We start from the raw sequence: 57,450 nt of genomic DNA, 5'->3' as shown, positions 1-57,450 counted from the left end.
TTGAAGAAGCAATTGACCCATCAGCAGCTAAAACATGAACTGAGAATCCGCGAGCTGAAGCTACGGATTTGATTTCACCTTTAAGGTTTTTTATCCCTGTGAAAAAGCCATTCCAACCACATGAGTAGACACGATAATTGAAAACTTGACCAAGATCTTGATTAAGTTGTTTATAACTTGACTCTAAGTTCGAAATTGACTGTGTTGTATTTTGCTGGTTGTCGCTAATTGTTGAGTTAATTTCTTGAAACTTTCCGTCAGCAGCTAATTTATTGTTATCGACCGCAGATTTTAAAGTTACATAATTTTCTGAAATGGATGCAATTTGTTCACCATTCTTTTTAACATCTGCCTTGGTACCTTCAATGGCAGTCGCATTAGCCTCTAACCCTTTTTCAAGTTCACGAGGATTTTTTCTAAAGCCCGTTGCTAGCTCACCTTTTTCAATTTGAACTTCACGAATTAAAAAATCAGGTGCAAATCCAATTTGAGCATATAAAATTACATTAATATATTGTAAATCAACAAGATTTGTATCAAATGTATAAGTACATAAAACTTCTTTATCTGTCGAAATATTATTCCAAGAGGTTCCAATTTGATTATTACTACCTGCAGCATCACGACGATGAATGATTAGGAGTATTTGTGATTGAGCAGCTGTCAAAGATTTTGCCTTGAATGACAACGTGTATTTCTGGTTCCCTTCTAGACCTTCAGCTAAAGTAATCGTCTCAATAAAGCCTTTAAAATATGTAGCTGTATTGGTGGATTTAAAATGCCCCCAAGTAATCCCATTTGAGTCCTTATAAACTTCTAATAAGCTACCTGCTACTGCTGCATTTTGACGCCAATTTGAAATTTCAAGAGGCTTAGAAAAATCACCATTTTTAATAATATTATCGCCCCCGCTAGTAGAAATAGCGGCTTTGATGATTTTACTTTCCTCTGCAATCGCTTGGTTCGTTTCAGTTTTCGTGTAACGAGTACTATCAAGAGTTGCTGAACTGTTAGTCCATAGATCACCAAATTTATGACGGAATTTGGCTTCAAGTGACTCAGTAGCAGCGGAAATTGCTTTAGTAGTATCAGACTTACTTGAATAATCAATAAGAATAGAAGACTTAACAATTGTGCTGTCTACATCTGATTCATTTAGAACTGGTGAAACTTTAAAGCCTTGAACTTCCCACCACCCTGCCGAGCCTGTGTGACCGAGAGCGATACCAAAACGCATCTGTTGAATAGTCGTATTTGACGTTAAATTACAAATAACAGATACGAAATACCAGTTACCATCCTTTGCAGGCACCATAGCTGCAGGGACACTTAGAGTAGTATATCGCGCAGTAGTCCATAAACCATCAGCGTATCCAAACATTACTGGTACGCTTAACGAACCATTAGAGTCAGAAGAACAACGAACCCAGAATGAAATACGATAAGTGCGATCATTAGGAACTGCACTTAAACTGTAGTTAAAACAGTTCACTGGAACCGTTGTATCTTTACGGAAAACAGTATTTGTAACTTTGCCTGTTGTCGTTGTTTTGAAGTACTGCTTCATGTCATAGCCATAATGGCTAATCCACTTATCAGGGTTTGCTAAATTATAATCAGGTATTAACGAATCACTATCATTTTCGGCTTTAATTGATTCATCCAATTTAGTGAGTGAAGTATTAAATGCCTTAGTTTGAGAGGCTGTCACTTCATCTAATTTTGCATTCGTAGCGTAGTTATTTAGGGCCTGAGTAGTGTTATAAATGTTTTTCTCAACATCACTCATCCCGGCTTCAAGTTTTGATGTTCTTTGAGCAAGGGCACCACTCTCAGTTACATAGATTTGTTTAAACTCATTTAGATTCGCAGAAACTTGGTCAAATGCCGCATTGAAGTCATAAGGACTAGCAATCCAACTCTCAGTAGTTATTAACTCCCCTTTGACTAATACAGCCCAGTAAACTGTACCAATAGAACCTTGTGCTGCATTTGGCCTATTGAGCATGTAGAAATTGACGTACTTACCTAAACCACTACTGTTTTTAGTAAAAGTAATTTTACTTACTACTTTCCCATTACTATTTGTAAGTGATTGAACAACCTGCTGTCCACCACCTACATATGCACCTAATGTAGAGTTTGTATCAGCATTATTACGCTTATGTTCTGCACACCATAACAATGTATATTTTGCACCAACCTCCCAATCTTCCCCCATTTTATAAAGTACATGAGGATACGAAACTCCATCATAGGTACCATTTACATTCGAATTAATTAAAAGATTTGTACCCGCTGGTGCTGATTTACTTAAGTTCGCAGACAAGGTATTTGCCTGTTCAGTTACAGCCTGAATCTGTCCAGCTTGTTCAGTTACTTTTGAATTTGTTGTTTCAAGTGCTTCACTTGAGGCTTTTTTCCCTACTTCAGTGTTAGTCAAAGTTAGATCATTTCTAAGCTTAGAAATATCTATACTTTGAGAAGATAAAGTATCGCCATTCTTCTTCACTTCAGCTTGAGTGACTTTAATTGCTTCCGCATTAGCATTTAAAGAGCTTTGAGTATCACGTGGGCTTGGGCTCCATGCAGTAGCCTTATTGCCTGCTTCGATCTGTAATTTTTGAATCGTTGGAATTCGACCAGAACCATATGTTCCATAAAACTCAATTGTTGATTCGGTAGTACTTCCAGTGTGTACTTTGGGAGATACTGTAACTGCAAATCTTTGAAACTCATTTGCTTTTGTTACAGTAACTGAAGTTGTAAAGTAATGAGCAGATCCATTTGAAGAGTAAACTTGTACTGTTCCAGCAACGGGCACACTCACGTCAAAAGAAATAGTAACCGGCTTATCTAAATTTTCGTCATAAAAAGCTTTGAGCTCTTTACTTCGTTCATACATTAAGTATTCACGACTAGTTGATGCTGTTGAGCTTCTTGGCGCTTCTGAATTAGCTACCGCATTAACCCCACCTATTTTAATATTATCTACTGCAGCTGTGATATCAGTAGCCACACGTCCCATGGCGCTCTCAAGATCACTCTTTGTAGCTGTTTTCAATAATGCTTGAGCGTTGCTCTGAATACCTGTTTCAGCATTTTGCATTCTTGATTCAAGCTTACTGGTCCGTTCTGCTTCAGCCTCAGTTCTATTAGTAGCAGTTTTGAATAAATCATTTGCAGTTGCTGTTGCATCATTTGCTGAAGCTAAAGAGTTGTTATCTTCAACGATAATGTAGTTAAGCTGACTTATACCTGATTGAGCTGCATAGTTACCAATAAACATTGGGGCATAAAATTCAGCTTGTGCTGGGAAAGTACGCGGATTATCAATTGTTCCAAGTCCCGTAGCTGCACCTGTAGATTTTCCTTTCAGGTAAAGTACTACTTCTTGCCATTCACCTAAATTTGGTTTAATTGCAGACAACAAGTAATTTGATGAGCCCATGTCTGCAGCAAGATTATTTGTAGTTGTTACATACTTAGTTTGATCTGCTGTTTTACATGCAACACCTAAATAAATACTTCCATTTTCACCAGCAACACGACGGAAACGTGCACGCACCCGATAAAGCGTATCTGGATTAATTTTTACTAATTCTTTCCAATGAACCCAAGCTTCATCATTGCCAGCATTATTACCAAGCTCAAGAATATAACCGCCAAATGCATCAGAATCTTGAAGTACTTTAGCTTCACCTGTAGTTCGCCAAGTTGACCAGTCATCAATTCCTTTTGCTGTTACTACTGCCCTCACACCAGTAGTTACTTGAGTTTGAGACTTGAGACTTAATAAATTCTGAGAAAGTGCTTCAGTAGCTTTTACCGCTGTTGTACCAGTTTGCTGCGCTTCGGCTGCATTATCGAAAGCCAGTTTAGCAATATCATCAGTAGTTTTAAGTGAAGAAGAAAGGCCAGATATTTTAGTGTTTGTATTACTTTCTAAAGTAGATACACTTTTTTGGACATCTACAATCTGGCCTTGTACCTTCAAATTTTCCTTCGAGATACTTGTATCAAGTTTTGTAAATTTCGTCGTGGTAGACTGTTCAAATTCAGCTAGTGACTCAGTAACTTCTAGAATATTTGAATTAGACTGACGATCTGCTTCTTCCAGAGCTGCTTTCGTTTGGTCGATACGTAATGATAAGGCTTTATCTCCATCAGAAACTGACTGAGTAATTGTCGCTAAATCAGACGTTGTTTTTGTTTTATTTGAATTATAGTCAGTCTTTAGTTCTTCAAGTTTTTTTGCTTCTGAAACAAGTTTCTCATCAACAAGTTTTACAGATGATTCAACCTTTTCGATATATGAGGCATTACCAGTAATTTGATCACGCCATGTTTTAGGAATGGTGTCATTTAGTGCTGTAATATCCCAGACCTCATAATCAGCAAGGATTACATCAACTGGGCTTGTAGTGCTTGGCAAAGGTGGATTAGTGCCAGCAATAACACGGAAATGCCCATGGATAGCTGCTGGTGCATCATAGCCACACTGAACAACAGAGTAGTAAACCTCAAACTTGCCTGTACCTTCTTTATTTCCAAGTACCCGTAAATAACCACCCGTACCTGTAGCATTGCCAACAGGTAATAAATATGTCCCTTTTGGCATTTTAATAATTTGTTTTATTAAAAACGTTTTATTAGGCGCAGCTACAAGTGTAGGAACAGTTGGATACCAGCCACCACCTAAAGATGCTGTAGATCTTAAAAGCATCTCATGGGTACTATTTACGGGGTTATCCGTTGATTTGGCTTGTCGAGTTAGTGTTGAGCCTGCTGGTACCGCATAGGCACTTAATCCCCCATTCCCCGATAGAAACGTCGGATCATCACGTAAAGGTTTACCAAGTGATTGCATCCGCGCTAACTCATTCGCACTTAATAAACTTGCATTTGTGGTGTCTAAACTGGCTTGTATTTGATCAGTTTTTTCAGCAACAGATTTGGTAAGGTCAACTACAGTTCGTTCAACACTATTAATGGCAGCTTTGTTATCTCCAATTTGAGATTGAGCAATACTAATTTGTTCAGTAATTGCTTTGTCTTGAGCTGCACGAGTTTTAGATTCTTCTGAAATTAAGGCGTTTGATTTACCCAATTCGTTTTGCATTTCAGCAAACTTAAGCTCAAAACTTTGAGTTAAAGCCTCTTTATCATTTGCACGTGCTTCAGCTTCAGCCAGAAAGCCAGAATCAACTTTCTTATCAAGTTCAACATATTGTGCAGCTACTTGATCTACTTTCTTAACTGCAGCTTCAGTTTGGCTTACTATTGGTTCAATTTTTTGATTAATGAGAGTATTTGTTTCTTCACCCAATGCTAATTTAGCATCATCAATCATTTGACCAGCTTTAACTAAGTTTTGATCAATATCTTGTTTTAAAGCGGCCTTAGTTTGATCAATAACAATTAGAGTGTCAGCTGCTTGTTTTTTACGGTCTAGAACTTCTTGATCTGCAATTTTTTTCGCATTTTCTGCGACCAAGCGAATTTCATCAGAATCACTTCTAACATCAGCAATAATAGAATCCGTTTCTCTCTTGATGAAACCAATTTTGTCATCGAGTTCTTTCTCAGCGCGGATAGCCCGTTGTTGAGCATCAGCTACCAACGCTTCGTTTGCCTGAATTGATTGATCAATACGTTGATTGGCTTCATCCAAACGAATATTTGCATCATTTGCATGCTGTTCAACAATCAGTTTGGTATCGACAATTTCTTGATCAATATAAGCCCGAATTTCATCAACTTTATTTTGTGCAATCTGACCTACTTCTTTTACTTGGTCATGTATTTTTTGCACCTCTTCATCAATGTGATTAATACCTTCTTCAAGCAATTTATAGGCATCAGAATCTTTAATATTATCAATTAACTCTTCTACTTCTTTTATTTTTTCATCAATTTCTTGGCTTATCTGATCTTTGTTTTCATCAATTATTTCGCCTTGTTCTTTTAAGTCTTCTTTTAAACTCTCTAACTTATCAAGAGCGTCTTTAAATGCACCCTCAATAGCTTTAGGATCAATAGGCACACCTGCTACAGTAAGCGTTGTACCAACGGCCATACTGCCTGCAACAGAACTATTACCTGCAACTGAAGTATTACCTACTACAGTGCTATTTCCCGTTAATGTGCTATTACCAGTTTGTTGTGTATTAGCTTGCACATTCATCAACGGCGTTTTAATAGATACAGTTGTGCCAGAATCTACTTTTAAATTTTCTTTAGAAATAAATTCAATATTGTCTTGTCGAATACGGCGCACACCTACAATCGCGCCGTCTCCGTGACTGACATAACTATGGATTACTGGACGTTCTTCATTGCCGTTTTCAAAGAAGACATAGACGTCTTCCCCATCCACAATTTGTATTTCTGTATCTAAATCACTATCACCGACTGGATAGGCAAAAGTTGCCGTAATGCCTTCACTTGCGCCATCAGTTAAACCATGAATGTGTACTTGTGCAGTACGACCTTTTGCGTTGTAACTTAAAATCTTTGCACGTTTATAACCATTCATATATTTGACCTACAAATTAGCAATCCAGAACTTTGATGAAGTCCCCATTGATCCCCCGATTGCGCCTGTATCTATATGATGTGCAGCTGTTAAAACGACATACTTCTTACTATCAATTTCGAATATATCGCCCGCATTCCAATTCAAATTTAGCGGCCTGATTATGGTTCCCCGCAAGATCAAAACTTTTTCCAAGTTTTTAACTTGTCGGGCATCTAAACCAGCTCTTTGCGTAACAGTGTGGCCTGGGGTTATTGAGTCATCACCAACAACCGTTGAACCGTTATTCTCCACGGTCACGAAAGATGATTTTTGCATCAGTTCCAAAGGTTTACTGGATATCCAAACGACACTGCTAGGATCTAGTTTTGTGACTGGTTCCTTTTTGAAAAATGAATCAATTTTTTGAGCTGACACCTTATTGTTTTGAAAACAAATGACTGCCGCTTCTTGTTGCAGATAATGAGCCAAACGTTGTGTAGGCAAGCTTCCCTTTAGGCATACGAATTTTGGCAAAGGTAAATCACCACCTAGACTGATAGTTGCTCCACAAGCTCTTATTACTGAATTAAAGGAGGTTTCATTACTAATAACAGCTTGCTTTAAATTTTCGATAAGTCTTTTACAGCCAGCCAAAATGCCAATACAAGAGATACCACCTACACGTCGATCATGTTTAATAGTCTGAGTTTTTAGAGGGGTGACTTTGATAAGTTCGAAAGGATGAGATATGTCATTTACTGTAAGTTGCTCCCCTTCTTTTAAAAGGGAATCTAATTCAGTAGTTGATTGAACTGTAAACTCAATAGAGGCTGGAATAGGTATGAGATCAGTTCTTAAAGTTGCACTAATAAGCTCAGAAACTGGAATAACTTTTCCAGCAGATACTATGGTGATTTGCATTAACGGTTCCCCATGTTAAAACTCATCGGGACCATTAAAAATGCAAGTTTTGGTAAAGCTTCTTTCTTCTCATTATAGTTTTGCTGAGCTTCTGAGACTGAAAGCCCGTAACTTTCGACTCCTAGCCCACGGGTTGCTTCAACTAATCGAGCTTGCAAAAGATCACAATGCGCTTTTACTAAAGGCAAAATGATTACATACTCATCCCCATTAAGTTCTATGGATTCATTCAGTTCAATACTGGTAATTGCCTTAGTTTGACAATCTAATGTCGCCCAACCCGCATAAGATTTTGTCTCTTCAATAAATGCCTTAACGATATCCTCAAGCAAAATTGAGTAACCAGATAATTGATATTCTTTATAGAGTTCTTCTGAAAGTTGCTGGATAGAACCAGCAACTACAGCATACCCTTCTGATTCAGGTAATAACTTCATAGCCATTACCCAAATAGATTGCCCAGTTGACGACCAACGCCTTGCACAGCATTTGCAAGATTAGTTGCTTGTTGAGCAGTATTGATCACTTGCTGAACTCGATTAACAAGCTCAGCTGTACCATCAATTTCTTTTTTACCCGGCTGAATACTACCGTTGGTACCAATGTTTGCGAAACTACCAAAGTAGTTGTAATCAATTGGGCAAGAAACTGTCATTACTTGTGATCGGCTATCAGAATCGTATTCAGCTGATTCAAAACGAATAGCACAGTTTTCAAGTGCATATGAGCGGGTAAAACTTCCTAATCGGCCATCGTAGTAATCACCATGGATGATTCCACCACTAGCTACGACATATTCAGCTAATAGTTGATCATGCCCAGCTTCAGTTACTAGGATTTGAAGGTTGCCTGTGTAATGGGTTTTCGGTGGACCAGCAACAATTCCAGTAAAACCACCCGCATATTGAACTTCTGCTGGATCTTCATTACTCACAATCGGCCGTGGGCAACTTTTAAATAAAAAGCGAAGGTCTTCCATGCCACGAGGTACAAACATTCCTTGACACGCTAATAAGGGGGACCCAAGTTGCTGTAAGGCAATATAATCTTGTTTAAGCTGGTTAAGTAAAATCGGGTTAGATTGTTGCATGATCTTGATGCTCTATAGCTTTTATATGCATCAAGAGTAAAAGGTTAAAACCCTTTCAAAGTTGTTTGGTTCCATTAAAAAAGCCACCTTAATGGGTAGCTTTGTTTATTTCTTTTTATCCAATATTCTGCGGTACCCGCAGAACTTGTACTGAAGGTACACCACGTTCAAGGGTATCTTGGACACAACGATAATCAGGGTTATTTGGTTCATAACCGAGTTCACCGCGAATATTTCCTTTATGGATCGTCATAGGTGCATCAAAACGCCCACGCATAAAGCGGCCAATGATAATCGTGTCAGTTAATGATTGATTGGTTTTTGTTTCGGTTTTATCAGTTTTTTTCTGATATTGAATACCTGGCGCTTCACCTAAGATTTGAGTTGTATTCATGCTTATTTCCTTAATTGAATGGATGATAGGTAAAGCCATAAAATGACTTTACCTAATAGCAATTAGTAAATACCTAAACGTTTACCTTTATTGAATGAACGCAAACGCTTGCGAATTGCATTCGCCGTGAAAGCATGAAGACGAGCTTTTTTCATACCAGCTTTTTGAGCTGATGTTAAACGCACCTTTTGACCTGGTAATCGTTTATTCACAACTGTTTTAACCCCTTGTCGAATCGCAAGAACTCCACGGTAATGAACTTTTCGACCATTCACTTTACGCTGGCTAAACGCTCCATTTCGAGCTTTAATTTTTTTAGCCATTGAGTCGAAACCTTCTTCTGTTTCATCTGCCTCACCGAAAATAAATTCTCGTACCAGTTCTTCGAGTTCTGGACCTTCATCAGGCGTATTAGCGAGAACAGTATTTGCTGCTGCTTCTAATGCAGCGTCAGCAACTTCTGTATCTTCGCTAAAGATTTCTTCAATATCTGTAGCATCAACACCAAATGTTAAGAAAGCATCTGAAAGTGACGCCATGAGAGCGTTTTCATAGGTGCCTTCATCATCATCTGCACCATCTAAAGCATCGAAAATTAAAGCATCTAAATAATCAATGCCCAGCTCTCCTTCTTCAAGATTACCTTCGCTGATTGTATCTACCGTATCGGATAGAATATTTAGAGCAATTTGCCGTACTTGTTCAATCACAGATTGCTGTTCTCGATCAGTACTTGAAACCTTACTTACAACGGTAGAAATATTCTCCGCTGCTGAATCAAAAGCACGTAACGTTAATGGTTTTTTAGTGGTTGGGCCAAATGGATTCATCTTGAAAGATCCTTAAAATTATTTAACTAAAACGTCTTCATCAAAAATTGCGGCACGTGTTGTACCAACAACACCATGGGCTAAATAGAGGCGTACTCGCTCATAAGGAAAGTCATTGTCAGGTACTAAACTGAACTCAAAAGGTTTTCCCCCCAGCTCATCAGCAGGTTGTAACCAACCAGTTGTTTCGCTAGAAGCTCCTTCTAAAAATTCTTGGATATCGTCACCAGCTTTTTTGATGTAGTCAGGAGTTGCTTGGAACATATAAGTTCTAAGAATTTCGATACATTTATTTGTAACCCGTGCCGCGATTTCGGCTGCAGGAACTAAGCGCAAAGCACTATTTTTACTTTGGTATTGGGTTAACACATCACTTAAAACAAATAATGTAGTTTCGAACTTAACTGGGCGAACAACATTTACTTTAGCCTTAGCCAACATTTCCTGAACTTGCTCATCTTCAAGATCATTACCTGGCATCTGGCTTAAGTTTTTTGCTGTAAATGGATAATCTTTCCACGCCACAGCATTTTTTAACGGCGCAAAACCTTGTTTATTCAATTTCGCATTACGTAATAATTTATCGCCGATATAATGGCCCAAATAGTATGCTGGTACCTTACGCCCTCTAAGGGTGACAGCATCTGAAGGGCGGCAAAGGTTCGGACTCCAAATGAATTGAACAAACTGTGATTGAGCATCTACGCTTGTAGCAAATTGGGCTGCTTGTTCAGCAGTAAAGGTTGGGTTGATTTCGGCATCTAAAGGAATACGTAATTTTGTAGCTGCACGTTGTGCCGCAACATAAATTGGTAAATCATGTGGATTAGGCAAAGTCAGATATGCTGGTGTAGTTAACTGACTTGTCAGAATTTTATATAGTTCATCTGGATTAAATGAAGGTAATGCTTCATCTTCTAAGGCCAATGTTTTTGAAGCTCGACCTAAACTATTAGATTCGTTATATGCAGTTGATTTGAGAATTGCTTGTAGCGCATCAATGCCCAGTGATAAATCAAATTTCTCGAAGTATTCTTTAGCATCAGCTACTGCAACAATTGAAGCAGAATTTTCAATGTCACCATCTACTAATCCTTGTACAGTAACAATTTGATCACCTGTTACCGCATCACGTATTTCCAAACGCATAGAAATATCTGCAGGTCCGCGTGGGCTTGTTACTTTCGCAAAAAAGGCCACATTGATTTCTGCATTTGCAAGATAACTGTGAGTATCAAATTCCAGTTTGAGTGATGGGCCAGCCCCTGCAACAAGGGATAGCTCACCTGTACTTGATAGAGCAAGTATATTCATTACATTACACGCCCAAGGCTATTTGTTTTAAGTATTTTGAGCTGTGGGCTTATTAAATTTTCTGGCTAGTTCCAATGTAAAAAAACCACTCGGAAGTGGTTTTCAAAATAATCAAATTCTTATACCGTTCCATCTGGTTCAGAGGGTTCTTGCGGCTCAGACGGTACAATCTGAATTACATTCCCTTTCAATCCGTTGATTTGGTCTAAGTTATCTTGCAATTGCTTATAAGCTTCATCGCCGATCAATGTAAATGTCACCTTTTGACCAGCTTGAACTCTAACTTGGGAAAAGGGTTCTGTAATGTCATTTACACTATTGTTCTGCAGTGTAATAACACGTTCAGTTGGCTGGTCACCTACAGCATCCATAATAGTATTAGTACCATCAATAATTAAACTGGTCATTTTATTACTCAACAATTAGATTTTTACCAAGACCCTTCAACTGGCGTAAGTTTTCCAGTACTTGATGTTTAAATGTTTGGTTATGACACGTAATACTTGCTGTCTGACCTGCTTCAATAGCAACACGTGATAACGGTTCTAAAACTGTTGAAAATCCGTTATTAGTTACTTTAATAACTAGCGGATCTACAATACTAATGCTTGAACCAGCTAGATTTTCTACAATTTGATGTTGGGCTTTGGGAATATCAGTTTCTTTAGTTTTATTTGCTACATACCCTAACTCATCAACATTCCAGAAATTTTTAGAATCAAGATCTTTTAAAGGTGAGACAGACTCATTTGATGATTTAGTTGAGTTTCCATTATCTTTAGTATTGGATACTTCATTATTTGAATCAGCATTTTTCAAATCAGTAGGTTTATCACCTTCATCTTGAGATGTGCCGTTTTCAGGACTTTTACTATTTAACAAATCATCTTGATCTGAAGTATTGTTCTCATCAGATTGGGTATTCTGTGTTTCTGTAGTTTTATTGGTTTTATTACGTGTGTTTTTTGGTTTTGTAGTCGCTTGTTCGTCAGTTGAAACTAAAGTTTCGTCAGTGTTTTGAGTTGCTGCAGCCATGAGATTATCCTTTCAATAAATAAGGGAAAAGGCGCATCGAAATGCGCCTTACTCTGTATTACTTACGATTTTTTAAGAGATGGCATATTGATACAGTGGATGACATAACCCTGATCAGCATAACGTTCGAATGGGTTCGTTTCTGCAGCTTGAGAGCCAATTAATGTCATTACTGATTCACGCGCATCTGGGCGTGTTTCAATTACTGATAGTGGAGTTTGAATAAAGCCTACGAACGGTGAGCGAATTGGCTCATTTCCACGACCCATTAAAAGCATATCAAAAGCAGTATCTGCTTCTGCTACAAGCTCTTGTGCAGAAGGTGCATGATAAACATTCGTCCCATCAGCAAGAGTGCCGATACGAACAATTTGTCCATATCCAGCTGTATAACCAGTTTTTGTCGGCATTTTATCGCTCGACAATTGATTAAAGAAGACTGCAGCGCTATCACCTACATAAAGATCATAAGCAACTGTTGAACCACCAGTACGTTGATTAATATCCATTTTGGCAGCAGAAATAAATTTCATTACTTCGCCGAACAAATCAGCTGTCGTATTAAATGCAGCAGCTAATTTACCTGTGACACCACGAGATGCATCAAAAGTAACTTCACGTCCCGAGTATTCCGCTAAATCTTTTGCTTCACCTAATAAACGGACATTTTGTTCCAAGAAGATTTTTCCTTGAACAATTGCTAAAGCCTGACCTAGGAAACCAAGCTTAAGTTCGTTATTAACTTGGGATTGAAGCAAAGTAGATAAAGTAACCTGAGCCATGATTGGTGATGACACTAAATTTTCATATTCAGGTTCAAAATCAACACCTACTGGCGTCAATAAATAATTACTGTTGCCATCTCGCGCATCAAAATCAGCCACAAGATGAACTTCAACTTTCGCACCAACTGGTAATGCTTCATTTAAGGTCACGCTAATTTTGCTAGCTGAAATGTCAATTTCGCTACCAATTACACGATATTCAACGCCGTTTACTACAACATCTTTTTCTGCAATAGCAGATATCTTGCCTGTTAATTTAGATTTTGTTCGATTACGGGTATGTGCAACTTCTTTACCATTAATTTTGATTGAAACATTACCAGCAAGAAATGGTAATAATTTTGCATTTTCATCAGGGGTTTTAGCTTTGTAATCAGCATAAGATGTGCGTGCGGTTACTGAATACGTTGTACCAGCACCACCATTTGACAATGCGAAGCGAAAGCGCCCTTCTACATATGGTTTTGATGCATTTGCACCATCTAAATATTCTGATTTTTTCATTGCACCAAAATCGCGATTGGTAACAAAGCGAATTGATACAAGAGGAACTTCATTAGAACCATTCGAGTTTGGAATCATCGCAACGATAGGCATTGCATAGGCAATAACGTTTGCAATGGTTGCTACAGTTATCGCTGGTACGATACTTACTGATTCATGGTGTTGGTGATTTACATCATCAAAACCTGACTCATTTAAACCATCGTAGTAGCTAAGTGTTTCTGTAGGTAAAGCTGATGCCTGTTTAGCACCACTCAAACCAGCAGTTAATGCAGCTGCAATAACAGATGGATGTGGTAGATCACCGCCGTGACGAGTTTGATATTGTGCAACACCAAACATTACCGCTTTATCAATTTCAGGGGCATATTCTGTTCCGATAGAATCAAAAATAGCTTTTAATACTTCTGGGTATTCTTCAACTGCGGTTTGGGCACTATCAAATCCATTTTCAAACTCATCATTACTTTTGAAATAGTAATTTTGGCACTGAGCTGTAGCAGTTTGTTGAGCCTCATACTTTTTACGAATTTCGTCTGATAACACAGTCATTTTAAACCAGCCTTTGGCTTGCGATGTAAGTTGAAGAAAGTCTGACATGAGCCATTTTTACTTATTCTGGTCGGTTCCAAATATAAAAAAGTCCCCAAGAATGAGGACAAAGAAAATGTAGCTAAAGGACCATCGCAGCCCTTTATTTATATAGCTAAAGGTCTGCGCGCTCATTCTCACGCTGTCCTTTGTTATCTGTTGTAGAACTAAGGTTTTGCTGACGTTCAGGCGCGCCCAACTTGTAGCAATCAGACCAATGTGATTCATGAATAGAGCGCTCAAGTCGTAATTGACCTAAGCGACGACAAAACTTTTGAGCGCCTTTATCCATTAGCCACCGCCTAACTTTGTTTTAGTTGCAGCGGTATCAGGCTCAAGTGCTGAACCTAAAGCGCTGGTCTGGTTTAGAGTGCGACGCTGTGCTTTTTTAGCATTGGTTTCAGTAACAGCTTTTTGAGCTGCTGCTGCCGCATCTGCTTCTGGATCTTGTCGAAAGGGTTTGCTACCGCACATAGTTATTCATTCCGTGTCCAGCCTTTAGGGCTTAAGTAAGGTGTGCCAGCTTGTACCGTTTCTGTTGGCACATTAGCTGCGTCAGGTGTTTTAGCCCCTTCACGGCGCAATTGGCCTTTCAGCGCTTGATTGTTTGCTTCGGCTGCTGCTAACTGCTGACGAAGTTGTTCAACCAGTGCCGTTTGATCAACCGTTGATTCTGTCTCAGACCCAGCATCACCAGTCTGTGCCTGATCTTCTGTCGATTGATTAGCGTCTGGTTGTGAGGCATCCGCTTGCTGTTCAGTTGCTTTAGTTTCATCAACTGTTGTTGGCTCTGGTGCTGCACCAGGTGTTTTAATTTGTCGATTACCAGGCATAAAAAAGCCCTATTCGTTGTGAATAGGGCTAGTTTTGGCTTAGCGGTCTTTAGGTTTGCTGTGTGATTATCTTGTTGTTATGGTGTCTATATCTTTATATTCCAGAACTTTAAAAACATCTTCTTTAGGATTAATCTCTTTCAACAATACCTTATCTCCACTCATATCAATTAAATGCCATTTTCTTGAGTCATTCTTTATGACTACCACACTATTTACCTTGTTATTTTTGACTAATTTTCCAGCATCATATCCACTAACATACGGCAAACAAAATATTAATAAGATAATTACAATTTTAAATACATTATCAAATATTACTTCTTCTCGTTTGATTCTAATTAATGGACCAACGAACAAAGGGTCATTATATTTTCTTTTTTTATAACCTAACGAAACTAAAAACATGGATGTTAAAAAATAAAATATAAACAAAACCACATCAAAATAATTAGAGATCTCTAAATTAATACTTAATAAGTTCTGAATAAATCCATTAAAGCTTGTATACAAAGCTATAAAGCATAAAAAAATAACAGATACAGTTCTTTCAGAAAATTTTAATCCAAAGATGCATCCGACAAAGATCCCACCTAAAAAAATTAAAATAATTTTAAAAGATGAGATAAAAAGAATTTGAGGCGTTAAATTTTGTATATACCAACCAACCCCCAAAGCATTATAAAACCCAATTTTAAAAGTTAAAGAGACACCAACACTTAAAAAAAACAATATTGTTAGTATCTCAATAAAAGAGGCTCTTTTTAAATATTCGATAATAAAATTCATTTTTTAGCGAAACAATTAATAAATTCCCCAATAATTTAAATTAAATTCTATGTTTCTTCACCTTTTATTTCATCCCCCTTGAGCGCTTGCTCTAACCCCAATATCTTTTCGATATCATCTGCCTGACTTAACAAGATGTTTTGCTCACGCTCTGTGTATACATAAGACTTAGCTGCACTTCTATCCGCTTACCCCACTAGAAACATAAATTTCCACACTATTTCCTGCTTTCACTTTATAACGGAGCTTATCCCAGCAATGTTGTCGAAAAGGTTCAGTATCTGGTGAAGCAGCTGTTAAAGAAAGAATAGTCACCCAGTGTGAATCATTTTGCGGATCAGCATAAGGAACATTACTTCCGAAAAATTCTACTTCGGCCCCGTTCCCGATCACCTGGTAATTGAAAATTGCTGAAGTACATTGTTCAGCTATTTCAATGTCGCCTGTCTTTTTACCTTTTTCATTGAAAATTAAATAGCTCATTTAGTTTCTCCATCACCTATAGGTGAAATAAACAAATCATCTCTACGGTTTAAAACATACTTACTGCCAAAATCTGCCATGAGACTAAAACCAGTAATATTCACAATCTCAAACCACAACATTAGATTTTCATAAATCATTAAACCTAAAAGATCCCCTTCTTTAAGAATCATGTCGGGAATTTTGATTATTCTTTCCAATACATCTTCCAACTCATCATTAAATGGCTCTACTTGAGCAGTTAGCACCAAATCAGATGGGTTATTCATAGAGAAGTTCTTTTGAATATAACCACCGTTAAATTTATCGAAATGAACATAAGCAGCGCCCTTGTATTCATATTTGTAGTTAGGTTCGTCTTGAATCGATAAAGTGTTTGCTTCAAAAGAAAGTGGATCTAATGGTTTTGAATCTTCAGCTGGATTATTGAAAATCACTTCTTTACGCCAAACTTGTGCTGGAATACTTGCTAATGCATTCATAACAACACGTCTCGCAGCTAAACGGCGTCCATTGGCAACTTGATTTACTGATCTATTTAGCATTTCGACTTAAACCCTTCATAAAAACATTAAGCATCTCTTGGTCAATAGCGCCTGATTTATGTAGTGCCTGAATTCTTTCAATTTGACTGGCTCTAACAGTTTCTGATTCAAAACGTTTGAGAGTTTTCAATTCGCGTTCTAAGAGCTTTTTCGCAACTTTATCTGCTCTACGCATCATTTCCTTTTCAGCTTTTTGAATATTTGCTTTGATTGGTTTTACTGAACCACTCATCACATCTTTTACTTGTTCGTTAATCGAATTCTGTATCTGCTTATCAGTTTGCTTATATCGAGCACCAACTTGTTTTTGACGGTCTTTTTCTACTTCCTTTTTAAGATATGCAATGCCTGATGGTGAACCAATCCACTTAACAACACGCAAAACATGCTTACAAGCCACACCAGACAAGTGAGGGTTACGAACTTTCGGGAAACCACCCTCATCCCGTCCTAAGTTGTAGCCGCCTATAGTTGCCATATAGCGATACCAGAACGTATGACGCTCGCAATCACACTGAAATTTGATTTTGCCTTTAGCCAAGCGGTTTTTAACAGTAGTTAAAGCTTGTTTATCGATATCAAAAACAACTGATTTAAAGTTTGAAAACTCAATCTCAACATGATGATTTAAAACTTTACTATTTGGACCGGCATTAGTAAGTAAGTGTACTAACCCAGCTTTTCTGCTGACTGGTACCGCCAAATAGATTTGTTCATTTGCCCGGTCAATATCATCTTGTCGGCTTAAATTAATGATGTTTTGAGGGGTAATACCCTTACTATACTGATCTTTTAATAGTTGAATGTTTTCCTGAAATGCCAAGATATCATCACGGGTAATACGCCGTGGTACTTCTCCATTTCGCTGACCTAATGTTGTAAAAAGTACTCTCTCTACATCATATTTTTCGCCTTCTGCAATATCTTGTGGCCGCAAGAACATAGGCTTAGGGATCTTTCGTCCCCAATCATCATATTCAATTTCCTTTTCGGCAAATGCCCGCTGTTCTCTATCTGCACGCTGGCGACTCTGTTGATCTCTACGAACTCCACCATTTTGCAAAGATTGGTTTAATTGCAGCTGGGCACGGCGTAAATCATCTGGCTTGAATGCTGACATATTAATTATCCTGCAAGTATTCTTTTTGAAGTCTTAAAAGATCAACGAGCCTTGGAAATGCTACCTTTTGTAGTGGTAGCTTTTCCCAAATGCCGTTGGCACCACAGGCCACTAAAACCGCATCAATATGATTCCTTGAACCATAAAGCTTGTAGCTTAAGAGTGATGGATCTTGCGATTCATCCTCCTTAATCTCCCAAACGATTAGATTCTGAATATTATTCTGTTGAAGATTTCGGTGAATTAAGTCTCTAATAGCATTTCGATAATCATTTCTCATACTGTTTCACCTATTTAAGCTTTAACAGTACTTACACGCGCAAAGCCACCAATACCCGCTTTACCGCTGTTGCCGTTACTTTCAGTAGTGTGACCAGCTTCGCCGACAACTAAAGTCATGTACTGAGTTTTTTCGGTTGAATTAGAATATCGGCAAATGAGTAAACCACCACTTGCACCACCACCACCAAGTGCCCAGCCGTCATCTCCTACACCATTAGCACCATCCCCACCTGCACCCCAGTTTGATACTGGACTTACAGATGCACCGCCCATGTGATTCAATTGGTTTGCAGCTGTACCAGCAATACCTAATTTTCTTGAAAGCTCTGTAATACTAGATGTGATAGTAATTGTTCCAGCTAAACCGCCAGCACCATTTGAGAAAGCACTACCATTCGACCACTGACCACTTGTACCGCCTTTACCCCCACCAACAACCGCCAAATCGAGCTCATTTAAACGTAAGCGTGTATCTGTACCATTGGTCCCATGAGCCATTGCTCCTAACTCCCATACACTGCCACCGCCAGCACCGCCAGCACCCACTAAAATGAATTCTTTTTGTTCTTTAGGTTGAATTGGAATGATATAAACACCTGGTACTGTGTAATCGCCGTTTCCATCGTTTAGTGTTTCTGCAGCAACCTGAATAACTGACCAATTCACTGTGCCTGCATATCCAATACGGTTTTGCCCTGAGCGCTCCCAAACTTTATATGAGAACCCTTTTTCCGCACGTGTAAGCTCCCAAGCTTCATGTGAACTTTCTGGAGTTAAATAGATTGCATACTTTGAATCACGTAAATCAGTAACTTTGCCACCTAATTCAATTGTTGCAGTGCTACCAATATTTACACCTGCTCCAATCAATTTTGGATATTGAGCATCTAAGTTTTTCTTAAAATCGATTAGCTGCTGTAATAAGTTTTTGGAACCAAGATCTAGATCATCAATCTGATGTTGTAAATCATCGTCTTTGGCTTTTACGTCCTTCTCAAATGCATATTGGGGGTGAGGATCCTCATGCTGATTGTGTTCAGTCATAAGTTTACGGATTAATGCAGCGTATTGTGGGTGTGGGTCTTCATCTGCACTATGCTGATTCATCAACATCACAGCAATTGGTGTGTTTGGATCAATCTTGATAGTTACGTTTTTTAAATTAACGTCAGTTAAAACAAATCCGAATGTAACAATGGCTACTACGTTTGCATGTAAAGACATGATTGATTGAGCTTCTGTAGTTGAAGCTACAGCAAGCAAAGTGCCATCTGATAGGTATATACCCATCTCAAACACTTCCATTGTTAAAGTTGGCTCAATACTCATCACAAAACGCAAAGTGCCTGTTTCAGTATCTACACCACCACCGTTAAGAGAAAATCTGGCTAATTCATTTTTAAGTGAAGTTAAGTTCTTTGCTTCAACTGATGCATCAAATTTACTAGTACCTACAGCAAGATGTGTCAGCTCCCCACCAAAACTAGCGACATCACCCACTTTATTTAATGCATTCCGACCTGCGTCAGTTAAAAAGAAGTTAATAGCCATAACCCACCCATAAGATTTATTGATCTATAGTAGTTATGGCTTCATGCAGTATTACTGGTCAGTTCCACTAGATTGATCATTATCTTTTTCAGCTGCATCTCTTAAAGCACTGAATCTTGACTTACGTTCTGCCTGTTCTCGGCCTTCAGGGGTATCATCTGTAACATTGACTGTTTCATAAGCTTCTGTGTAATGAACGTTCTCAAGGAATAAGAAGGCAAAAGCATCACCCAAGTCTGGCGACTTAATTCCCATTCGTTTCATTTCATCTTTACTCAAGATTTTGTAACGTGCAAAGTCATCAAAACGGTATGGAACGTGAATTAATTGGTCTTTAATTTTCACGTTGTGTTTCTTCGTTTTCATTTTAAAACGACCACTAGCGATTGCTCGTGCTAAGCCCACATAAGCTAACGACCGTTTATTCGTAAACTCTTTTCTATTGTCATTACTAAAACATTGTGAGCCCCAATAAACAGGAACGTAGAAAATACCTTGCTTTTTAAGATACTGACCTAAACCTTTACCTGCCCCGTTGTCATCTACTACCAAGTTAGCATTTGGATACTGTAAAAGTAGCTCATTAATCTTTGCGAATAGTTCTAAGATATCATCTCTGTTTTTGCACAAAGGTATATCTACAACCTCTACACGGCGTGCACGTTCTCCCCATTGGGATTCACCCCAAACTTTAGAAACAACAATTACAGAATCGTCTCGGCCAACACCACCACCAACGTCTACCGTAATGACATAACCAAATTGATGATCCTCAAAAATACTCGCGCCAACATACATTTCTTCTGTTTGACGTTTAGTAATTAAGAACTCATCAGATAAGTCTGGGAATTCACCTAGAACACGGATCTTATACTGAGCATCTTCTCGGCTTCCATACTTTTGCCGTTGTTCTTCTAAAGATTGCTTACTAACAAGTGGTGACTCTTCCCCGTTAAATGTGAGTGCAATCCAAACACCCCCAGCTCGATGACTTAACTTGTGATGAGTCTCATAGAACATACCCGCATTACGGGTAGGTTGCGACGTCATTACAGCACGGTTGTCTTCGTGAGTTAATGCACCAAACGCTACATCAAGTACAGCATCATCTACACCGCTGGCCTCATCGACCCAGACCATATAGTTGTCGCCGTGGTTACCAGCTAAGTTCGTGGGTTGATGTTTTGGTGCTGTCTTAGCAAAGACATACCATTTTTCTTTGTAGCCTTTGATGTAAACGAGTTCAGACTGGTACCCAACATAATCAGCAAGCCAAGCCAAAGGGCCTTGCTTCAATCGTGCTAGATTGATACTGATTTCTTTCCAGACTTGTTTCTTTAACTGCCCAATCTGCGGAGCAGTAAACATCATGATTGATTCATCAAAAAACAAGAGATGCCATAAGGCAACAATACCGGCACTGGCCGTTTTACCAGTGTTATGTAGTACTAAGTCATCTTCACCTAAGAAAAATGGATCTGGATCGAGTACAAAACCGTAATATTTGCCTTCACCAAGCTCGGCAACAGATGTGATTTTTAAAGGCTTATGTTCACCATCTATAAGCCTATAAGATGCAAACTGTTCTCTATTTTCTGGCTTTAAGTTCAGGTATTGAGAAACAAGTAATTCAATCTTGTCGCCCTTCGACCAGCCGTTACCATCGTATAAAGAAATTAAGCAAAGTATGTGGGATTTATTGAAGGTATGAGCTTTACCATTCTCATATTCAAACCGGTACATTTCTTGATAACCGGTTACTGTTTTAATTACCTCTAGTTCTGTTTTACCATCAGCAGCAAGGATCTTGTGATTTAAATTAATCCGCTCAACTGGGATAAAGTCCCCATTGGATAATTTGATTAATGTCCCTTTACCAAAACAACCGTGACCTGAAGCTACGGATGTACGACTACCATCAAATGCAATAGATTCAAAAAGTAATTCTTGTTGCCATGTGGGTTCGACACCTAATGCTTCTACGGCGAAAGCATAGATGTCGTATCGATAACGCTCACAAAGTTCCCACCATTCGGGAATTTCTTTTAATGGTGCCAAAGCCATACCGTAAAAACACCATTAACTAAAAGATTGAAAAAGGAAGCATTGTTGGATCTACAGCATCTTCTTCAAACTGATTCCCTTCAGTAATCGAAAAGCCTTTAGCAATTTTTGTACTAGCCCAAACTGCTAACAGGATTGCAATGTGGCCGTTGTTTAAGCTACTGCTATCAAATTCCTGCTGAAGGCCGTTTTTATCGACCTTACGGATTTCAAGTACGTTCTTAGGGTTGTACTGGTTTAGCTTCGGCTCAATTTCAATTAACTTTGCTCTGTAACGAGCTTGGTAAATTGAAATCACTTCTTCTAAATGCTCTTTAGCATTGAAACTTAATTGCCAATTCTGTACTTGTTCAGGTGAGTCAGTAACAACAACCGTTTGATCTCTTAAATCACTTGGTACAGGTAAATTTGAATAAACGACTGTTTTTTGAATAACAAGCTCACCAGTATCTGCAAATGCGGCTCCAATGAGACGAATTGGTTGATCTGAAAACCCAGCAACACGGCTGTCTATACGAATAATTCCAGACATTACTAGTATCCTTAGCGCCGTTTGCGTTCTAACTTGGTTTGGCATTCAATGCAGAATTTCACGCCACCTAAAGCACGGCGGCGCTCTGGTATTTCTTCACCACATTCAACACATTCTTTTTCAGATTCGCCGTCAAAACGGCATCGATTTGCAATTTCTTGCTGCAATAAATAATCAGCACTTTCTTGTGCCTTATCGATTAAGTCAGTCATCTATACGCTCAACTGTAATTTCACCTGTTTCTCTATCACCCTTCACACGCTGGTGATCGAGTGATGTGTACTGATCAGCTTGCACTACAACTTTGTCGTTGATTGCGGGCTGTTCCGTTGCTGAGCCGTCAGGTTCATAACCATTACCTGTGTTTTGGTCGAATGGACCACCGAAACCGATGACGTTAGGTGTATAACCCACGAGCTGAATATCTACAGTTGAGATAGAAAGATTGATTGCTTCGCTTGGGACTGGTGATGGAAAAAGTTCATTTTCAAAAACAGTGAATGTTGAATTAACTACATGATCATTCCATTGCTGAAATGGCACATTAAAACGACGGTTATCATTGCTAGACATGTACGCGCAAAATTGCCCAATGACTGAACGTAGATCGTTGGGATTGGTGGCAAAGAATGCGATTTGAGCACGTACAGTTGTTGGCACCAGACGTACTTTTACCCGCTTCTCATCAATTACCGTTTCAACAAAATCTGGTACTGGAAGTAATTGATTAACATCAGGGGGTTGATCCGTTAGCGCTGTTGCAGTGAGCATTACGGGTAAAAGTACTTTCGACACTTCATCATGCTTTTGGCTTTTTCTGTATTCAGATAGCATTGCTTCTGAATCGTCCATCATCCGTGACGGACATGCTTTTATAGCATCGCCAATAGCTCTCAATTTCCAGTCAGCCGTTAATTGTGTCTCTGGCATATAGGAAGCACGAAAATTCACAAGCTGCTTATACCAAGCGTTTTGGATGCATTTAAGCGAATCGTTGGGGTACTTCATTATTACCCCCATACGCTAAAAATATTGCCAAAAGATTTTTTTGGTTTTTTAGATTTCTCTTTTAGGGTTGGCTGATCCATGGATTGCAATATTTGTTCAGCTTGTTGTTGAACTGAATCAAAGCTCATCACAGGATTTACCATACCCGTATAGAGTTCTTTTTTGCGTTCTTCTCTAAGTTGTTGTATTCGTTTTTGCTTATCAACTACTTCAGATAGTTCACCTACTAACCCTTGAGCATTTCCTAACTCGTTTAAAAGATGAAGCTGGCTATTGATATTGTCGTATGTCTGTAAGATTTGATCTTCAAGTAATTGAGCAATGATAATTTCGGGTTGTGATAACTGAGAAAAATCTGTTGCACTATCAAAGCAAGAAATTACACCCTCTGGTTCTTCAGGAACAAATAAACCATCAAATAACTGACCGTCACCTACATTACTTGCATAGTTAGGTTGTGACACATAGTCAAAACCAAAAAAGCCAGTAGGAATAAGACGACCACCTAATCTCTTATAGTTAACTGCTGTGCTGAACCCACCTGCTTGTGCGGCATATTGTCTTAATGCAAGTTCACCTGGTTCATTGTCAAAAAATTCTTCTTGATGCTCTACAGTCCCATCTTGTGAAGCACGTAATTGAATTGTTTTAAGCGCTGGGGCTAGATATACCAATTTACCTTTAATAGGAACAGTTTCAGGCGGTACCATACCGTAACGTTGTCGAATTTGATGACCGTAAAACCCTTGTAAAGAGTTAGTTGCAACCATTTCTTGTACATGATTACTGTTAATCAAGTTGATCATTACATCAACATCGACATTACTTCGATCAACACCAGTATATTTACGGCACCGATCGTGTAGATTGTAAGAGAGAACTTTAGTCTTTCTATTTTTGCTAGCCATAAAAAAGCCCCAATGCTGTGATTGAGGCTATTGTTTCAATTGTTCTATAGTCGAAATTTAATCAGTTCCAGATCAAATCTTTTGATCACACTCAATCAATTCCAATAGTTTGTCATGTTGTTTATCTTCAATAGTTGCATCAAAGATGTATCCACTTTTTAGAGAGATAAAAACATCATAAAAGCTCTCACTAACCATACCGCCTCTATGATCACTTTGGGAGACTTGCAAACAATCCATTTGAGATAAGTCAATTAATTGGGAACAACCACGCTTTCGACAAAAGATTTTTAATCGCATACTTCACCCAATTACTTAAGAAGAGTGCCTTCGACACCACGAGCACGGCGCTCAGCTGTACGCTTATTGAACTCTTCTAACGCACTTTCCATATAAATGATTGCTTGTTTGTTGAACTCACTTGGGAACTTTTCATCCAAGGTTTTAGTACGGTGAATAAGTACTTTTAACAATGCTTCACTGGTCACCCCATTCACACCATGTTCTGGAATTGGGCCATCCTGAAAATGAAGACTGATTTCAAAATCTTTTGCATTTTGAGTTTCAGGATTTGCTGAAATCTTATAGTAATGGCCTTGAGCATAAGCTGTAATGCCCTCTACCGCTTCCCCATTTACAACTTTATCAATTTCTTGTGGTTCTAATTTTTGGTTTGCATATCCTAAGAAATGATCAATTAATAAGTTTTCTCCTTGACCATTGATAGGTTCTGCGATTCCTACTAAAACATTTTCTTGAGCTTGTTGCATATAAAAAAGTCCTGAACTAATGAACAGGACTATGAAATCATTTTGTCTTTGAGCTCGAACTAAACAGTTCCAATCCAATTAAAGGAAGTTATAAACTGCATATGGCTTAGCTGCTATTGCCGCCGCAAAGCTTGTCGCGCCTAAATCTCTATCAAATGCCATTGAGTGAACTTTAACAACAATATTGGCTGGTACTAAACGCCGTAATATAGGTGACAGCTCTACCACTTCATTTGCATCAACTGTTTTATCTAAAACAATTCTAATCCGACTAGTTAAGAAATAATTTGGCTTCTCAATATCAGATAAATAAGCTGGATAATCTGTTAGCTTTTCCAAGCTATGCCAAAGCCGAACAATCTGATAATGATCTTTTCCCCAAAGCATACGCAAAACGAACTCTAAAAACGCTAATCCCCTTTTATTACCCATGCTGCTCCAATTAGCATAGATAATTCGCATTAACGTATCAGAGGTGTTATTACGCCTTAAAACCACGAGTCCATTTTGTTTAGAGAACCGTTCTATAACTGTTTTACTACCGATATGCGGACAGCCGTAATCTAGTAGGTCTTGTATAGACTGCTCAAAGTTCTGGGCAAATACTTGCTTAAAAGCCTTGGAAAGCGCCGTTTGTAAGCCAGCATTAACATAGTGTTCATCAATAGGACGTGTAAAGTTTATAGGGTCCATGTTGCCCCCGAAATATCAGCTGTACGCTCCATATTTACTACAATACTGTCCTTAGTGATGTAAACCCATTCATTAGGCTTATTAATCTCATTTGAAAGTTTAATGGAGAAATCGCTCATCCGGTCTTGGAAAGCTACGATATTGTCATTAATCAGCTTTGACATTTCTTGACTATTAAAACCATTCACTAACCAACGGCTTGAGCTAAGTGCTTCACGGCCATAGCGCTCAACTAGTAATTCAATAATCTGGGTTTTGACCATATCGGTATTATGTACTGAGGCTAATGTGCCAGTGATTACTATTGGTAATGGCTTTTCAACTACTTCATGTACATTAACCTTACCTTCATACAAGTTATCGCAAAAACCTATATATCGACAGATATCTTGTTCTAAGATAGCTTGTTCTGCTGGATTCTTCGCAACCACCACAAGATTTAAATGATTAATGTCACGGTATGTGATTGCAAAGTGTTGCTCTTGAAGCGTTTCATTCCAAACAGAAATAAATTGAGCCCGCTTCATGAACTTTTTACGAACCACATAGTCAAAGTTACCGAGAAATACCGCATCTTCATCGTAAAGTGATGGATAGCTTGATAATAAACGCAATTCCGATACAGCTAACGGATCTACCCCCTCTCTAATCAATCCACCAGCTTTAAAACGCACTGATACCCGCTGTTCATCATTAGTAAGTACATCAAGTAAAGCAGCATCCTTTAAACGATTTGCATCAACCTCACCGTAAGTCTCAAGGACACCAATTGTGACCGTATCATTGGCTTTTAGAGTACGACCTGCTCTTTCAGAATCACCAAATTCAATAAACAGTCTTCTAAGGTTATCAGTAGTGACTGTTACAGCATATTCACCAGGTTCAACATTCATCCAGCGTGGCTTAATTACATAGTTATTATTGCCCTGCTTAATGGATATATTTGCAAGTGAAAGATCCTCTAAAAGATCTATTCGATATTTATGAAACCCTTCAGTTACTGGTACCACATACTTTATTTCACGATATTCACTTTGTTCTGCAATTACTTCCGCCGTTTCACCAGCTTTAACTGTAATTGATTGAAGTAACCGCCATACTCTACCGCCGCTGTGGTCTTCAATCATTCGCCCTTGGCTTAAGCTAACAGCATTTGTTGACCGATTTATGATTTCTACTAAGTGTTGGCACGGCGTTCCGATTGGCAAGATGCCTTTATTAGTAGCATCCGCAATAATTGAGCGGTCCCGAGTTTTTGTGAAGGGTTCAATTGAAGCAATATCGATTTCTGGACCAAATGCAGTCAAAAAACTAGCCATAGAACGCAGCTGGTGAACGACTAATGGATCTTGAGCTTTGTAACGTTCCTGAATCTCATAATCATCTATCGCTGCTTGTAGCTGAGCTTCAAAATTAGCTTGCGTTAATGTCATATGTCTCACCTGTTACTGGTTTACTTAGTCGTTCTGCTACTTGGTTAAGATCAATAGGCACATTCATGATGTTTAGATAAATATGGACAGTCTCAAAGCCTTCTGTTTCTGTGTAAAGCGCTAATTGATCAGAATTAAGCTCAGATAATAAAGGCAGATCCTTTTTCATCTTAATTAGAAAGCTATCTGCAACCCTTGCATCGAGTGGAGCCATAAGCAAATCGTAAAGAGGTGCACCAAAATCAGACCCATACTTCCCATTGACAGGATGATTAAGCCAATAATCAACCATGTCTAAAATTGACTTAGCTGTGATCATTAGGAAGTTGCTCTATTGCTAAAAATAGTCAAAAGCTTTAGTAAAATTGCAGTGCCAATTTGATAAGTAGAAAAAATAGAAAAATAGATTAGAAAGATCCAAAGCGAAACGCTTAATGCATCAAAGTAGCAAGCAACGTAATAGATTCGCCAATCAACTAAAATAATTGTGATCATTACGCATGCCATGCAAGCGAAGTACATCCATCTTATTTCTTTAAATAAAAGGTTAATTGGAATTTGGCGAAATTGTTTTATTGATGCCGCTTTATTTTTGCCATTCCACCCCGTTATGAAATAAAGATACGCAGAAAATGCAAGAATTAAGACAATATCTATACCGATTTGAATTTGCATGGTACTACCCTTAATTTGGATTTTTATAAGAGTAGTTGTTTGAACCTTCTCGATATTTATAAGGTTCCAAAACAAAAAAGACCGCAATCTAGCAGTCTATTAATTTTAAAAAATCTCTAACTTATTTTTCCCTAATTTATTCGAACAAACTAATTCAACTTCCAATAAAAAAGACTGCAATTAAGCAGCCTTTTTTTAAAAAATTCTTGAAGCAATCTATGCAATTGCTGAATCCATTTTTCGTTGGAAACGTTCAGCATCAGCACGAGAAACTGAAACAAATTTACCTGTAGGTCTCATTGATTGAACAGCACTACGGCGCATTTTCGCTAATTTAATTTCCATTGCCTTTTGCCATTCTTGCAATGTTAAACCAGCTTCTTTAGCTCGTTTCATCTGTAATTCAAGAGGCATATTTAACATTACTTTATTCATTATCATCCTCCTCTAAGTAGAACCAAATATGACCAATTTCAATAGATTCATCTGTCGTTGAATCTGCTATGTTTAATACTTTAAACGAAGTGGAATTTTTAAACAAGACTTCATCTTCTGTATCGGAATTCTCACTGATCCATTCAATGTGTTTTCCAGTTTTGGATTGAATGATAAGTCTAATTTTACGTTGAGAAAATAGGTCAAATTGTCTATTAGCTGCTAAAAAACCTTCAGTAATATAAGTCTCATAATTCAGCATCGATTCAAGTAAATTTTGAGGTAATTCTTGTCGCGAATAAACGACCTCCTCATTGTAATTTGGCAATTTATCTAATGCTTGTCGCAATAGAGAAATGCCTTTTAACTCAATTAAAACTTGTTCTTTTGAATAAGGAATTGTTCGATGTAAAACACCATTAATTCCCCCACAACCTGTTCCAGACCAATAACGAATTGCAATTTGTTCTGGTAAAGTTAGACCATATTCTTTTGACTTTTTAACAATCTCATCTGAGTTTAAAAGATCATTTTTTAGAATTCTTAATTCATTTTGACTTACCCATTCTTTAACAATTTCTTCCTGTTCTTCAATTGAAAGTGGATGATCACTTCCCAAATATTTCGACACTATGTCCTTCCACTTCATAGACTTATCTATAGTCAATTCTACAGTATCAGAAAGGTTTGATAATTTATTTTCTTTGAAAATATTTGCGCTGGAATCAGTGGAAATTGATACGATTTCACTAATCGACTTTCCCAATTCGGATTGACCAGCCTCCGTCATAGAACTGTTACCAAGCTGCTGTTTGGCTAGTTCAATTTTTTCCAAAAGTTGATCCCGTTGCGCCGTTTGTTTTACTAATTCTTCATCAAGCTTTTGTTCTTGTTCTTCAACCTCTACAGCCTTTTGATCTACTGAAGTACGGCGTGGAGGAAGACGCACTTTTTCACGTTTGTTTTGAGCTTGAATCTGTGATTGTGCTTCACGAATTAGCTTTGCTACACCATTAACAGCATTATCAAAAGTTGGCTTATAGTCATCACTAAAATCACCTGATAGCACAATCACTTTTTCATTAAGTTCTGCCTTGACCACATCTGCTAAAGCACGAACATAAAGCGTAAGTGTTGCACCACCAGAAAAGAAAAAAGTAACTGGTAAAACACTGACACCAGCAACGCGTTTAATTTTTCGAAACTCTGGTGTAACGATAGTTTGGCCTGTTGCTTTTGCTAATGCAGATTGGATTTTTTTAATATATGGAGTGGTAGCTGTTACAGCTGCAAGATTAAGACTGCCCATGAAAATAACCTCTTATCAATGAGGCTATTTTGATATTCCCTAACCTAACAAAATGAGAAAGGTTCCATCCAAGTTTCAAAGCGTTGCACTTATTAAAAAATAAACTACACATATCATCTAATTAAATGATACAACTGAATAATAGGCCACAAAGAATGGCTGAAACATCACTAATTTATTTATATGGAAGTTTTAAATGTATTTTGTTTATGAGGGTCAAGAGATTCACCTTGAACCAAATAAGATTCAACAATTTGGCAATGACTTGGTTTATGCGGATATCTTGCTCTGCAATACAAATGAATTAATTGTTCGTAAATACAAGGGCCAAGAAATATCAATTTCTACTAAAAAATTTACTCCCTTTTTCAATGCAACTTTTCCTCAAATGAATGTTCAAATCCAGTGGCTGAATATTCAAAAGACTGCTGATTTAAACACTTTAATCGATATCGATAATTCCCTAGTTAATAACAAAAACGATAAGATTCCATTGACACTAGCTCAGCAGAAAGTTCTCAATGTAAAAAATCCTAAAACTTTTGATTCTCGCTATGAAAGAGAAATAATTATTAAGAATCTATCAAAGGCTATACAAGTTTTTGTTAAGTAAAAAAAAGCCAGCTTTCTTAGCTGGCTTTAATTTCAGGTTAATTCCAAATAAAAAACTGTAAATAAGAAAATGTATGACTATGGATTTATAGGTAAAATAATATCATAGCAACAAGATCATAATACCTAATAATCTAGTAATAGTTCTCTATACTCTAAAGCATAGCTATTATCTTCACACAAAAAAGCTTGTTTAACTGAAATCTTAGATTCATGTGGTAACTTTTTAGCATTTAAAGTGTTCACAATTATTCCAATTAATTTCTTTTTATCCTCAGGGAAATTTAAGCCTAATGTAATACTTTTAATAGATGCATTAATCTTTGTCCTGTCCGGATTAGGATATTTATAAGTTTCAAATTCAACTTTATTATTCAAAAAGGTAAAAAGACGGACTTCATTTTCATAAGACCAATCTTTATTTTTAGTTAAAAGAAACTGATTGAATATATACTCATCTTTATCTTTATATCTTTTTTTATCATCAGCATAGTCAACCTTACTAATTCCATACCCAAAAGGTAACTCCCCTCCAAAGAAGTACTCAACCATAATCCCTTGATGTTGCTGAGCATAATGTGACCACATTAACATCGAATTCTCGTTATTAGAAAATGAACATATATTATAATTTTCAAGTATATGTGTATCTGGTCGAATTTTACTTAGTTCCGGTAATTCAATAGGATCATTTAACAATCTTTTACTAGGTAAGAAGAAATACTGATTTGTTAAAGCATCGATTGTATTAACATTAAATGGAGAATATTTATATAGGACATTAAATCTAGTAGAAAGAAAATTATTCCACCTAAAACTCTTCACCAAGCCCAGATTAAATTCATCTACAAGTTTATTATATTCTTCTTTTGAAACATCCTCACAATTAGCCTTCTTATATAAATCCAGATAATTATTAATGACGATATAATCATATTCTTTCGAAGATCTCATACACTCCAAGGCTTCTTTAGAATATTTAAAAGCATTTTTATAATCATTAATATGCATATAACAAATTGATAAAGAGTTTAAAGTGCTCATTGTAGGCCTATTGAATTTATGAAATTTATTAATATTCTCAATTGTATTTTCATAATTTTCACATGAAATACTTACGTAGCAATATTCATTAAATTCAGATAGTTCAAATTCCTCTAAGGATAAACTGTCACCATATTCTTTTAATTTCTCTTCTAATTTCTCTTTATGGTATTTATCTTTAATACCATTTAACATTCCTTTTAATTTAGTGTAAATTATATTATTTACAACTTCATCTTTTTTTAATATTTCTTCTGCTTCTTTAAAAATTGAATAATTTTCAATTGAAAAATTCGAAAAATAATTTTCTTTCACTTTTTTTTCAAGATCCTTACATATTAATTTAAATTTCAATATTAAAAATAGAAAGTAAGAATTTTTATCATTTTTTAGAAAATTTAAATCATTAAACTTATTAATTACATATTCATATATTTGCTTATTAGAATCTCTATCCAACTCTATTTGAGCTAATAGATAATATAAATGTGAATCTATTATTGCTATTAATTTATCTTCTTTGTTAGCTTTTTCAAAGTGTGAAATAACATCATTAAAATTTCTTGCCTCATATGCTTTTTGGATCAACACATCAATGGTAGGGTTAGGCCCTCCAGCTTTCGCTTCATTTAAAAAAACTTCATAGATTTTCTTTTTGTCACAATTTCTTATTTTTCCTAACTCAAAACTATTTATTTTTAAAAGAGAGTCTTCCAAAGTAATTAAATTTTCATCAATATACTTTTTAATAATTCTATAATTTACCTTATCTACATTATTAATAATTTCCAATCCTTCTTCTAAATCACCCAAGCAAAAACATAAATCAATTAGTATCCTATCAATATTTCGATTACCTCTAAGTTCATTATGATTTAATATTTTTTTTAAAAATAACAATTCCTCTCTACTCAGTTCTTCTAAACCATCTAGATCATATATATTATTTAATACATTTTTAATTTTTTGGATTTCATCATTCTTATAAAAATAGTTTAAGCACTTTAGCAAATGATCAATTTTATTTGTATAATAAAATACACTCCAATTTGCATCTGCATGATTGCTATCTATCAATAAAGCCTTTCGATAAAATCCTAATTCGGTATGTCTTGATTTATTATAATCAAATATTTTTCCTGCGACATAACCAAGATAAAAATAGGCTTCTGCCTCCGATCCTTTTCTTTTAACTATTTCATCAAAAACAAAGTCATTATTATCATTTTTCATATCAAGTATAAAGTAATAATATCCAGGATAGTAATCATTATCCGAAGTATTCCATTCTTCTTCTAAAAAATTTAGATGTGAGAACTTTTCATTCTTAATCCAATTGATTATTTTCTTTTGATCATTAGTATTCATAAATATCCATTAATTAATAAGCATGATTAATAGCCTGAATTTTATACCTTTTTTTCTTATTTTCATATAATCTAATTAAAAAATAAACACATTTGCAGAATTAAGATTTAGCATAGAAAGCTAGATTTTTCATACTAGCTTTCTTTTTAGCGGGGAGTTCTATTAAAGAACATCTTAAAATATTTATAAGCCCTTATGCTCTCACAGGTTCATAAGGAAAGCGTTTTAATACTTTACCAAGCTCAAGCACCTCATCTTTATGTAAAAACTCCCATAAGCCATTAAACTTTTCACTCAATTGCACAACATTAATGGGTGTGTAATGAAGTGAATATTGATGAACAGAAATAACGCCGTTTTCTTGAATCGATATCCAAAAGTTTTTCGGACCTTTTGGAGATTGATACTTTAGCTTCTCACCTAATTGATGTGCAATGTCATAAGCAAGGGGAGTTTCTAATGCGGGATAACGTGCTGCAAGATTATCTACAAACTTCTCTAACCGTTGTAACGTATCTGTTTCAGTGGGAGCAAAATTTTGAAGTGGCATCGTTTCAAGGTACTGCTTCGCATCATTAAAATGAATTGAGAGTAATTGACTATATTTTGAAATATTAAAGTGCCTATTATGACGTATCCACATCGAAACTCTTAGACTTCGATCTTTTCCTGCACGGCGATCAACTATCTCGTGTAATGCATTTTGTTGTTCTGGAGAAATAGTAAAGCGCTTGTTGAGTGCCTGTCCTTTTGTCCAGTAGTTCCACAATACGTCATCGCATTCTTGCTGATACATGATTACTGTGTCACGAATCTCAGGTTTAACTTTACCTGGCATTATTGAATAGAGCCATGCAGGTAATTTCCTAAGCAATAAACATGTATGAGCACGGCACTGATCATCTCCCAATATCTGCATTGTTATTTCCACAACACAGGTTGCAAACCTTTGTTTTAACTTGGTAAATTGTGCCGCCCAATCAAGCCCCATTCCTTGAACAACTGAACGCATTGGAACATAGGGTTGCCCTTCATGTTCAACAATGAAGAGTTCAGTGCCATGAAATGACACAACTTGTGGTATGTATGATAAATTAGTCATATCAATATCCTTTTTTCATGTGATTTTTGATAGACCCCGAGTTCGATCCGGCAAGATTACTCGGGGTCACCCCCACTGGGGGTGGTTTAAATTTATTATTCTCTCCCCCTCTTGTCAACCCCACTGGGGTTCATTATTATTTATTTAACTTTTCACTGCTTTAGAATTTCTTATGAGTAAACATCTAGGTGTCGAATACAAAGTTCGAATGCCGCAAGAATTGAAAGATAAGATTGCCGACTCAGCTAAAGAATTAAACCGGTCCATGAATCAGGACATTGTAGCTCGACTGGAAAAAAGCTTTGCTCCGATAGATTTAGATGAGATTGAAAAACAGTTGAATGATTACTACTATTCAAATGATTTGATTCTTGCAACTCCAATACGCTTACCTCGGATTAACAAAGAGTTAAAGAAATCAGATATAGATCAAAGTGGCTTTGATAATTTAAGAAGTATCATTAAAAAAACTAAAGATATTAATAAATCTTTAAATGAGTATCTGCCGCACGCTAATCTTCAAAATGCTGCTTTTCATGAACAAGACAAATATCTTGCAGTAAGGGGTAGTCATGGCAATACGACAGAAAACTGCATAAATCTTATAGAATATATAAAAATGCCTGAGTGTATTCAGGTACTTCTTTTTGCTACCCATAACAAACCTACACCTGGTTTTAGCCGCGAAGATGGTCCTGAAACTAACCTTCCTCTTATGGGTGCAATATTATTAGTTGAGTTAGAAGATTTTAATGCGTATGTGATTTTTGACGGATTATTTTTGACCGCTCAAAGGTATCCTAGATATAAAGAAGTAAAAGAGGTTTTAGACGCTGCTGTTATTTCTGATAAAGCATATTTTATCAATATTCCTGTTCCTTTTACTTCAACTTGGGGGCCAGTAGGTGCAGTAGATCAACTTCTACCTTTGCCTCGTCAAGAGCTTACTCCAGACTCAAGAAAGAACTTCTTTAAGTTATTATGTAATATTTCAGAAGAAAAATACTTAGATATGTACCGTTCTTAATTAAAAAAAGGGATTGATTGACTCAATCCCTTTTACTTATAGGGGATTATTAATTTGCATTAATGTGATTTTGATTCGTCATAGATAAAGTTGCTTGAATTCCTTTCATCAAAGGTTGATGTTCAGGTTGTTTCATAGCTTGCATAAAAGAGGTAAGTTCTACCTGCAAAGTTTCAACTGTTTTAGTAGATTTAGGAACACATTCATTTACATGCTTTGACAAATAATCTGTATATTCTTTAATTTTAGAAGCCCCAGCATTTAAATACTTATCTTCTGTGCTTTTCATATCCAATAAAGCTTTAGTGTAATTCCTTGAATATTCTTGCTCATTTGATAAAGCAATTGAGGCATATCCAAATGCAAATACTTTAGTAAGTGCTGTATTTGTAGTTTTTGGACTCACCACACCTGTACCTAATTTCCGATCAATAATTAAAAACTGATTTATATATGCTGAGCATGATGCAAGATACTGAGCATTTTGTGCATTTTTTGGAAACTCTGTTAAAGGGTTAGCATTTACTGCAGTTACCATCAAACTAGTAGCAATTATAGTTAAAAGTCTTTTCATGATTAAGCCTCATTCTTATACATTCCAATGCCACCAGTAAGTGCATGAGCAAGGAAACGGTCATTAACATTCTGCCCGATGTTACCATTATTCTGATTTACAACAACAACTTCCTGTGGGTTAGGAGTATTTAAAGGTTGCTTAAACGGCGTGACATTAGTTAATAATTTACTTTGATTATTTAATGAAGGTTTTGCTTTTGTAGTAGCTTGGGGAACGATAGCTTTTTGGGTGCTTAAAACACTAGCAACTTTAGCTTTTGTATTGGCCACAATATGACTTGATTTCAATCCTGATACAGCTGGGGTATTTTCTCTAGGTAGATTTGTTTTCTGTTCCTGAACAGTTTTATCAATGTTAGCTCTGTATTTATATTCCTTTTCTAAATGCGGTCTATAATCAAATGACTTCCCATTGCGAAGCTTTGTTTGCCCATACGCCCATCTTACATATTTTGTGCCGAGAACTCGGGCAATATCTTCTTTTGATGCATTTGGTTTTTTTTGCATATAAGCTTTAACTGAAGCATATTCTGGATTCGTTTCGATTTCATGCTTCATAAATGCACCTTGTGCATCTAAAGCTGCTTGGCTCCGTACCATATTACCGTTTGCATCAAGTAATCCCCTTTCCTTCATATATGCCGTAAGCCGGTCTTTACGGGCTCCTTGCCAAGAAATCATTCCCATATTTATTCCACCAGCTTTATCTTGATGTTTACCAAACAAATATTCATCTCGATAATCATTTTCTCGACCAACGGAAGCAGTTAAACCAGCAGCCCAATTATCATTAAAACCAGCTTTCTTCATAGCATTGTAAACTGCAAGTTGCTTTTCCTTAGTTTTTTCACCAATTGGAGAAATAGTTGATCCATAAGCAGGTACATTTTTATTTGCACCAAAGCCCGGCTTATAAACGCCTTGACCGATTCCCCATGTTGGAACGCCGTCATGAAAGGGATTAAATCTGTTAAATTTATCTTTAATGAAATCTAAGGTATCACCAGCAGTATCTTTAACGCCATCTACAACTTTTGAAGCAGTGCCTTTCGCCTGATCAAAAGCATTAGATGCATAACTTACAAATCCTTTCCAAGCAGTATTAATAATACCTGGTACATCTGCAGCTATTAATGAATCTGTCCACTCTTTAAAATACGGCGCAACTGCTGTACCAAGCTGGTTACCTATCCAAGATCCAGCCATACCACCAATCAAGGTACCAGCTGGACCAAATATGGATCCTACCGTACCGCCGATCACCCCACCAGCAAGACTACCAACTGTACCGCCCTTTTCTTGTGTACTTTGTTCATTCCAATCTAACAATGATGCACCAGCAGCAAGTGCACCAATTACGGGTAGACCACGGCCAAACTTGAGAAGTTTACCCAAGCCCTTTCCTAATTTCCCTACACCTTTCTTTCCTTTACCTAAGGCACCGCCTAACAGCCCACTGCCTGCTGATAGGGCTGTAGTAAGTAATTTCCCTATAGAGCCAAGCAAACCGCCTTTAGACGCTAAATTATCAGCTATACGCTGCAATAGTTTTATTTGTTTGCGGTTATGATTTTCTTGTTCTCGCGGTAAAGGTTCATTCCGTTTTCTACTACGCATAAAACCTGTTAATGGTCGCATCGCTAAACCAGCAGCACGGCGTACAGGTGAAAGTAAGTGACTAACTTCATTTATTGCATCAACTGTAGGATCAACACCTTGTGGTGAGTTCGGCATTACACCTTTTACCGCCGTGGTAATAGTTTGTGCAACTTTGCTAATAGCGGATTGGTTTTTAACATCTTCTTGATTAGAAACAAAACGCCCTTTCTCATCACGTTCTGGTGTTGATGAACTTACGATCTTACCCAAATCTTCATGACTATTAATTTCTATAGCTGGCTTTTGTACCTTTGGCTGGTTGATTCGTTCTTTATTTGCTGAATTAAGGTCACTAACTGATTGCTCTAATTCATCAGCAAAGTCTTTCACAAACTTGTCGGCTACAACAAAAGGCTGTGTGATTGGATTTGCTTTTTCTTTTAATAAATCTTCGAAGTCTAATACTGGTCTATTATTGACAGCATTAAGCATTTTTTGAAATTCAGTCAGTTTAGGCTGAGGCTTAGCAAACTGTGCTTTTTGCTCTTCAAAGCTTTGAGTAAGAATTTCGATAATCTTTTCAATATTTGAATCAATCGTACTTACTTTTTTTTCAACTCGTTTCATACCAATGATAAAGCCAAGCTCATCATAAGATAAAACTGGATTATTGTGATTTGAATCTGTCATAACAAAAAATGCCCTATACTGATATAGGGCATTTTGGCAATTTTTAAATTTTAAAGCGTAAGCAAGTTCCTAAGGTTTAGAATTGAACTTGAATGGTATTTACAATTGGACTATCTGTAATAATTTTTACCTGATATCCTAATTTTTCAAATAAAATTCTGACTTCTTCTAACTTAGTGATATCAGCTGTTACCTTTTGATAAGTTAAACTACTAAGTCTATTACCAACTAGAGTATCCTTAATAATTTGATCATTCATCTGATCAATAATAGCTTCGACTGATAATACTTTTGAACCCGCGATTTTTGCCGCATCAGCTGCTGTAATGCTAGATGACATATTGAACATCTCCTTAAGTTTTAGTGTTTTCTACATTATAGTAAGCACCTGATATTAACTCTGAAAAAAAACTAATATTTTTTAATTTATTAATCTTCTGGTTCAATTTCACCAGCTTCTATGAGGGCGAGTTTACGCATAAACGCTTCTTCTTTGTTCTTTTTCATATTTGCTTTTGCGATTGCCATTCTTTCTTCAGCACCCGAAATAACAGAACTACGCCGTGCTTGAACTTCTGACTGATCTTTAAGATCATCTACATCTAATCCCCAGAACATTGCCTCAGTTCGAGCAATGTTAGAAATGCTGATACTTTGTTTAACGTTCAAATCAACCACTTGAATAATCAAGCCCATTTTAAACTTTACCAGCGCCAATTCATCTTCAGTTGGATTATTCAGATTAAGTACTTCATCTCTAATATGAATAACACTGTCGATTGTATCGGTAATTAACTCACCTAATTTGTGAGCTCTTATACGGTTATTTTTCACAACTAATGCGGACTTTAAATAGTTCTCATTGACCGAAGAACTACCGCCGTTGCTTTGACTGTTATTTTTTGAGTTTTGACTATTAAATTCAGCAATATTTGACGTTTTTTTGACTGAATTTTGACTATTACTTTTTTCTTTATTTTCAGAATCTTGTGACTCATCTTGACCATTGTTTTTATTGGTCAATTTTTTAATCTCTTTATTGAGTTCTCGGGCAGTCTTTTTGACTAGAGATTTAGCTTTCTTTTTCCATTTTTCAGCAAGTGCTTTACGGCGTACTACTGATGGTGAAGGCATCTCACAACCGAGCTCTTCACCAACATGATCAACTAAACCTTGCCATGTAATCTTAGGTGAAGATTCATAGACTTCTTTTAGTCGGTTCCAAATTTCTTCCGAATATTCAATCTTGCGTGCCATTTGTGTCTATCCATTACTCTGTAAATAGACCTATTTGTTTTACTTCCGCTATAGCTTGTTGCTGTAAAGAAGCCTTACTAAAACGCTTTTTATTTTGAATAAGGTCAATCAATGCCTTTTCCTTTAAATCGTTTTCGTCACGCTGGAAAACATCATCAATAGCCATTTCTAGGTTACGGATCTGTTTAGCTCTATTTTGTTCACATTCACGAACAATAAGCATTAAAGCTTGTAATTCAGGTAATACTCTGTCTTGAATAGATTGGTCTTGAGATAAACAAGCCTGAATAAGCTCTTTTGAAGCAGTTAGTAACTGTACTGTTAAAGCTTTTGGAAATGACGTTATGTGCTGTGCAGCGGCCATGCTTAATTGAAAAGCCATGGCTTGAGTATATTCACTCATCATATCGCCAAGACTATTAAACAAAATACCTGCTACAGAAGCAGTTTTATCTAGCTCTGGCTCAACAGTAAATCCAAGTACCCAATCAGAAGACACACCATATTTTTGGCATAGCACAGATAATAATTCTGCATCTGGCATTAACTTACCATTTTCGATTTCACTCATTCGATTCTTATGAGGTGTTCCGAATATTTCTAATGCTACGTCTTCTTGACGTAATTGAGCCATGTCACGCGCCATTGCAAGTTTTCTACCGATAAGTACTCGACGTTGCAAATCGCTCTTTTTCGCCATTTAAATGCTTCTCCCAGCTAACCAATCAAAATCTACAGTTTTAGATAACCAATCAGTTTCATCTGTAAAAACACAAGAAAGCCAGACACAACCGTCTTCACATGGTTCTGCCAGCTTAATTTGTTCACTTATGAAAATATTGTCGTCTTTGAATAACAAGCCATCACCTTTGACACTATCAATAATAAGTTTGGGATAGTTATCAATATCAAATCGTGGATATGTCTTAGCACTGTAAGAACGAGTTTTAAGTGGTGGTTGAACAATTAACCGTATTTCACAAAGTTGATCGATAGCTTTTAACTTAAGTGCTCTAAACATAGGTCCATATTGTTTTTGAACCTTGTCTTTATACTTTTTAGCACCTAATGAAAGACTATTTCTTTGCTTTCCATTCTGATCAATTGTAGCCCGCCAAATCTCGTTAGCGCTTAATCCATAAGGCAATTTGATTGTGATGTATTGCTTACCAGAAATGATAACACCGCCTGTGGTTCCCCTATATATACTATTTTCACCGTCATTTTCTTTTTCAACATGGCACGGGAAAAGCACATGTTTAGATGAGCTAGTTTTTTGCTTTTTAACTTTGTTATTACCTGTTGAAACACTGAAATCCTTAAAGAGTTCCTGTCTTTTATTATTAGAGAAAAATTCACTCCACTGACGGCGTTTTGAACGTGATGACATTCGGAAAAACTCATTTAAATTTTATCTAAATGATTATTTATTAAATGTTATTGTGCCGTTCGATACAGTTCCAATCATAAAAATGAATTTTAAATTTAGTTGTTATATATAAATTGATTAAATTTTATTTTCTTTTATAGTGAATTATTCACAATTAATCACAACTTCTAATTTTCAAGATAACTTAAAATGACTGAAATACATGATCAAAAACCAAAAGTATTTATTTCATATAGCTGGACCACACCAGAGCATGAAAAATGGGTAGATGAATTAGCTCATTCTCTTCACGATGCAGATATACATGTAATTTTTGATAAATGGGATTTAAGACCTGGACAAGATTCAATAGCGTTCATGGAGGGCATGGTTTTAGATCCAAGTATTACTAAAATTATTATGGTTATTGATCAAAAGTATACAGAAAGAGCAAATAATCGATCAGGTGGTGTTGGAACAGAATCAACAATTCTATCTCAAGAACTTTACTCTAGAAAAGAAACTAAAGATATTGTTGCAGTTATCGCTGAACCTGGGGCAAAACCACCTGTATTTTACTCAAGTAGAATATATTTAGACCTATCTGACTCAGATAACTTTCCAAATCAATTTGAACAACTTGTCCGTTGGATATATGGAAGATTTGAATATGAGCGTCCAAAGAGATCAGGTCAAAGACCTAGTTACATAACTGAAGATGCCAATGATACTTCCTTACGAACTAATACTGAATACCGTTTTGCTTTAGATGCAATCGAAAAAGGCAAATCGAATATTAGCGGTTTAATCAATACTTATCTTTATAAGTTTCTAAGTGAGTTAGATAAATTAATTATTACTGAAAATGATGAAGAACTTGCTTCAAAAGCACTTCTAAAAAACTTTAATTTAGTTCAACCACATATAAGAGAATATAAACACCTGTTAAATTCTTTATGTATCCACGCCCCTGATCAAAAACATTTTAAACATTTTAAAAAATTTCTAGAATTATCTTTAAAGTTTTTAGAAGTTGAACCTAATGAATCATACTCCATAGCAAATATTTCACTTTTTGAATCAATTATTTATCAAATATTTACTTCCACATTAGCAGTCTATCTAAAAAATGATGAACTTTCAGCTATAGAAGATTTACTTGAAGAAATTTATATCTACTCTCCAAAGCATTTAAAAGTTCACTCTAGGGAACGTTCTACAAGTTTTGAGATTTTCGCACCTTCAGAATGTCTTAATTATCTTAAAAGAATTTACCCAGATAAAATTGAACCTATTAGTGAATTTCTAAAATTAAATATTGATAACGAAATTGTGACTTTTGATGATTTAGTTGATATAGATATAATTCTTTATCTTAAATCAGCTGCAATAACAATTATAGAAAGTAAAACACATATAATGTGGTGGCCTCATTTAGCACTTAATAAAGGTTGGAGACCCCGCCCATTAACAATTTTTTCTAAGGCTGAAAAAAAATCTAAATATGATGAGCTTGTTAAATTATTTAAATTTGAAGATTTAAGCTTTATTGAAACTATCTATGAAAGTAAAGATGCTGGTGGTTGGGGAGAGGTATATCTTCCCCAATGGAGAAATGGGGCTGGATTTTTGCAATTAAAAGAATTAACTAACTATGAGGTATTAAAAAAATATAATTTAGCTAGATTAACTATAATTTAATATTAAAAAAAGTCCGCACCTTGGGGAAGTTGCGGACTATAAACTTACAAAAACTAAAGCGATAACTAGTTCACATAATATAAAATATAAATCGTATCTAATCAATATATTTTTTAATGTTTTGTTCTCATCATTTTTTCAACGATTTGTGAGGTTTCATGAAAATCTATATCAAAACAAATCCAAAACCTTAATCGCTTATCTCCAAGAATATAACTTTGAATGAAATACTCTGACTTTTTCTCTGGATCAATTTCAGCAGCTTTAAATGAATAAACATCTTTCTCAACAACCTGTCCGTCGAGATCACCGCCAATACATATTTTCATTTATTTGCTCAGTTTTATTAATATATGATCTTAACACTCATTTTATATTTCTACTATTTGTGAATTTTTTGGCTTCATCCATTCCAACAATTTTAATTTCTTTTGGGTTGTTCTGGTTAAGTAGTATTAATTTATCATTTGCCTTATCCAAAAATCTCCAATCCTCATTTGGCTTGCTTTCCTTAATTAAAACTTTTGGTAAATCGGCACGATGTATATTTTTTTGGATATCCGAAATACCCTGTAGAAAAGGAATGACTACAATCAAGAACGTTATACTTATATATTTCACAAAATCTCTAGTATTGTACATTGAAAATGCAAAAAAAATTCCAAAAAAAAGAGATACTGAAAAGAAAAAACCAAAAGCAACTTTTTCAGTTATTATTTCGTATATATAGTAAAGACATATTATCATTAGTCCAATTCCAAATTTAATAATATTTCTTTCTCCACTACCTTTTACAAAAACTTTGTCATGTAATACAAGAATTAAAAAATATAAAATTAGCAGTCTTAATGAAGCGTATGCCAAATCAAAAATATTAAAAAACTGAATTATCCATAAACTATCTAATGATTTAGTAAAGTAGTATCCTAATTTATAAGAAATACCAATCAAAATAACTGTACTCGTGAATGCAGCAATTTTTTCAGAAAGATCTGCTTGCTTAAATTGTTCAAGAATTAACATATATGTAAACCAATTTAAATTATCTTGTGCAGTATACCTTCTATAAAGCTCTTCAAAAGAAGAGCTTATTTTAAACTTAATTAATAAATTTACCCCCTATCAGCTTTTAACTTTTCAGTAACTAATTGGTCAGCAACTTTCTTCACATACTTCCATGTGAAATATTGATTAATTTCAGACTTACCTTGATAAACCCGTTCAAGTTGAAAAGCTGTAATCGCGTACCCGATCTCAAATGCTAGTAACTGCCAGTCTTCTTTAAATACCTGAGCAAACCTATCTAAACCTTGTTTTTGTGCCTGTATACGCAATTGACGCTCATCTGGACCACGTTTTATTTCAGACTTCGGCTTCGTTTTTACAAAACCTGATGAAATGGCCCAAGTAACACAAATTTCACAACGGCAACCCATTCGTTTATACGTTGATGCTGTACCATGAGTAACTGCAATAATTTCAACTTCATCAGAGGTAATTTTTTTAATTTTATTACCTGGTTTTTTTAACCATTTTTTAACTGCTTTTTCTAAAGCTTTACGCTCTTTTGATTTAGCTGCAACGTTTGAGTAAGCAACTAATGCGTATTCCGATTTTTTCATATCAACAAATGCGTTCACTGTGCTTTACCTCCACCTATACGAGCATCATCCCAATCACATTCCACAATATCTAAGCCATCATGCTGAAATCTTGACCATAGTCGATCCCCAAGATCTTCGCGGACCTCAGAAAGACTTAGGTTTGAAATCACTACTGTTGGCTTCAACTCGTCATAACGAGTGAGTAGAACCTTATGAACACTCTCAAGCAGTTGAGGACGTTTTTCAGCACGGTCATGTAAACCGTATTCGTCAATAATTAATAAATCTTTTTTCACATAGCGTTTTAGCGCTTCATCTTCACTATCACCGCTACGGCGATAAGCACCAGCGATATCTTCAGCTAGGTCTGCAGACGTGATGTAAATAGCTTCCCAGTTTTTAATGATGATATTTTTCAGAATTGATGAACCAAGATGGGTTTTACCCGTACCAGTGCGACCAACAAGAAGTAAATTTCTAAAAACTCGTGCATTGAAATCCATAGTGAATTTTTCACAAGTTTTACGAGCTTTGTCTTGTCCTTTGTGACTGACCGCATAGTTACTAAAGCCGCTATTTACATGTCTTTTAGGAATACCAGCTCGAGCCATTTTTAAAGTCAAAATACGTTTGTTCTTTTCACTTTCATATTTTTCATTTGACTGCTGCATGGTTTCCTCAACACATGACTGGCAAACGATTCGACCGTGAACATTGATCATGTGTTGATTGTGTATCGTACAAATCTGATTTGTTTGGGTAATTTTATAATCCAATTTCTGAGGCATTGCGTTCATATCAATCCACCCTTCACTTCTGTGTGAGTTACTGGTTCATATTGTTTTGGTGCTCCCCATTGTTCATTTACGTTGCGTGGTAATGATTGATGGTTTTGCTCATGACCAGTAGTCATTTCGGGATTTTCGTTTTGGTACCAAGAAGCTTTGAATGCTCCCCATGGATTTTGTCTTTTCAAACAATATTCAACGGCTTCCTGAAGGGTGATTCCTGCTTTTAGGGCTTCATTCAAAAGTGCGTCAAAAGCGTTTTCGGTATTCTGAGCTTTCTTCGCTTTACGAACTTGCAAGAACTCAGCAGCGTCTTTCTCAGGTACACCATTTTTTTTCAAAGCACTCTTGAAACTAAATTTTGCTTGAGTCGATGAATCAACTACGCAAACGGCGGAGTTGTTATTACCTTCTGGATTCTGATTAAAGGATTCAGGATTCAGTGAATCAGGATTCAGATTAAAGGATTCAGGATTCAGGGCGTTTTGGTCTGAGATAGAAACAGTGTTAGAACCGTTATCTAACTGTTCTTGTGCGTTCCCATTAGTGTTTGATTGATTCGATTCGTTATCTTGATAACTGTTTTCAACAGCAGAACCAGTATTTTGAGGGGCAAATGGACCTGTTTTATCGTAAAAATGCTTCAAATCATTCTTATTTAACTGAATTGGCTTTCCTACAATCGTTTTGTTTTTGGGATTACGATAGTACACAGTATAGATACCATTACGGTTTGGTAGTTCACTATCTTTCTCTAGGCCGTGTGGGTTTTGATGCTTAACAAAGTTAACGATTTGGATAACATCAATACCATCCGCGTTGTATAACTCGATAAAACCGAACTTCGAAATGTTCTCTAACTGTTCTGCAACGTTTATATCGTCTGCAGGAAATAAAGACATTTTGATTTTCTTAGGTCGATTTTCTAAACGACCTTCACGGTCTGCTAGTATCCATAGCCCGATAAATAACAAACGAGCTTCAAAAGGTAATTCAATAATGTCTTCATTCATAAAGAATGAGGGCTTAATATTTCTAGATCTTGCCATTTCTTAAGCTGCCTCATTTTTGTTTGTATTTGAAAAGGGATTATTCGCTCGAGCAATTGCAGCCATAGGCAAAGGTGAAACACTATTGCCACACATATGTACTTGGTCTTTTTTTGACAACGGTTTGCCGCAATAAATCGGATCGATGATGTAAGAATCTGGAAAACCTTGCGCTTTATAAAGCTCTCTTGGCTTAAGCATTCGCAAACGTATATCAACAATTACCCAAGGCTCTCCTTTGATCCATACAGTGACTAATGCAAGTCGATCTTTGGTCGTTAAGGTATCCATAGGTGCAGTGATGTCTCTTGCATCACCATTGCCGTAATAATTAATCAAGAAGGTCGCCACTCGTAAAGCACCCTCGAAATCGTCTTTACTTAGTTTTGCAGTTACTAAACCATGATGGCCGCCTTTAACTTGTGCACAAATCGTTGATAGTGGTTGATCTATAGACCAATTACGCTGTTGAGATGAATTGGCAAATTCAGTTAGAAACGGGGCTAAAATTGGACACACAAGTTGACTATGCCCACCATAGCTTGCAGTTGTGGTTGCAAGAGGCTCAGTAATGTTATGACCTATGCTTGTATTAAAATCACGGCAAATAAATGGAGTTGAAGAATTGACGAAATATGGATTTTCAGCATCAATCACAAATCGCTTCAAACCTTTCGCTAAACGTTTAAGTGTAGCTGGAACAAGTGGTCCTTTCGGACGATTAAAAATGGAATTACCTAAATCAGACCAATCAATAGAATATGCCGTAGGAATCCACTTACTCTGTTTAGCCTTAGGTTGTTTTGCAAAATACTGTTCAGGCCAAACAATTGGATTGCCATCACAACGGGCGATTAAAAATAATCGTGAACGAATTGTTCCCGCTCCAAAATCAGCAGCAACAATATTTGCACGCCATTCAACAATGTACCCAAGACCCTTTAATGTCTTAATAAATCGTTTCCAAGTTTGACCAATACGTTTTGGATCTGGGATCAAGAACTGTAAATTTCTTGGTACAACTTCACCAGGCTCTGCAATACGATTTACCAGCTTTCCATTTACTTCAATTTTTTCAAGGGTTACAACACGGCCTGTTGCTTTGTCACGTTTTGCAATTAATGGTCCCCAATTAAGCATCTGGCGAACATTTTCCATGCTAATAACATCCGGTTTTACTTTCCCTGCAAATCTTGGGATAACCCATGCAAGATCTCTAATTTCTTTTTTCCGCGGTTGACCACCAGCTGCTTGTGAATGGTGGGTACAATCCGGGCTCGCGTGAAACCAACCAACTTGATAACCGTCACAAATCTCAACGGGGTCAACTGCGAAAACATCCTGAACATAATGGATCGTATGAGGATGATTTACTTCATGCATTGCAACAGCTTTAGGATTATGGTTTACAGCTACATAGACCGGACGGTTAAGCCCCATTTCTAGACCTGTACTGGCTCCGCCTCCACCAGCAAAAAAATCAACAATAATTTTCTCGGAAAAATTCAAACCATATTGGGTTTTAAATAACCGTGAAGTTTCAAAAAATACCTTATTGTTCATGCATTAGTCCCCCACTTGCCCACAATGATCACAGTGATCAAAGTCATAGGGGTTGTGTTGCCAAACGATTTTTCCACAACTTGGACAGTTAAATCGTGTTTGAGGATTTTTGACTTTTCTCTTGGCTCTTTTAAGGTGCTCAGGCATTTTTAAGCCCGCGCCCTGAGTCATGATTCGTGGGTTATATTGCTCAAAATCAAAAGTTCTACGTTTTGCTTTCTCAGCTAAAGAAAAAGGAATAGCAACATACTTTCCACCTAGTTGATTTACTTCGTCTTTGGAAAAATAAGATGCTTTTTCAAAATCAGTAGCTATGTCATAGGTGTTTTTATTTAACCAATAGACATCATTTCCAGAGTACTTTCCTTGAACGAAAACAGCATAATCTAAAATATCATCAAGAATTTGAGTGCTATTAGGTATAGTTTGGTGATCAACCTTCCATACAGCTAATGCATCAACATGATCAGCAGAAATAGGACGTTCAAACTCTCTAGCTTGATTGAAATGACGTTGTGCCTCCTCAAATGTACAAACATATGCTTGATCAATATCAGTGTGATAACCTGCAAATTGGTGACGATGAAAACTAACATTAGGACCGACATTGTCTCTAAAGCATGCGATATAAAAACGATCTCTCATGCTTCACCTTCCTGAGATGGTTTGTACAAGCTCACCTGTTCAGCATAATTCCAAGCACGTTCACAGATGTTGTTAAAAGATGAGCGGCGTTCATCTAACCATTGTCGACGCCATTTGTTTTGTTCAGCTGGATCTTTAATTAAGTTATAAGCTTTGAAAAAAGCTGTCCGGTCAAGGTATGAACCTAATAAAACGCTATTAAAGCTATCTACTAAATCTTGTTTTTCTGCATCTCGAACTTGGATAAGTGTTTCTTCAAAATTTGTTCCAAATTTAGAGACAAACCACTCTTCATGCCCTCCGAAAAGAAAGAACGGCACATCTAAATCATGCTGTATTCCCTTCGCTGAATATTGTCCATTTCCAAGTACACACGTAACTATCGCAGCAATTTTTAAATTTGATGCTTCAAATGTACATTTATCACTAAGGTTTATTAATTCAAAAATCACTGATCAGTACCCACTTCAAAACGAGAATTTAAGAAAGCTTTATTCACCAGCCCCACGTAACGTGACCAGCCAAAGTTTTCTTGCCAAAACCACCAATTGTTCTGATCGTCCCGTTTCCAGGGTGTACCTTCAGAATCTGTATGGTTAGTTCCAAACGGCCAAACCTTTTTAAAAGTCATGAAATCTCCCTTTGTGCTGATAAAGCACGATTGAGAAGTTTGTCTTCATCGGTTTGAAGTTCTACGTTTTGATGCGGGGCATCTTGTTTGATTAGACAAGTCGAGCACTGTTCTTCATTAAAATCAGTGCATTTGCCTGAGCAAGGATGATTTGCTAAATTACTCACGTTCATTTCTTCCAAGGTTTTGAACTGCCATGACCATTTCCTGTTGGCGCAGGAAATGGTTTTTTTATTTCCAGCTAAGAAGATCCAGCTGGACTGATTTGTCACATGCATTTGAATGCCGTGATTTTTCGGCCCGTAAAGGCACTAATTCAAAGGTATCTTCGGTATACCCGGTTTGTTTTGACCCAATAAAAACATTTCTGAGAAACTCGTATTCAGTTTCTGCTTCTGAGATTTTTCTTGTGCAAATGTTTTTAATTACGTCTAGAGAGCTTTTATTAGCCATCTCACCTTCTACTTCTGAAATCTTTTTCTTACACATAGAGCGGATGAGATTTGATAGAGAATTCTTGCCCTCTAACTTGGCAATCCATTCCATCTTTGCTTTTTCTTCTAAAGATAATTTTGCTGAAGCATTTGCTAAAAGTTTTTCAGCCATACATACCTCATTACATAGATATAGTGAGAAAACCTTTAAGAAGTTTTGGATTGGACATTTTTCCTTTCACGATTTACGAAAGCATCTAATGCCACACCTTTTTCATATCCAATATTTTTTTGGGTGTTATTTAAAATCCGAGAAACTGAACTTTGTTCAATCCCGGTTTCCTCACTTACTTGTTGTTGGGTAAACCCACGAGTGCTTGTTAAAAAAAGGATTTTTTCTTTAAGTGTCATAATTAGCTCTTACGTCTAGACCGATTTATGCAAATTATTATGCATATTTGCATTATCGTCAATGCATAAGTGAGTTATTTCCCCCAAATTATGCGTTTTCGCATAAAATGGATTCGCGGAATTACTGGTGAAATCTATGAATTACCTGAAATCGAATCTTGAATACTTGCTTAATAAACATGAAACAAATCCAAATGATCTTGAGCAAAAGAATCCAGAGATTAAGCAATCGACTGTTTTCCGCATTTTGAACGGAATTACTAAAGATCCTAGACGCTCTACATTAGAACCTATTGCTAAATGGGCAGGCGTTACTGTTAATGAATTATTTGATAAAGACTTATCTTTATTAGAAAGAAATCAAAATCAACATAATCCAGGTCCTGATAACAATAAAATTTACGATACCGAAATTCATTTATATGAAGAAGGTGACCCCATCCCTGATGGTTATGTAGCTATTGATTTCTATAGTGAAATTAAAGTTAGTGCCGGAGGTGGATACTTGAATATAGAGCAGCAAAGCCCACATAAATTTTTATTTCCCGTAAATGAAATTAGAAGATATGACGTGAAACCAGATTGTGCAAAAGTCATCGTTGTTGATGGTGAAAGCATGGTGCCAGACCTTTATCCAGGGCAACGAATATCTATTGATACTTCAGCAAAAAGAATTTTTGATGGTGAAATTTATGCCTTTTTAAGAGGCGATGAATTAAAAATCAAGATGTTATTTGAATGGAATGAACAAGGTAGAGGTGGCTTTAAAGCTGTATCTCGTAATACAGATAAAGTTAAATATCCTGATGAATATTACTCACCAGCTCGTATTGAAGCTGAAAATGTACAAATCATTGGTCAATACTGGTGGAAATCGGAAGGTCGTAAGGTGAGACGATAAGTTATGAAGAATAATGTACAGAACACCGCTGATTTGATTGGTAGACAAGCATTACTCACAACATTTGTTGAAGAGGTTGTAAGGTCATCACCTAATATGGCTGCAACGATTCTAATGAATATAAAAGAACTCTCTAATGAGCATCATCCTCTTGTAACTCAAGCATTTACAATGGATCATTTTGAAAACCATGATATGGCAGGGAACGTCATTAAGAATGCCTTACACGGTTTTGACATGGAATTAGCAAAAATGCTTAAGCTTACAGTTGAAAATTTAAAGATTTAGTCTATTAATTTAGTAAATTAACTTTTTAAATTAATACTCTAGCTTTCATTTTAATTTACCGCTCTTGTAGCGGTTTTTTTATGCCAATTGATAAACACTCAAAAAATAATGCACATTTGCATAATGCAGTATTGCATTACGTTATGCACTTATGCATAATAATTTCACCAACACATCTAACGGTGAATAAATAGATGATTGATTTACGCCCTACAGATTGCGAAGAATTCATTAATGACATAGATGGCGGGGAATTTGCTGAACAACTAAGTCATGCAGTCAGTAAAGTTGCTACTGCTGCAATGGAAACTCAAAAAGCTGGCGTAATTACAATTCAACTTAAGTTCACTAAAGGTGCTGGTCACAACAACATAACCGTTGAACATAAATTAGTTTCGAATGCCCCGCTTCCTAAAGGCAAATGTGTGGAAGAGCATAGAGATAAAACGCCCATGTATCTAAATACGGGCGGAGATGTATCGCTATTTGCTAAACATACTGAGCAGCTTTTTGAAGTAAAAGCTTAGAAATGAAAAAAGCCCAGAAAACTTTGGACGGCTATCGGGGCTTTTTCCTACCAATACTGTGCGTATTAAGGCGAATTATTATGAATCAGAAATATATAGGCAGTCAATCTGCCCCATCTACCCCTATTTGTTTTGTACCTGAACTTAGTGGGAATAAAACAAATAAACCAGCTACTTCTAAGCTTTATCAGCATCCGTCAGCACAGGATCTAAAGTTTAAAAAAGATAGTAAATGGCCGTATTTTTTATGTTTTCTTATTTTTAGTGCATTAGCAATTGCCTTTCTTTATGCATGTGATGCAGAAGCCCAAGTGCGTGAGCAGAAGGCACAACATTGGCAAGAACAATTTAACTCAGGCGAACCAGTTGAAGTCCAAGTAAGTGTAGTTAAATTAGGTGGTGCACAATGAGAACTAATTTTTTACGTGGCGCTAAAAGAACCCAAAATTTTTCCAATAATCAATCAGGCCATAAATCAACATTCCGTGAATATATAGGTAAAGATGAAGAACAAAATTTATATAAAGTACGTTTAGGCTACACCGTCTATGCTGCACCGCATACGTTAACCCGTGTTTATACAGTGGATGCAACTGGTGTATTAACTCCCGTTTCTCAACATACCCTTAATTCAAGAGAATGGATTCTCCGCAACTTGGAAGAAGAAATTTCGCGACAAAGAAAGCGCGAATTAGGTCAAATTCTCGGTAAAACGCATATTCCCTCTCCGGACCGCAAAGCTTACAAAATGCGTCGTGGCTTTCTAGGTACACGGTAGTTGGAGTCACTTTAATGATTCAAATTTATAACAGCAAAACTAGAACCTTTAATGTGATCGGTAAACGAATACAAGTTTTCTCAAATGTATCACTTCATGAAACTGAAGCTTTGCTCTTCAAAGCGAAATTTAAAGATTCTATTTGGAGATTCTAACATGATGAAGTACATCCCTGACTCTATGTCATATCCATTCACAGTTTGGATGTCAGAAAGTGGTTTCTATCCTTCTTATAAAAAAGGATACATCGTTATGAAGCGTGGCAAAGAAGTGGCAAAGATTTCTCTAATAGAAACAAAAAAAGGTTTTGAAATGAATGAAGTGTGTCAAAAAAGATTTACTTCATTTTGTAGAACCTGGATGAATAGAGATAAACACTTTATTGATCAATTACGTATGCGTGGTTTATCCAGAATGAATCAACTTAGATACCAATTGGTTGCCTAAATGAAAGCTAAAAAAAAGGAGGTCTAAATTTAATGGCAATTTATATCTCAACCCCAGAGATTTTACAGAGGTACAAAATTTCTAAAGGTACTTTAAAAAATATGCGGGAAAGAGGCTCCGACCCCTTTCCTGAACCAATTATTAGAGGTCATGGAAGAGCTACTAACTTATATGGTGTTAAAGCCGTAGCATCTTGGGAAAGTAGAAATGGGTATTTAGAATCACTTGAAATTGAGCCTTTAATATCAAATCTTTCATAGTTATTTATAATGGCACAAAGCTTATCAAACCATTTTGCATAAGCTTGTGCCTGAGGTTCTAAATATTGATTTAAATCATAAGTTCCCCATACTTGTGGCAAAGCATGCCCCAGCATGATTTCACAAATGTGCGGAGGAGCAAATTCAGCAATGTGTGTCCGCATAGTTCGTCTCAAATCATGTGTGGTCCAATGGTTGATATCAACATCAAAATATCGTTTGACGTTTTCATTAATATAAATAGGAATAGTTGTTTGAAATCCTTTTTGAGTAGGTTTATATTTTTTTGCTCTAATAATTGGGAAAGCCCACTCACAATCTGGTGGAGAAAGTTCAAAAGCTTGTTTAATTAAAACTTCTACTTGAGGAATCATAGGTCTAACAATAGCTTTTCTAGATCTTGCACCAGTTTTATGCTGCTCAGGAGGAATTGTCCAAGTATGATTATGAAAGTCAAAGTCACTCTTTTTAGCTGTTCTCAACTCACCTACTCGACATCCAAAAATTAATAACATCAGTATCATTAATTTGTTTTTAGGTGATATTCCTGTTGATAGAAATGTCGCATGGATTACCCAGAAAATTTCTTGTTCAGTTAAATATCTCGTCCTAGGATTTTTACGAACATTTAAATCAATGGCTCTAATATGCAATAAAGTCTGCTCTTTTAATTTTCCATGAATGCAACCCCACTTCATGATTAGCTTCAAATTACCTAATACCTTTATTGCAACAGTTTTTGCATAATTAACGATTGTAAATAGAAGCTGTGACCATTCCTGTAAAGTAACTTCATCACAAATACGTTTACCTAATCTAGGAAAAACATGTAATTCAAAAGCTCTTTTATCATCTTTACAGGCTGCTTTATGAGCGGCTGCGGTTTCAAAGAATTCTAGACATATTTGCCGAACGGTTGGTTGCGCTAAGTATGCTGTCTCTTTTTTTAATTTTAGTTGTAACGGATCTCTTCCTTTATCTAATTCCTTTTTATTTTCGAGAACTTCTGCTCTCGCCTCTTTCAAGGACATCATTGGGTAAGTGCCAATGTCCATACGTTTTGAAGAGTTGTTAAATCTGTAACGCATTTGAAAAACAATTTTCCCTTTTGGAGAAATGCGAACTGATAAACCGTCTCTGTCATTAACTACTTGGGTAGCTTCTCTCAACTTTCCATTATTTGATTTTAACCAGGTATCACTTAAAGCCATTTTCACATCATAAAAAACCAACTTACAAAATATATTAAGCAACTTACCTTCCATGCCAGCTATAATATTTTGTACAAATCCTTGTACAAATTTTTGTTTGTTGCATGAATTACTTTGTTGAGCTTTAAATTTCTTTGAATGCCACAAAACACTCACAAATTATTATTTTTTAAAGGTTATATGACTAAATCATTTGAAAAATTGTGCTTTGAATATCTTTGGAGATTTTTGACGCATGTCTAAGATTGTAATGTTTGACATGGATGGTACGCTATTAGATCTCGCTTTTGATGATTTCATCTGGAATGAATGTCTTCCTAAGCGACATGCAGAGATACATCAACTTCCACTCGACCAGAGCCAAAAAACACTATATCAGTTTTATCAATCACATAGACATACGCTTGTTTGGTATTCATCAGCTTATTGGACCAAAACTGTAGGCGTTGATGTACTCAAATTACAGCAAGAATTTCAGACAAAAATTCAAGCTCGGTTTGGTTGTATTGAGCTTCTGCAGGAACTGAAAAAGCAAGGATATAGTTGTTGGTTAGTTACAAATGCCGATCGTGCAAGCTTACGGTTAAAGCTCGATAATGTTGCAATTGAACACTTCTTTGACGTAATCGTATCGAGTGAACAAATTGGTTATGCAAAAGAAGATATTCATTTTTGGCAAGAGCTCCAAAAATTACACCCTTTCGACCCAGAAGCAACCATTTTTATTGATGATACAGCTCCTGTACTAAAAACAGCTGAAAAATTTGGTATCAAGCACTTGTTTACTATCTTGCAGCCCTCAAGTCTAAAGGATGTAAGAAAGCATGAAGATTTAGAATATAAAGCACTAGATCGACTTACAGAATTGCTGTCTATATTGAATCAAATTGATAGAAAGGATAATGATGTCAAAATCGCTTGAAAACGATGCTGTAGAGACCATGCGTATCGACAAATGGTTATGGGCTGCTCGTTTTTTTAAAACTCGTTCAATTGCTAAAGCAGCAATCGAAGGAGGTAAAGTACATCACAATAATGAGCGTGTAAAAGTTTCCAAAGAAATTCGTGTTGGAATGGAACTGATTATTCAACAAGGTTTTGATAAAAAAACCGTTGTCGTAAAAGCGCTTTCGAACACACGTGGTCCAGCACCAGTTGCCCAGCAACTTTATGAAGAAACAGAAGTAAGTATTGCTAGACGGGAGTTGATTGCATCCCAACGAAAATTGCATAATCTTGCTCGACCTGATCATAGACCGAGTAAAAAGGATCGTAGACAGATTAATCGGTTTAAACAGGACAATGATCAACACTGGTCGTATGGTGATGAATAAAAACGTCGAGTTGTGTCGCACACACACAGACAACACATAGAAGCTATAGAAAAAATCTGTCACTATTAGCCCTGTGAAACAAGTTGAGATTCAATGCATCCACTTGGGTTAAACGTGATGAACTTAGAGTATTGAGGTTTTTGAGATGGATGAGAATAAAAGCAAAGCATTACAAGCCGCGCTAAGTCAAATTGAGAAACAATTTGGCAAAAATACGGTGATGCGTCTCGGTGACAACACTGTTCAAGCAGTTGAAGCTGTATCTACAGGTTCTTTGACGTTAGATATTGCATTGGGGATTGGCGGTTTACCGAAAGGTCGTATCGTTGAGATTTATGGTCCAGAATCTTCTGGTAAAACCACAATGACTCTCCAAGCGATTGCACAATGTCAAAAAGCTGGTGGTACTTGTGCATTTATCGATGCAGAACACGCATTAGATCCACAATATGCACGTAAACTCGGTGTGGACATTGATAATCTACTTGTATCGCAACCTGATAACGGTGAACAAGCACTTGAGATTGCAGACATGCTAGTTCGCTCTGGTGCAATTGATTTAATCGTTGTCGACTCAGTGGCTGCTCTTACTCCTAAAGCAGAAATTGAAGGCGAAATGGGTGACTCTCACATGGGCTTACAAGCTCGCTTAATGAGTCAGGCATTACGTAAAATTACGGGTAACGCTAAACGCTCGAACTGTATGGTTATTTTCATTAACCAGATCCGTATGAAAATTGGTGTAATGTTTGGTAGCCCTGAGACTACGACTGGTGGTAACGCATTGAAGTTCTATGCTTCTGTACGTTTAGATATCCGCCGTATTGGTCAGGTCAAAGAAGGTGATGAAATCATCGGCTCTGAAACTCGAGTTAAAGTTGTTAAAAACAAAATGGCTCCTCCTTTTAAAGAAGCTATTTTCCAAATCTTATACGGTAAAGGTACAAACCAGCTTGGCGAACTTGTAGATTTAGCTGTACAACAAGATATCGTGCAAAAAGCAGGCGCTTGGTATTCATATCAAGGCAATAAAATTGGCCAAGGTAAAAACAATGTTATCCGCCACTTTGAAGAAAATCCTCAAATGGCTGGAGAAATTGAAAAGATTATCCGTGAACAACTGCTAACTACGGGTACTAATGGTGCTGTACAGGTGGAAGATGAAGAAGAAGATCTTCTATTAGAGTCTTAATTACCGCTAATAAGTCTTAAAACGCCCCTTCGGGGCGTTTTTTACAAGGAAATATTAAATATGTTCAAAAGAACAGAAGAACAGCCCCAACAACGCGCTTTGCTAACAGGTCAACGTTTGCGCTCATATGCTTTTGCGTTATTGACTCGTCGAGATTATTCGAAAGCAGAACTTATCGAGAAATTGAATCGTTATGCACAAAACCCTGAAGAGGTTAAGCAACTTGTTGAAGAGTTATCTGAGCAAAATTATCAAAGTGACCAACGCGTTGCAGAACTAACATTGGCTAGCCAAATTCGTAAAGGCAAAGGGCCAAAACGCATCAAACAAGCTTTAAAAACTAAACAAATCGAAAATGATTTAATTGCAGATGAAATTCATAATATTGATTGGGTGGAACAGGCTTATCAACTTAAAGTGAAAAAGTTTGGTGAAGAAGTAGAAAAAGATCCTAAACTTAAAGCAAAACAGATGAGGTTTTTACAATATAGAGGATTTGATTTAGATGTAATTATGAAGGCAATCCAACGGAGATCGGATTAGAAGATGGTGGCAACCCCACTAGCAAAACTTCGGCACATCATAGATCTGCTACCGTTGCTACCTTCCGGTCCTGGCGGGGTTCACAGAGTACAATTGCGAAGCCACCAGCGGGGCTACCATTGCAAAACAGAGTATAGAGATTTTTAAAAGAGTTGCAAGCCTTCTTCTCAATTTTAAGCAAGTTTATGTTTCAATTGATTAATTCATCGTCAAAAACATATAAATTCCTAGAATCTCTTATCTTATATTCTTTCTTGATACTTATTTTGAATAAAATATGCTTGAAGATTGTAAACTATTCTTGCATTTATATTGTTAGCTGTTTTAATTGCAATGATCAATTAAAACCTTAGATAGCTAATGTGAATAGTTTACATATTCCCTTCTCAAGTTAGCTTTTACATAAAATTATGGACCTATACTCATGCGATTGATGAAGCATTCTTTATTATTTATTGCCTTAATGAGCACTACTTCTCTCTATGCCAATATTCCAATTGAATCGCGCGGTTTAAGTCAAAGTGGTGGTAGTTCAACTAACACTTCATCGAATAACGCTTCAGTCCCTAGTAATTTAAATTGGGAATTGATGCAAAAAAACCAACAATTAGAAAATGATATACGTACCTTACGCGGACAGTTAGAAGAACAATCGAATGATATTGAACAACTGAAAAAAGATTTATCTAATCGCTATACTGATTTAGACCAGCGTTTGGAATTACTAAATCAAAAAGTAGATCCAGAAAGTGCAGCACCAGACAATACAGCAAATAGTGATGCTACAGCTACCGGAAGCTCAGAAGCTCCTCCTACCGACAATAAAGCAGCTAGTACTACTACAACTGCTGCAAGTCAAGTTACTTCCCCTTCACAAACGCAAGTAACACAACCAGCTTCATCGCCTGCTACGCAAAATCAATCGAACCCTGTAGAACTTGAAAAAGCAGCTTATACTGTCGCTTTAGATGCCTACAAACAAGGTGGAGCGAAAAAAGCGATTGCTCCAATGCAGAACTTTATCAAAAATCATCCTAATAGCGTTTATACAGGCAATGCCTATTTTTGGTTAGCTGAGTTTAATT

65 protein-coding genes, 1 other RNA gene and 1 pseudogene (2 of these 67 running past the window's edge) are annotated in these 57,450 nt (G+C 36.5%); 14 read left to right on the top strand and 53 right to left on the bottom strand.

Translation table 11 applies throughout. The annotated features are described in order from the left end of the window. From J655_RS14505 to J655_RS25705, 31 genes and pseudogenes are all read right to left on the bottom strand, one after another. Positions 1-6,538 carry the 5' portion of an interleukin-like EMT inducer domain-containing protein gene (locus tag J655_RS14505; RefSeq protein ID WP_032052584.1) on the bottom strand. The gene continues 3,968 nt to the left of window position 1, outside the view, so 6,538 of the gene's 10,506 nt are visible here — the first part of the coding sequence; the start codon lies at positions 6,536-6,538; its stop codon lies beyond the left edge, outside the window. A gap of 9 nt (positions 6,539-6,547) precedes the next feature. Next, the gene (locus tag J655_RS14500; RefSeq protein ID WP_032052583.1) at positions 6,548-7,441 is read right to left on the bottom strand and encodes a hypothetical protein; all 894 of its coding nucleotides are present in this window, start codon (positions 7,439-7,441) and stop codon (positions 6,548-6,550) included. Beyond that, on the bottom strand, positions 7,441-7,884 hold the full coding sequence (locus J655_RS14495) for a hypothetical protein (protein ID WP_032052582.1): 444 nt from the start codon (positions 7,882-7,884) through the stop codon (positions 7,441-7,443). The genes J655_RS14500 and J655_RS14495 overlap by 1 nt, the downstream gene beginning before the upstream one ends. Further along, complete coding sequence (locus tag J655_RS14490) at positions 7,884-8,531, bottom strand: hypothetical protein (protein ID WP_001187722.1); 648 nt, start codon at positions 8,529-8,531, stop codon at positions 7,884-7,886. Before J655_RS14490 ends, J655_RS14495 begins: the two co-directional genes overlap by 1 nt. Positions 8,532-8,646: 115 nt before the next feature. Further along, complete coding sequence (locus J655_RS14485; RefSeq protein WP_032052581.1) at positions 8,647-8,925, bottom strand: hypothetical protein; 279 nt, start codon at positions 8,923-8,925, stop codon at positions 8,647-8,649. A 62-nt stretch (positions 8,926-8,987) separates the two neighbouring features. Further along, complete coding sequence (locus J655_RS14480; RefSeq protein WP_032052580.1) at positions 8,988-9,755, bottom strand: hypothetical protein; 768 nt, start codon at positions 9,753-9,755, stop codon at positions 8,988-8,990. Between the two features lie 18 nt (positions 9,756-9,773). Beyond that, on the bottom strand, positions 9,774-11,069 hold the full coding sequence (locus J655_RS14475) for a hypothetical protein (protein ID WP_032052579.1): 1,296 nt from the start codon (positions 11,067-11,069) through the stop codon (positions 9,774-9,776). A gap of 119 nt (positions 11,070-11,188) precedes the next feature. Beyond that, complete coding sequence (locus J655_RS14470; protein ID WP_032052578.1) at positions 11,189-11,476, bottom strand: hypothetical protein; 288 nt, start codon at positions 11,474-11,476, stop codon at positions 11,189-11,191. Positions 11,477-11,480: 4 nt separating this feature from the next. After that, positions 11,481-12,104 (bottom strand): hypothetical protein, encoded by a 624-nt coding sequence (locus tag J655_RS14465; protein WP_032052577.1) that lies wholly within the window; start codon positions 12,102-12,104, stop codon positions 11,481-11,483. A 62-nt stretch (positions 12,105-12,166) separates the two neighbouring features. Then, positions 12,167-13,945, bottom strand: coding sequence for a hypothetical protein (locus J655_RS14460; protein ID WP_032052576.1), 1,779 nt, complete (start codon positions 13,943-13,945; stop codon positions 12,167-12,169). A gap of 154 nt (positions 13,946-14,099) precedes the next feature. After that, on the bottom strand, positions 14,100-14,276 hold the full coding sequence (locus J655_RS25320) for a hypothetical protein (RefSeq protein WP_171073766.1): 177 nt from the start codon (positions 14,274-14,276) through the stop codon (positions 14,100-14,102). After that, positions 14,276-14,458: a hypothetical protein gene (locus tag J655_RS14455; protein WP_032052575.1), complete on the bottom strand. Its 183-nt coding sequence runs from the start codon at positions 14,456-14,458 to the stop codon at positions 14,276-14,278. The genes J655_RS25320 and J655_RS14455 overlap by 1 nt, the downstream gene beginning before the upstream one ends. A gap of 2 nt (positions 14,459-14,460) precedes the next feature. Continuing rightward, the gene (locus J655_RS14450; RefSeq protein WP_032052574.1) at positions 14,461-14,817 is read right to left on the bottom strand and encodes a hypothetical protein; all 357 of its coding nucleotides are present in this window, start codon (positions 14,815-14,817) and stop codon (positions 14,461-14,463) included. Positions 14,818-14,883: 66 nt separating this feature from the next. Further along, positions 14,884-15,606 (bottom strand): hypothetical protein, encoded by a 723-nt coding sequence (locus tag J655_RS14445; RefSeq protein WP_032052573.1) that lies wholly within the window; start codon positions 15,604-15,606, stop codon positions 14,884-14,886. A gap of 180 nt (positions 15,607-15,786) precedes the next feature. Continuing rightward, the gene (locus J655_RS14440; RefSeq protein ID WP_032052572.1) at positions 15,787-16,089 is read right to left on the bottom strand and encodes a hypothetical protein; all 303 of its coding nucleotides are present in this window, start codon (positions 16,087-16,089) and stop codon (positions 15,787-15,789) included. Next, positions 16,086-16,634: a hypothetical protein gene (locus J655_RS14435; protein ID WP_032052571.1), complete on the bottom strand. Its 549-nt coding sequence runs from the start codon at positions 16,632-16,634 to the stop codon at positions 16,086-16,088. The genes J655_RS14440 and J655_RS14435 overlap by 4 nt, the downstream gene beginning before the upstream one ends. Next, positions 16,624-17,754, bottom strand: coding sequence for a hypothetical protein (locus J655_RS14430; RefSeq protein WP_032052570.1), 1,131 nt, complete (start codon positions 17,752-17,754; stop codon positions 16,624-16,626). Before J655_RS14430 ends, J655_RS14435 begins: the two co-directional genes overlap by 11 nt. Position 17,755: 1 nt before the next feature. Further along, positions 17,756-18,034 carry a hypothetical protein gene (locus tag J655_RS0104525; RefSeq protein WP_001243275.1) on the bottom strand — a complete coding sequence of 93 codons (279 nt, stop codon included), beginning with the start codon at positions 18,032-18,034 and terminating at the stop codon, positions 17,756-17,758. Between the two features lie 14 nt (positions 18,035-18,048). After that, complete coding sequence (locus J655_RS14425; protein ID WP_032052569.1) at positions 18,049-19,587, bottom strand: phage tail protein; 1,539 nt, start codon at positions 19,585-19,587, stop codon at positions 18,049-18,051. 51 nt (positions 19,588-19,638) lie between these two features. Continuing rightward, the gene (locus J655_RS14420) at positions 19,639-21,651 is read right to left on the bottom strand and encodes a Hint domain-containing protein (protein ID WP_032052567.1); all 2,013 of its coding nucleotides are present in this window, start codon (positions 21,649-21,651) and stop codon (positions 19,639-19,641) included. Between the two features lie 19 nt (positions 21,652-21,670). Continuing rightward, the gene (locus J655_RS14415; protein ID WP_032052566.1) at positions 21,671-22,183 is read right to left on the bottom strand and encodes a hypothetical protein; all 513 of its coding nucleotides are present in this window, start codon (positions 22,181-22,183) and stop codon (positions 21,671-21,673) included. Positions 22,184-22,194: 11 nt separating this feature from the next. Beyond that, complete coding sequence (locus tag J655_RS14410) at positions 22,195-22,395, bottom strand: TraR/DksA C4-type zinc finger protein (protein WP_016145592.1); 201 nt, start codon at positions 22,393-22,395, stop codon at positions 22,195-22,197. Continuing rightward, positions 22,388-23,191 (bottom strand): hypothetical protein, encoded by an 804-nt coding sequence (locus tag J655_RS14405; protein WP_032052564.1) that lies wholly within the window; start codon positions 23,189-23,191, stop codon positions 22,388-22,390. The genes J655_RS14410 and J655_RS14405 overlap by 8 nt, the downstream gene beginning before the upstream one ends. Positions 23,192-23,193: 2 nt before the next feature. Beyond that, positions 23,194-24,099, bottom strand: coding sequence for a hypothetical protein (locus J655_RS14400; protein WP_032052563.1), 906 nt, complete (start codon positions 24,097-24,099; stop codon positions 23,194-23,196). A 311-nt stretch (positions 24,100-24,410) separates the two neighbouring features. Continuing rightward, positions 24,411-24,869, bottom strand: coding sequence for a hypothetical protein (locus J655_RS14395; protein WP_032052560.1), 459 nt, complete (start codon positions 24,867-24,869; stop codon positions 24,411-24,413). A gap of 78 nt (positions 24,870-24,947) precedes the next feature. Continuing rightward, a complete protein-coding gene (locus J655_RS14390) occupies positions 24,948-25,562 on the bottom strand; it encodes a hypothetical protein (RefSeq protein WP_032052559.1) in 615 nt (204 codons plus the stop codon). Then, positions 25,550-26,995, bottom strand: a complete 1,446-nt coding sequence (locus tag J655_RS14385; RefSeq protein ID WP_032052558.1) for a hypothetical protein — start codon at positions 26,993-26,995, stop codon at positions 25,550-25,552. Before J655_RS14385 ends, J655_RS14390 begins: the two co-directional genes overlap by 13 nt. Next, entirely contained in the window at positions 26,976-27,314 is a 339-nt protein-coding gene (locus tag J655_RS14380) for a hypothetical protein (RefSeq protein WP_032052557.1), read from the bottom strand. Before J655_RS14380 ends, J655_RS14385 begins: the two co-directional genes overlap by 20 nt. Continuing rightward, complete coding sequence (locus tag J655_RS0104515) at positions 27,314-27,670, bottom strand: hypothetical protein (RefSeq protein ID WP_032052556.1); 357 nt, start codon at positions 27,668-27,670, stop codon at positions 27,314-27,316. Before J655_RS0104515 ends, J655_RS14380 begins: the two co-directional genes overlap by 1 nt. Before the next feature lie 216 nt (positions 27,671-27,886). After that, positions 27,887-28,105: a hypothetical protein gene (locus J655_RS14375; RefSeq protein ID WP_032052555.1), complete on the bottom strand. Its 219-nt coding sequence runs from the start codon at positions 28,103-28,105 to the stop codon at positions 27,887-27,889. Positions 28,106-28,858: 753 nt separating this feature from the next. After that, positions 28,859-29,414 (bottom strand): annotated as a pseudogene (locus tag J655_RS25705) (hypothetical protein); the annotation flags it as partial. A gap of 196 nt (positions 29,415-29,610) precedes the next feature. Here J655_RS25705 and J655_RS14370 point away from each other — a divergent pair. Next, entirely contained in the window at positions 29,611-30,027 is a 417-nt protein-coding gene (locus tag J655_RS14370; RefSeq protein WP_031980729.1) for a hypothetical protein, read from the top strand. A 125-nt stretch (positions 30,028-30,152) separates the two neighbouring features. On the opposite strand, the gene J655_RS14365 is transcribed toward J655_RS14370, so the two are convergent. After that, positions 30,153-32,438: a DUF2971 domain-containing protein gene (locus J655_RS14365; protein WP_031980728.1), complete on the bottom strand. Its 2,286-nt coding sequence runs from the start codon at positions 32,436-32,438 to the stop codon at positions 30,153-30,155. A gap of 193 nt (positions 32,439-32,631) precedes the next feature. After that, positions 32,632-33,540: a phage antirepressor N-terminal domain-containing protein gene (locus J655_RS14360; RefSeq protein ID WP_031980727.1), complete on the bottom strand. Its 909-nt coding sequence runs from the start codon at positions 33,538-33,540 to the stop codon at positions 32,632-32,634. A 172-nt stretch (positions 33,541-33,712) separates the two neighbouring features. Here J655_RS14360 and J655_RS14355 point away from each other — a divergent pair, with 172 nt between their 5' ends. Further along, entirely contained in the window at positions 33,713-34,567 is an 855-nt protein-coding gene (locus J655_RS14355) for an Arc family DNA-binding protein (RefSeq protein ID WP_031980725.1), read from the top strand. A 49-nt stretch (positions 34,568-34,616) separates the two neighbouring features. On the opposite strand, the gene J655_RS14350 is transcribed toward J655_RS14355, so the two are convergent. From J655_RS14350 to J655_RS14325, 6 genes are all read right to left on the bottom strand, one after another. After that, positions 34,617-35,141, bottom strand: a complete 525-nt coding sequence (locus tag J655_RS14350; protein WP_031980724.1) for a hypothetical protein — start codon at positions 35,139-35,141, stop codon at positions 34,617-34,619. Positions 35,142-35,143: 2 nt separating this feature from the next. Next, positions 35,144-37,432, bottom strand: a complete 2,289-nt coding sequence (locus J655_RS14345; RefSeq protein ID WP_032052552.1) for a phage tail tip lysozyme — start codon at positions 37,430-37,432, stop codon at positions 35,144-35,146. A 76-nt stretch (positions 37,433-37,508) separates the two neighbouring features. Then, entirely contained in the window at positions 37,509-37,772 is a 264-nt protein-coding gene (locus J655_RS14340; protein ID WP_032052551.1) for a hypothetical protein, read from the bottom strand. An 89-nt stretch (positions 37,773-37,861) separates the two neighbouring features. Further along, positions 37,862-38,689 carry a hypothetical protein gene (locus J655_RS14335; protein ID WP_031980721.1) on the bottom strand — a complete coding sequence of 276 codons (828 nt, stop codon included), beginning with the start codon at positions 38,687-38,689 and terminating at the stop codon, positions 37,862-37,864. A gap of 13 nt (positions 38,690-38,702) precedes the next feature. Continuing rightward, complete coding sequence (locus J655_RS14330; protein ID WP_031980720.1) at positions 38,703-39,389, bottom strand: helix-turn-helix domain-containing protein; 687 nt, start codon at positions 39,387-39,389, stop codon at positions 38,703-38,705. Then, entirely contained in the window at positions 39,390-40,079 is a 690-nt protein-coding gene (locus tag J655_RS14325) for a RusA family crossover junction endodeoxyribonuclease (protein ID WP_031980719.1), read from the bottom strand. 189 nt (positions 40,080-40,268) lie between these two features. Here J655_RS14325 and J655_RS14320 point away from each other — a divergent pair, with 189 nt between their 5' ends. Next, the gene (locus tag J655_RS14320; RefSeq protein ID WP_031980718.1) at positions 40,269-41,759 is read left to right on the top strand and encodes a toll/interleukin-1 receptor domain-containing protein; all 1,491 of its coding nucleotides are present in this window, start codon (positions 40,269-40,271) and stop codon (positions 41,757-41,759) included. A gap of 113 nt (positions 41,760-41,872) precedes the next feature. Here J655_RS14320 and J655_RS14315 read toward each other — a convergent pair whose 3' ends face one another. From J655_RS14315 to J655_RS0104500, 12 genes are all read right to left on the bottom strand, one after another. After that, positions 41,873-42,088 carry a hypothetical protein gene (locus J655_RS14315; RefSeq protein ID WP_032052550.1) on the bottom strand — a complete coding sequence of 72 codons (216 nt, stop codon included), beginning with the start codon at positions 42,086-42,088 and terminating at the stop codon, positions 41,873-41,875. Positions 42,089-42,125: 37 nt separating this feature from the next. Next, on the bottom strand, positions 42,126-42,782 hold the full coding sequence (locus tag J655_RS14310; protein ID WP_032052549.1) for a hypothetical protein: 657 nt from the start codon (positions 42,780-42,782) through the stop codon (positions 42,126-42,128). Between the two features lie 89 nt (positions 42,783-42,871). Beyond that, the gene (locus J655_RS14305) at positions 42,872-43,399 is read right to left on the bottom strand and encodes a hypothetical protein (protein ID WP_031980714.1); all 528 of its coding nucleotides are present in this window, start codon (positions 43,397-43,399) and stop codon (positions 42,872-42,874) included. Next, positions 43,396-44,160: an ATP-binding protein gene (locus J655_RS14300; protein ID WP_031980711.1), complete on the bottom strand. Its 765-nt coding sequence runs from the start codon at positions 44,158-44,160 to the stop codon at positions 43,396-43,398. Before J655_RS14300 ends, J655_RS14305 begins: the two co-directional genes overlap by 4 nt. Then, positions 44,157-45,200 (bottom strand): hypothetical protein, encoded by a 1,044-nt coding sequence (locus tag J655_RS14295; RefSeq protein WP_031980710.1) that lies wholly within the window; start codon positions 45,198-45,200, stop codon positions 44,157-44,159. Before J655_RS14295 ends, J655_RS14300 begins: the two co-directional genes overlap by 4 nt. 3 nt (positions 45,201-45,203) lie before the next feature. Then, positions 45,204-46,763: a DNA cytosine methyltransferase gene (locus tag J655_RS14290; RefSeq protein WP_032052548.1), complete on the bottom strand. Its 1,560-nt coding sequence runs from the start codon at positions 46,761-46,763 to the stop codon at positions 45,204-45,206. Positions 46,764-46,766: 3 nt separating this feature from the next. After that, positions 46,767-47,408 carry a hypothetical protein gene (locus J655_RS14285; protein ID WP_032052547.1) on the bottom strand — a complete coding sequence of 214 codons (642 nt, stop codon included), beginning with the start codon at positions 47,406-47,408 and terminating at the stop codon, positions 46,767-46,769. Next, entirely contained in the window at positions 47,405-47,860 is a 456-nt protein-coding gene (locus tag J655_RS14280; RefSeq protein WP_032052546.1) for a hypothetical protein, read from the bottom strand. Before J655_RS14280 ends, J655_RS14285 begins: the two co-directional genes overlap by 4 nt. Then, a complete protein-coding gene (locus J655_RS14275; RefSeq protein ID WP_032052545.1) occupies positions 47,857-48,039 on the bottom strand; it encodes a hypothetical protein in 183 nt (60 codons plus the stop codon). The genes J655_RS14280 and J655_RS14275 overlap by 4 nt, the downstream gene beginning before the upstream one ends. Then, positions 48,036-48,212 carry a hypothetical protein gene (locus tag J655_RS25315; RefSeq protein ID WP_171073765.1) on the bottom strand — a complete coding sequence of 59 codons (177 nt, stop codon included), beginning with the start codon at positions 48,210-48,212 and terminating at the stop codon, positions 48,036-48,038. The genes J655_RS14275 and J655_RS25315 overlap by 4 nt, the downstream gene beginning before the upstream one ends. A 58-nt stretch (positions 48,213-48,270) precedes the next feature. Continuing rightward, positions 48,271-48,645 carry a hypothetical protein gene (locus tag J655_RS0104505; protein ID WP_031980701.1) on the bottom strand — a complete coding sequence of 125 codons (375 nt, stop codon included), beginning with the start codon at positions 48,643-48,645 and terminating at the stop codon, positions 48,271-48,273. A gap of 35 nt (positions 48,646-48,680) precedes the next feature. Then, positions 48,681-48,884, bottom strand: coding sequence for a MarR family transcriptional regulator (locus J655_RS0104500; RefSeq protein ID WP_031980700.1), 204 nt, complete (start codon positions 48,882-48,884; stop codon positions 48,681-48,683). 136 nt (positions 48,885-49,020) lie between these two features. On the opposite strand from J655_RS0104500, the gene J655_RS14270 reads away from it, so the two are divergent. From J655_RS14270 to J655_RS0104490, 6 genes are all read left to right on the top strand, one after another. After that, on the top strand, positions 49,021-49,785 hold the full coding sequence (locus J655_RS14270) for a S24 family peptidase (RefSeq protein ID WP_025470636.1): 765 nt from the start codon (positions 49,021-49,023) through the stop codon (positions 49,783-49,785). 3 nt (positions 49,786-49,788) lie between these two features. Next, positions 49,789-50,073: a hypothetical protein gene (locus J655_RS14265; RefSeq protein WP_031980697.1), complete on the top strand. Its 285-nt coding sequence runs from the start codon at positions 49,789-49,791 to the stop codon at positions 50,071-50,073. A gap of 194 nt (positions 50,074-50,267) precedes the next feature. Then, a complete protein-coding gene (locus J655_RS14260; protein ID WP_031980696.1) occupies positions 50,268-50,600 on the top strand; it encodes a hypothetical protein in 333 nt (110 codons plus the stop codon). An 80-nt stretch (positions 50,601-50,680) separates the two neighbouring features. Then, positions 50,681-51,010: a hypothetical protein gene (locus J655_RS14255; RefSeq protein WP_032052544.1), complete on the top strand. Its 330-nt coding sequence runs from the start codon at positions 50,681-50,683 to the stop codon at positions 51,008-51,010. Then, a complete protein-coding gene (locus J655_RS14250) occupies positions 51,007-51,378 on the top strand; it encodes a hypothetical protein (protein WP_031980691.1) in 372 nt (123 codons plus the stop codon). Before J655_RS14255 ends, J655_RS14250 begins: the two co-directional genes overlap by 4 nt. A gap of 156 nt (positions 51,379-51,534) precedes the next feature. Further along, positions 51,535-51,825: a hypothetical protein gene (locus J655_RS0104490; RefSeq protein ID WP_079281856.1), complete on the top strand. Its 291-nt coding sequence runs from the start codon at positions 51,535-51,537 to the stop codon at positions 51,823-51,825. Positions 51,826-51,973: 148 nt separating this feature from the next. Here J655_RS0104490 and J655_RS14245 read toward each other — a convergent pair whose 3' ends face one another. After that, complete coding sequence (locus tag J655_RS14245) at positions 51,974-53,443, bottom strand: integrase family protein (RefSeq protein ID WP_322835849.1); 1,470 nt, start codon at positions 53,441-53,443, stop codon at positions 51,974-51,976. A gap of 88 nt (positions 53,444-53,531) precedes the next feature. Here J655_RS14245 and J655_RS14240 point away from each other — a divergent pair, with 88 nt between their 5' ends. The 4 genes from J655_RS14240 (at position 53,532) to J655_RS14225 (ending at position 56,365) form a co-directional block, all read left to right on the top strand. Then, on the top strand, positions 53,532-54,218 hold the full coding sequence (locus tag J655_RS14240) for an HAD-IA family hydrolase (protein ID WP_032006903.1): 687 nt from the start codon (positions 53,532-53,534) through the stop codon (positions 54,216-54,218). Further along, positions 54,202-54,630, top strand: a complete 429-nt coding sequence (locus J655_RS14235) for an RNA-binding S4 domain-containing protein (RefSeq protein ID WP_005068915.1) — start codon at positions 54,202-54,204, stop codon at positions 54,628-54,630. Before J655_RS14240 ends, J655_RS14235 begins: the two co-directional genes overlap by 17 nt. 145 nt (positions 54,631-54,775) lie before the next feature. Then, entirely contained in the window at positions 54,776-55,822 is a 1,047-nt protein-coding gene (gene recA, locus J655_RS14230; protein ID WP_002115680.1) for a recombinase RecA, read from the top strand. Positions 55,823-55,882: 60 nt separating this feature from the next. Further along, positions 55,883-56,365 (top strand): regulatory protein RecX, encoded by a 483-nt coding sequence (locus J655_RS14225; RefSeq protein WP_005068912.1) that lies wholly within the window; start codon positions 55,883-55,885, stop codon positions 56,363-56,365. 13 nt (positions 56,366-56,378) lie between these two features. Here the strand turns inward: J655_RS14225 and ffs are convergent. Then, positions 56,379-56,475: signal recognition particle sRNA small type (gene ffs, locus J655_RS24225), an RNA gene on the bottom strand. Positions 56,476-56,789: 314 nt separating this feature from the next. Here ffs and J655_RS14220 point away from each other — a divergent pair. Then, positions 56,790-57,450: the 5' portion of a YbgF trimerization domain-containing protein gene (locus J655_RS14220; RefSeq protein WP_005068911.1), read on the top strand. 215 nt of this gene lie beyond the right edge of the window; only the first 661 of its 876 coding nucleotides appear in the window; the start codon lies at positions 56,790-56,792; its stop codon lies off the right edge, out of view.

Origin of the sequence: Acinetobacter sp. 1294243, assembly GCF_000588015.1 — a bacterium.
GTDB lineage: Bacteria > Pseudomonadota > Gammaproteobacteria > Pseudomonadales > Moraxellaceae > Acinetobacter > Acinetobacter pittii.
Note: the sequence above shows the minus strand (reverse complement) of the source record. Positions and strands in the feature narration are given on the sequence as shown.

What these genes read in the sequence shown, in the direction of transcription:
- J655_RS14500 (WP_032052583.1), bottom strand. Translation starts at nt 7,441, where the DNA reads ATGCAAATCACCATAGTATCTGCTGGAAAAGTTATTCCAGTTTCTGAG.
- J655_RS14495 (WP_032052582.1), bottom strand. Translation starts at nt 7,884, where the DNA reads ATGGCTATGAAGTTATTACCTGAATCAGAAGGGTATGCTGTAGTTGCT.
- J655_RS14490 (WP_001187722.1), bottom strand. Translation starts at nt 8,531, where the DNA reads ATGCAACAATCTAACCCGATTTTACTTAACCAGCTTAAACAAGATTAT.
- J655_RS14485 (WP_032052581.1), bottom strand. Translation starts at nt 8,925, where the DNA reads ATGAATACAACTCAAATCTTAGGTGAAGCGCCAGGTATTCAATATCAG.
- J655_RS14480 (WP_032052580.1), bottom strand. Translation starts at nt 9,755, where the DNA reads ATGAATCCATTTGGCCCAACCACTAAAAAACCATTAACGTTACGTGCT.
- J655_RS14475 (WP_032052579.1), bottom strand. Translation starts at nt 11,069, where the DNA reads ATGAATATACTTGCTCTATCAAGTACAGGTGAGCTATCCCTTGTTGCA.
- J655_RS14470 (WP_032052578.1), bottom strand. Translation starts at nt 11,476, where the DNA reads ATGACCAGTTTAATTATTGATGGTACTAATACTATTATGGATGCTGTA.
- J655_RS14465 (WP_032052577.1), bottom strand. Translation starts at nt 12,104, where the DNA reads ATGGCTGCAGCAACTCAAAACACTGACGAAACTTTAGTTTCAACTGAC.
- J655_RS14460 (WP_032052576.1), bottom strand. Translation starts at nt 13,945, where the DNA reads ATGACTGTGTTATCAGACGAAATTCGTAAAAAGTATGAGGCTCAACAA.
- J655_RS25320 (WP_171073766.1), bottom strand. Translation starts at nt 14,276, where the DNA reads ATGGATAAAGGCGCTCAAAAGTTTTGTCGTCGCTTAGGTCAATTACGA.
- J655_RS14455 (WP_032052575.1), bottom strand. Translation starts at nt 14,458, where the DNA reads ATGTGCGGTAGCAAACCCTTTCGACAAGATCCAGAAGCAGATGCGGCA.
- J655_RS14450 (WP_032052574.1), bottom strand. Translation starts at nt 14,817, where the DNA reads ATGCCTGGTAATCGACAAATTAAAACACCTGGTGCAGCACCAGAGCCA.
- J655_RS14445 (WP_032052573.1), bottom strand. Translation starts at nt 15,606, where the DNA reads ATGAATTTTATTATCGAATATTTAAAAAGAGCCTCTTTTATTGAGATA.
- J655_RS14440 (WP_032052572.1), bottom strand. Translation starts at nt 16,089, where the DNA reads ATGAGCTATTTAATTTTCAATGAAAAAGGTAAAAAGACAGGCGACATT.
- J655_RS14435 (WP_032052571.1), bottom strand. Translation starts at nt 16,634, where the DNA reads ATGCTAAATAGATCAGTAAATCAAGTTGCCAATGGACGCCGTTTAGCT.
- J655_RS14430 (WP_032052570.1), bottom strand. Translation starts at nt 17,754, where the DNA reads ATGTCAGCATTCAAGCCAGATGATTTACGCCGTGCCCAGCTGCAATTA.
- J655_RS0104525 (WP_001243275.1), bottom strand. Translation starts at nt 18,034, where the DNA reads ATGAGAAATGATTATCGAAATGCTATTAGAGACTTAATTCACCGAAAT.
- J655_RS14425 (WP_032052569.1), bottom strand. Translation starts at nt 19,587, where the DNA reads ATGGCTATTAACTTCTTTTTAACTGACGCAGGTCGGAATGCATTAAAT.
- J655_RS14420 (WP_032052567.1), bottom strand. Translation starts at nt 21,651, where the DNA reads ATGGCTTTGGCACCATTAAAAGAAATTCCCGAATGGTGGGAACTTTGT.
- J655_RS14415 (WP_032052566.1), bottom strand. Translation starts at nt 22,183, where the DNA reads ATGTCTGGAATTATTCGTATAGACAGCCGTGTTGCTGGGTTTTCAGAT.
- J655_RS14410 (WP_016145592.1), bottom strand. Translation starts at nt 22,395, where the DNA reads ATGACTGACTTAATCGATAAGGCACAAGAAAGTGCTGATTATTTATTG.
- J655_RS14405 (WP_032052564.1), bottom strand. Translation starts at nt 23,191, where the DNA reads ATGAAGTACCCCAACGATTCGCTTAAATGCATCCAAAACGCTTGGTAT.
- J655_RS14400 (WP_032052563.1), bottom strand. Translation starts at nt 24,099, where the DNA reads ATGGCTAGCAAAAATAGAAAGACTAAAGTTCTCTCTTACAATCTACAC.
- J655_RS14395 (WP_032052560.1), bottom strand. Translation starts at nt 24,869, where the DNA reads ATGCAACAAGCTCAAGAAAATGTTTTAGTAGGAATCGCAGAACCTATC.
- J655_RS14390 (WP_032052559.1), bottom strand. Translation starts at nt 25,562, where the DNA reads ATGGACCCTATAAACTTTACACGTCCTATTGATGAACACTATGTTAAT.
- J655_RS14385 (WP_032052558.1), bottom strand. Translation starts at nt 26,995, where the DNA reads ATGACATTAACGCAAGCTAATTTTGAAGCTCAGCTACAAGCAGCGATA.
- J655_RS14380 (WP_032052557.1), bottom strand. Translation starts at nt 27,314, where the DNA reads ATGATCACAGCTAAGTCAATTTTAGACATGGTTGATTATTGGCTTAAT.
- J655_RS0104515 (WP_032052556.1), bottom strand. Translation starts at nt 27,670, where the DNA reads ATGCAAATTCAAATCGGTATAGATATTGTCTTAATTCTTGCATTTTCT.
- J655_RS14375 (WP_032052555.1), bottom strand. Translation starts at nt 28,105, where the DNA reads ATGAATAAAGTAATGTTAAATATGCCTCTTGAATTACAGATGAAACGA.
- J655_RS14370 (WP_031980729.1), top strand. Translation starts at nt 29,611, where the DNA reads ATGTATTTTGTTTATGAGGGTCAAGAGATTCACCTTGAACCAAATAAG.
- J655_RS14365 (WP_031980728.1), bottom strand. Translation starts at nt 32,438, where the DNA reads ATGAATACTAATGATCAAAAGAAAATAATCAATTGGATTAAGAATGAA.
- J655_RS14360 (WP_031980727.1), bottom strand. Translation starts at nt 33,540, where the DNA reads ATGACTAATTTATCATACATACCACAAGTTGTGTCATTTCATGGCACT.
- J655_RS14355 (WP_031980725.1), top strand. Translation starts at nt 33,713, where the DNA reads ATGAGTAAACATCTAGGTGTCGAATACAAAGTTCGAATGCCGCAAGAA.
- J655_RS14350 (WP_031980724.1), bottom strand. Translation starts at nt 35,141, where the DNA reads ATGAAAAGACTTTTAACTATAATTGCTACTAGTTTGATGGTAACTGCA.
- J655_RS14345 (WP_032052552.1), bottom strand. Translation starts at nt 37,432, where the DNA reads ATGACAGATTCAAATCACAATAATCCAGTTTTATCTTATGATGAGCTT.
- J655_RS14340 (WP_032052551.1), bottom strand. Translation starts at nt 37,772, where the DNA reads ATGTCATCTAGCATTACAGCAGCTGATGCGGCAAAAATCGCGGGTTCA.
- J655_RS14335 (WP_031980721.1), bottom strand. Translation starts at nt 38,689, where the DNA reads ATGGCACGCAAGATTGAATATTCGGAAGAAATTTGGAACCGACTAAAA.
- J655_RS14330 (WP_031980720.1), bottom strand. Translation starts at nt 39,389, where the DNA reads ATGGCGAAAAAGAGCGATTTGCAACGTCGAGTACTTATCGGTAGAAAA.
- J655_RS14325 (WP_031980719.1), bottom strand. Translation starts at nt 40,079, where the DNA reads ATGTCATCACGTTCAAAACGCCGTCAGTGGAGTGAATTTTTCTCTAAT.
- J655_RS14320 (WP_031980718.1), top strand. Translation starts at nt 40,269, where the DNA reads ATGACTGAAATACATGATCAAAAACCAAAAGTATTTATTTCATATAGC.
- J655_RS14315 (WP_032052550.1), bottom strand. Translation starts at nt 42,088, where the DNA reads ATGAAAATATGTATTGGCGGTGATCTCGACGGACAGGTTGTTGAGAAA.
- J655_RS14310 (WP_032052549.1), bottom strand. Translation starts at nt 42,782, where the DNA reads ATGTTAATTCTTGAACAATTTAAGCAAGCAGATCTTTCTGAAAAAATT.
- J655_RS14300 (WP_031980711.1), bottom strand. Translation starts at nt 44,160, where the DNA reads ATGAACGCAATGCCTCAGAAATTGGATTATAAAATTACCCAAACAAAT.
- J655_RS14295 (WP_031980710.1), bottom strand. Translation starts at nt 45,200, where the DNA reads ATGGCAAGATCTAGAAATATTAAGCCCTCATTCTTTATGAATGAAGAC.
- J655_RS14290 (WP_032052548.1), bottom strand. Translation starts at nt 46,763, where the DNA reads ATGAACAATAAGGTATTTTTTGAAACTTCACGGTTATTTAAAACCCAA.
- J655_RS14285 (WP_032052547.1), bottom strand. Translation starts at nt 47,408, where the DNA reads ATGAGAGATCGTTTTTATATCGCATGCTTTAGAGACAATGTCGGTCCT.
- J655_RS14275 (WP_032052545.1), bottom strand. Translation starts at nt 48,039, where the DNA reads ATGACTTTTAAAAAGGTTTGGCCGTTTGGAACTAACCATACAGATTCT.
- J655_RS25315 (WP_171073765.1), bottom strand. Translation starts at nt 48,212, where the DNA reads ATGAACGTGAGTAATTTAGCAAATCATCCTTGCTCAGGCAAATGCACT.
- J655_RS0104505 (WP_031980701.1), bottom strand. Translation starts at nt 48,645, where the DNA reads ATGGCTGAAAAACTTTTAGCAAATGCTTCAGCAAAATTATCTTTAGAA.
- J655_RS0104500 (WP_031980700.1), bottom strand. Translation starts at nt 48,884, where the DNA reads ATGACACTTAAAGAAAAAATCCTTTTTTTAACAAGCACTCGTGGGTTT.
- J655_RS14270 (WP_025470636.1), top strand. Translation starts at nt 49,021, where the DNA reads ATGAATTACCTGAAATCGAATCTTGAATACTTGCTTAATAAACATGAA.
- J655_RS14265 (WP_031980697.1), top strand. Translation starts at nt 49,789, where the DNA reads ATGAAGAATAATGTACAGAACACCGCTGATTTGATTGGTAGACAAGCA.
- J655_RS14260 (WP_031980696.1), top strand. Translation starts at nt 50,268, where the DNA reads ATGATTGATTTACGCCCTACAGATTGCGAAGAATTCATTAATGACATA.
- J655_RS14255 (WP_032052544.1), top strand. Translation starts at nt 50,681, where the DNA reads ATGAATCAGAAATATATAGGCAGTCAATCTGCCCCATCTACCCCTATT.
- J655_RS14250 (WP_031980691.1), top strand. Translation starts at nt 51,007, where the DNA reads ATGAGAACTAATTTTTTACGTGGCGCTAAAAGAACCCAAAATTTTTCC.
- J655_RS0104490 (WP_079281856.1), top strand. Translation starts at nt 51,535, where the DNA reads ATGATGAAGTACATCCCTGACTCTATGTCATATCCATTCACAGTTTGG.
- J655_RS14240 (WP_032006903.1), top strand. Translation starts at nt 53,532, where the DNA reads ATGTCTAAGATTGTAATGTTTGACATGGATGGTACGCTATTAGATCTC.
- J655_RS14235 (WP_005068915.1), top strand. Translation starts at nt 54,202, where the DNA reads ATGTCAAAATCGCTTGAAAACGATGCTGTAGAGACCATGCGTATCGAC.
- recA (WP_002115680.1), top strand. Translation starts at nt 54,776, where the DNA reads ATGGATGAGAATAAAAGCAAAGCATTACAAGCCGCGCTAAGTCAAATT.
- J655_RS14225 (WP_005068912.1), top strand. Translation starts at nt 55,883, where the DNA reads ATGTTCAAAAGAACAGAAGAACAGCCCCAACAACGCGCTTTGCTAACA.